Annotated in this window: 43 protein-coding genes, 1 tRNA gene and 18 pseudogenes (2 of these 62 only partly in view); 28 read left to right on the forward strand and 34 right to left on the reverse strand. The window is 70.6% G+C overall.

Going from position 1 to position 56,454, the window contains the following annotated elements; genetic code table 11:
- The 4 genes and pseudogenes from QQK29_RS12465 to aroA all read right to left on the reverse strand — a co-directional run.
- On the reverse strand, nt 1-220 hold the 5' portion of the coding sequence (locus QQK29_RS12465) for a sugar ABC transporter substrate-binding protein (protein WP_284300720.1). Its footprint begins 845 nt before the window's first position; only the first 220 of its 1,065 coding nucleotides appear in the window; it begins with the start codon at nt 218-220; its stop codon lies off the left edge, out of view.
- A gap of 218 nt (nt 221-438) precedes the next feature.
- Nucleotides 439-1,239: an inositol monophosphatase family protein gene (locus QQK29_RS12470; RefSeq protein ID WP_284300721.1), complete on the reverse strand. Its 801-nt coding sequence runs from the start codon at nt 1,237-1,239 to the stop codon at nt 439-441.
- A 108-nt stretch (nt 1,240-1,347) separates the two neighbouring features.
- Nucleotides 1,348-2,375 (reverse strand): annotated as a pseudogene (gene rsgA, locus QQK29_RS12475) (ribosome small subunit-dependent GTPase A).
- Nucleotides 2,376-2,391: 16 nt separating this feature from the next.
- A pseudogene (gene aroA, locus QQK29_RS12480) lies at nt 2,392-3,830 on the reverse strand (3-phosphoshikimate 1-carboxyvinyltransferase).
- 111 nt (nt 3,831-3,941) lie between these two features.
- Between aroA and QQK29_RS12485 the strand changes: the two are divergent.
- Complete coding sequence (locus QQK29_RS12485; protein WP_284300723.1) at nt 3,942-4,559, forward strand: sigma-70 family RNA polymerase sigma factor; 618 nt, start codon at nt 3,942-3,944, stop codon at nt 4,557-4,559.
- Nucleotides 4,556-4,624 (forward strand): annotated as a pseudogene (locus tag QQK29_RS18750) (alpha-ketoglutarate decarboxylase); the annotation flags it as partial. The gene QQK29_RS12485 and the pseudogene QQK29_RS18750, both read left to right, overlap by 4 nt.
- Nucleotides 4,625-5,035: 411 nt before the next feature.
- Here the strand turns inward: QQK29_RS18750 and QQK29_RS12495 are convergent.
- A complete protein-coding gene (locus tag QQK29_RS12495; protein WP_284300725.1) occupies nt 5,036-8,959 on the reverse strand; it encodes a multifunctional oxoglutarate decarboxylase/oxoglutarate dehydrogenase thiamine pyrophosphate-binding subunit/dihydrolipoyllysine-residue succinyltransferase subunit in 3,924 nt (1,307 codons plus the stop codon).
- Between the two features lie 188 nt (nt 8,960-9,147).
- On the opposite strand from QQK29_RS12495, the pseudogene guaB1 reads away from it, so the two are divergent.
- Nucleotides 9,148-10,586 (forward strand): annotated as a pseudogene (guaB1, locus tag QQK29_RS12500) (GMP reductase).
- Between the two features lie 116 nt (nt 10,587-10,702).
- On the opposite strand, the gene QQK29_RS12505 reads toward guaB1, so the two are convergent.
- Nucleotides 10,703-10,882 carry a hypothetical protein gene (locus QQK29_RS12505; protein ID WP_284300727.1) on the reverse strand — a complete coding sequence of 60 codons (180 nt, stop codon included), beginning with the start codon at nt 10,880-10,882 and terminating at the stop codon, nt 10,703-10,705.
- A gap of 533 nt (nt 10,883-11,415) precedes the next feature.
- Here QQK29_RS12505 and QQK29_RS12510 point away from each other — a divergent pair.
- Nucleotides 11,416-11,862, forward strand: a complete 447-nt coding sequence (locus QQK29_RS12510; RefSeq protein WP_284300728.1) for a hypothetical protein — start codon at nt 11,416-11,418, stop codon at nt 11,860-11,862.
- Nucleotides 11,863-11,985: 123 nt separating this feature from the next.
- Here the strand turns inward: QQK29_RS12510 and QQK29_RS12515 are convergent.
- A pseudogene (locus tag QQK29_RS12515) lies at nt 11,986-12,482 on the reverse strand (VOC family protein).
- Nucleotides 12,483-12,665: 183 nt separating this feature from the next.
- On the opposite strand from QQK29_RS12515, the gene QQK29_RS12520 reads away from it, so the two are divergent.
- The 3 genes from QQK29_RS12520 (at nt 12,666) to QQK29_RS12530 (ending at nt 15,848) form a co-directional block, all read left to right on the forward strand.
- A complete protein-coding gene (locus QQK29_RS12520) occupies nt 12,666-13,391 on the forward strand; it encodes a helix-turn-helix domain-containing protein (protein ID WP_348533925.1) in 726 nt (241 codons plus the stop codon).
- A gap of 100 nt (nt 13,392-13,491) precedes the next feature.
- On the forward strand, nt 13,492-14,808 hold the full coding sequence (locus QQK29_RS12525) for a hemolysin family protein (protein ID WP_284300730.1): 1,317 nt from the start codon (nt 13,492-13,494) through the stop codon (nt 14,806-14,808).
- Nucleotides 14,805-15,848: a hemolysin family protein gene (locus QQK29_RS12530; protein ID WP_284300732.1), complete on the forward strand. Its 1,044-nt coding sequence runs from the start codon at nt 14,805-14,807 to the stop codon at nt 15,846-15,848. The genes QQK29_RS12525 and QQK29_RS12530 overlap by 4 nt, the downstream gene beginning before the upstream one ends.
- Before the next feature lie 147 nt (nt 15,849-15,995).
- Here QQK29_RS12530 and QQK29_RS12535 read toward each other — a convergent pair.
- Both QQK29_RS12535 and QQK29_RS12540 read right to left on the reverse strand, forming a co-directional pair.
- Nucleotides 15,996-17,088, reverse strand: a pseudogene (locus QQK29_RS12535) (NADH:flavin oxidoreductase/NADH oxidase).
- Nucleotides 17,088-17,711, reverse strand: coding sequence for an HAD-IA family hydrolase (locus QQK29_RS12540; protein ID WP_284300734.1), 624 nt, complete (start codon nt 17,709-17,711; stop codon nt 17,088-17,090). The pseudogene QQK29_RS12535 and the gene QQK29_RS12540 overlap by 1 nt, the downstream one beginning before the upstream one ends.
- A 276-nt stretch (nt 17,712-17,987) precedes the next feature.
- Here QQK29_RS12540 and QQK29_RS12545 point away from each other — a divergent pair, with 276 nt between their 5' ends.
- Nucleotides 17,988-18,554: an ADP-dependent NAD(P)H-hydrate dehydratase gene (locus QQK29_RS12545; protein ID WP_284300736.1), complete on the forward strand. Its 567-nt coding sequence runs from the start codon at nt 17,988-17,990 to the stop codon at nt 18,552-18,554.
- Between the two features lie 27 nt (nt 18,555-18,581).
- Here the strand turns inward: QQK29_RS12545 and QQK29_RS12550 are convergent, their stop codons facing one another.
- Genes QQK29_RS12550 through QQK29_RS12560 form a run of 3 tightly spaced genes read right to left on the reverse strand, consistent with a single transcriptional unit; the run spans nt 18,582 to nt 20,918 of the window.
- Nucleotides 18,582-19,316 carry an amino acid ABC transporter ATP-binding protein gene (locus QQK29_RS12550; protein ID WP_284300738.1) on the reverse strand — a complete coding sequence of 245 codons (735 nt, stop codon included), beginning with the start codon at nt 19,314-19,316 and terminating at the stop codon, nt 18,582-18,584.
- Nucleotides 19,313-20,155: an amino acid ABC transporter permease gene (locus tag QQK29_RS12555; RefSeq protein WP_284300740.1), complete on the reverse strand. Its 843-nt coding sequence runs from the start codon at nt 20,153-20,155 to the stop codon at nt 19,313-19,315. The genes QQK29_RS12550 and QQK29_RS12555 overlap by 4 nt, the downstream gene beginning before the upstream one ends.
- A gap of 40 nt (nt 20,156-20,195) precedes the next feature.
- A complete protein-coding gene (locus QQK29_RS12560; RefSeq protein WP_348533868.1) occupies nt 20,196-20,918 on the reverse strand; it encodes an ABC transporter substrate-binding protein in 723 nt (240 codons plus the stop codon).
- Between the two features lie 232 nt (nt 20,919-21,150).
- On the opposite strand from QQK29_RS12560, the gene QQK29_RS12565 reads away from it, so the two are divergent.
- The 3 genes and pseudogenes from QQK29_RS12565 (at nt 21,151) to QQK29_RS12575 (ending at nt 23,653) form a co-directional block, all read left to right on the forward strand.
- Nucleotides 21,151-22,167, forward strand: coding sequence for a glycosyltransferase 87 family protein (locus QQK29_RS12565; RefSeq protein WP_284300742.1), 1,017 nt, complete (start codon nt 21,151-21,153; stop codon nt 22,165-22,167).
- A gap of 46 nt (nt 22,168-22,213) precedes the next feature.
- Complete coding sequence (locus QQK29_RS12570) at nt 22,214-22,414, forward strand: hypothetical protein (protein ID WP_284300744.1); 201 nt, start codon at nt 22,214-22,216, stop codon at nt 22,412-22,414.
- Between the two features lie 6 nt (nt 22,415-22,420).
- Nucleotides 22,421-23,653, forward strand: a pseudogene (locus tag QQK29_RS12575) (MFS transporter).
- Between the two features lie 10 nt (nt 23,654-23,663).
- Here QQK29_RS12575 and QQK29_RS12580 read toward each other — a convergent pair.
- From QQK29_RS12580 to QQK29_RS12610, 7 genes and pseudogenes are all read right to left on the reverse strand, one after another.
- On the reverse strand, nt 23,664-24,326 hold the full coding sequence (locus QQK29_RS12580) for a response regulator transcription factor (RefSeq protein WP_284300746.1): 663 nt from the start codon (nt 24,324-24,326) through the stop codon (nt 23,664-23,666).
- Between the two features lie 32 nt (nt 24,327-24,358).
- Nucleotides 24,359-24,733 carry a hypothetical protein gene (locus QQK29_RS12585; protein ID WP_284300748.1) on the reverse strand — a complete coding sequence of 125 codons (375 nt, stop codon included), beginning with the start codon at nt 24,731-24,733 and terminating at the stop codon, nt 24,359-24,361.
- Nucleotides 24,730-25,617 carry a hypothetical protein gene (locus QQK29_RS12590; RefSeq protein WP_284300750.1) on the reverse strand — a complete coding sequence of 296 codons (888 nt, stop codon included), beginning with the start codon at nt 25,615-25,617 and terminating at the stop codon, nt 24,730-24,732. Before QQK29_RS12590 ends, QQK29_RS12585 begins: the two co-directional genes overlap by 4 nt.
- Nucleotides 25,614-26,501 (reverse strand): sensor histidine kinase, encoded by an 888-nt coding sequence (locus QQK29_RS12595; RefSeq protein ID WP_284300752.1) that lies wholly within the window; start codon nt 26,499-26,501, stop codon nt 25,614-25,616. The genes QQK29_RS12590 and QQK29_RS12595 overlap by 4 nt, the downstream gene beginning before the upstream one ends.
- Nucleotides 26,498-26,785 (reverse strand): hypothetical protein, encoded by a 288-nt coding sequence (locus tag QQK29_RS12600; RefSeq protein ID WP_284300754.1) that lies wholly within the window; start codon nt 26,783-26,785, stop codon nt 26,498-26,500. The genes QQK29_RS12595 and QQK29_RS12600 overlap by 4 nt, the downstream gene beginning before the upstream one ends.
- Before the next feature lie 108 nt (nt 26,786-26,893).
- A complete protein-coding gene (metX, locus tag QQK29_RS12605; protein WP_284300756.1) occupies nt 26,894-28,099 on the reverse strand; it encodes a homoserine O-acetyltransferase MetX in 1,206 nt (401 codons plus the stop codon).
- Between the two features lie 113 nt (nt 28,100-28,212).
- Nucleotides 28,213-29,519, reverse strand: a pseudogene (locus QQK29_RS12610) (bifunctional o-acetylhomoserine/o-acetylserine sulfhydrylase).
- 146 nt (nt 29,520-29,665) lie between these two features.
- Here QQK29_RS12610 and QQK29_RS12615 point away from each other — a divergent pair.
- Nucleotides 29,666-31,138: an MFS transporter gene (locus tag QQK29_RS12615; RefSeq protein ID WP_284300758.1), complete on the forward strand. Its 1,473-nt coding sequence runs from the start codon at nt 29,666-29,668 to the stop codon at nt 31,136-31,138.
- Between the two features lie 196 nt (nt 31,139-31,334).
- Here QQK29_RS12615 and QQK29_RS18075 read toward each other — a convergent pair.
- Nucleotides 31,335-32,024: pseudogene (locus tag QQK29_RS18075) on the reverse strand (acyltransferase family protein); the annotation flags it as partial.
- Complete coding sequence (locus QQK29_RS12620; RefSeq protein WP_284300760.1) at nt 31,985-32,254, reverse strand: acyltransferase family protein; 270 nt, start codon at nt 32,252-32,254, stop codon at nt 31,985-31,987. The pseudogene QQK29_RS18075 and the gene QQK29_RS12620, both read right to left, overlap by 40 nt.
- An 83-nt stretch (nt 32,255-32,337) precedes the next feature.
- On the opposite strand from QQK29_RS12620, the pseudogene QQK29_RS12625 reads away from it, so the two are divergent.
- A pseudogene (locus tag QQK29_RS12625) lies at nt 32,338-33,107 on the forward strand (SDR family NAD(P)-dependent oxidoreductase).
- Here the strand turns inward: QQK29_RS12625 and QQK29_RS12630 are convergent.
- The gene (locus tag QQK29_RS12630) at nt 33,091-34,458 is read right to left on the reverse strand and encodes an MFS transporter (protein ID WP_348533926.1); all 1,368 of its coding nucleotides are present in this window, start codon (nt 34,456-34,458) and stop codon (nt 33,091-33,093) included. The pseudogene QQK29_RS12625 and the gene QQK29_RS12630 sit on opposite strands and share 17 nt — an antisense overlap.
- Nucleotides 34,344-34,589, reverse strand: coding sequence for a hypothetical protein (locus tag QQK29_RS18080; RefSeq protein WP_348533943.1), 246 nt, complete (start codon nt 34,587-34,589; stop codon nt 34,344-34,346). Before QQK29_RS18080 ends, QQK29_RS12630 begins: the two co-directional genes overlap by 115 nt.
- 52 nt (nt 34,590-34,641) lie before the next feature.
- Between QQK29_RS18080 and QQK29_RS12635 the strand changes: the two genes are divergently transcribed.
- The 6 genes from QQK29_RS12635 (at nt 34,642) to QQK29_RS12660 (ending at nt 38,927) form a co-directional block, all read left to right on the forward strand.
- Entirely contained in the window at nt 34,642-35,367 is a 726-nt protein-coding gene (locus QQK29_RS12635; protein ID WP_284300761.1) for a Type 1 glutamine amidotransferase-like domain-containing protein, read from the forward strand.
- Nucleotides 35,364-36,077, forward strand: a complete 714-nt coding sequence (locus tag QQK29_RS12640; RefSeq protein ID WP_284300762.1) for a uracil-DNA glycosylase — start codon at nt 35,364-35,366, stop codon at nt 36,075-36,077. The genes QQK29_RS12635 and QQK29_RS12640 overlap by 4 nt, the downstream gene beginning before the upstream one ends.
- Nucleotides 36,078-36,217: 140 nt before the next feature.
- Complete coding sequence (locus QQK29_RS12645) at nt 36,218-37,117, forward strand: ABC transporter ATP-binding protein (protein ID WP_284300763.1); 900 nt, start codon at nt 36,218-36,220, stop codon at nt 37,115-37,117.
- Entirely contained in the window at nt 37,117-37,920 is an 804-nt protein-coding gene (locus tag QQK29_RS12650) for an ABC transporter permease (RefSeq protein WP_284300765.1), read from the forward strand. Before QQK29_RS12645 ends, QQK29_RS12650 begins: the two co-directional genes overlap by 1 nt.
- Before the next feature lie 15 nt (nt 37,921-37,935).
- Nucleotides 37,936-38,514 (forward strand): GNAT family N-acetyltransferase, encoded by a 579-nt coding sequence (locus tag QQK29_RS12655; RefSeq protein ID WP_284300767.1) that lies wholly within the window; start codon nt 37,936-37,938, stop codon nt 38,512-38,514.
- Nucleotides 38,511-38,927: a VOC family protein gene (locus QQK29_RS12660; RefSeq protein WP_284300769.1), complete on the forward strand. Its 417-nt coding sequence runs from the start codon at nt 38,511-38,513 to the stop codon at nt 38,925-38,927. Before QQK29_RS12655 ends, QQK29_RS12660 begins: the two co-directional genes overlap by 4 nt.
- Nucleotides 38,928-38,936: 9 nt before the next feature.
- On the opposite strand, the gene QQK29_RS12665 is transcribed toward QQK29_RS12660, so the two are convergent.
- The 3 genes and pseudogenes from QQK29_RS12665 to QQK29_RS12675 all read right to left on the reverse strand — a co-directional run bounded on the left by QQK29_RS12665 (nt 38,937) and on the right by QQK29_RS12675 (nt 40,988).
- Nucleotides 38,937-39,707: a hypothetical protein gene (locus QQK29_RS12665; protein ID WP_284300772.1), complete on the reverse strand. Its 771-nt coding sequence runs from the start codon at nt 39,705-39,707 to the stop codon at nt 38,937-38,939.
- Nucleotides 39,704-40,611: pseudogene (locus QQK29_RS12670) on the reverse strand (ABC transporter ATP-binding protein). The gene QQK29_RS12665 and the pseudogene QQK29_RS12670 overlap by 4 nt, the downstream one beginning before the upstream one ends.
- Nucleotides 40,608-40,988, reverse strand: coding sequence for a GntR family transcriptional regulator (locus QQK29_RS12675; RefSeq protein WP_284300773.1), 381 nt, complete (start codon nt 40,986-40,988; stop codon nt 40,608-40,610). The pseudogene QQK29_RS12670 and the gene QQK29_RS12675 overlap by 4 nt, the downstream one beginning before the upstream one ends.
- A gap of 59 nt (nt 40,989-41,047) precedes the next feature.
- Here QQK29_RS12675 and QQK29_RS12680 point away from each other — a divergent pair.
- Together QQK29_RS12680 and QQK29_RS12685 are read left to right on the forward strand one after the other, a co-directional pair.
- Nucleotides 41,048-42,372, forward strand: a pseudogene (locus QQK29_RS12680) (amidase).
- A 138-nt stretch (nt 42,373-42,510) separates the two neighbouring features.
- Nucleotides 42,511-42,867: an SIP domain-containing protein gene (locus QQK29_RS12685; RefSeq protein WP_284300776.1), complete on the forward strand. Its 357-nt coding sequence runs from the start codon at nt 42,511-42,513 to the stop codon at nt 42,865-42,867.
- Here the strand turns inward: QQK29_RS12685 and QQK29_RS12690 are convergent.
- From QQK29_RS12690 to QQK29_RS12705, 4 genes are read right to left on the reverse strand one after another with little or no spacing between them, the layout of a single operon-like run.
- Nucleotides 42,846-43,334 carry a hypothetical protein gene (locus QQK29_RS12690; protein ID WP_284300778.1) on the reverse strand — a complete coding sequence of 163 codons (489 nt, stop codon included), beginning with the start codon at nt 43,332-43,334 and terminating at the stop codon, nt 42,846-42,848. The genes QQK29_RS12685 and QQK29_RS12690 overlap by 22 nt on opposite strands.
- Complete coding sequence (locus QQK29_RS12695; RefSeq protein ID WP_284300780.1) at nt 43,331-44,773, reverse strand: dihydrolipoyl dehydrogenase family protein; 1,443 nt, start codon at nt 44,771-44,773, stop codon at nt 43,331-43,333. Before QQK29_RS12695 ends, QQK29_RS12690 begins: the two co-directional genes overlap by 4 nt.
- Before the next feature lie 51 nt (nt 44,774-44,824).
- Entirely contained in the window at nt 44,825-45,613 is a 789-nt protein-coding gene (locus QQK29_RS12700; RefSeq protein ID WP_284300782.1) for an arginase family protein, read from the reverse strand.
- Nucleotides 45,614-45,656: 43 nt separating this feature from the next.
- The gene (locus QQK29_RS12705) at nt 45,657-45,968 is read right to left on the reverse strand and encodes a hypothetical protein (RefSeq protein ID WP_284300783.1); all 312 of its coding nucleotides are present in this window, start codon (nt 45,966-45,968) and stop codon (nt 45,657-45,659) included.
- Between QQK29_RS12705 and QQK29_RS12710 the strand changes: the two genes are divergently transcribed.
- Nucleotides 45,961-46,317, forward strand: coding sequence for a hypothetical protein (locus tag QQK29_RS12710; protein WP_284300785.1), 357 nt, complete (start codon nt 45,961-45,963; stop codon nt 46,315-46,317). The genes QQK29_RS12705 and QQK29_RS12710 overlap by 8 nt on opposite strands.
- Before the next feature lie 10 nt (nt 46,318-46,327).
- Here the strand turns inward: QQK29_RS12710 and QQK29_RS12715 are convergent, their stop codons facing one another.
- From QQK29_RS12715 to QQK29_RS12730, 4 genes and pseudogenes are all read right to left on the reverse strand, one after another.
- Nucleotides 46,328-46,951, reverse strand: coding sequence for a SigE family RNA polymerase sigma factor (locus QQK29_RS12715; protein ID WP_284300787.1), 624 nt, complete (start codon nt 46,949-46,951; stop codon nt 46,328-46,330).
- A gap of 165 nt (nt 46,952-47,116) precedes the next feature.
- Nucleotides 47,117-48,315 (reverse strand): annotated as a pseudogene (locus QQK29_RS12720) (glycerate kinase).
- Nucleotides 48,316-48,353: 38 nt separating this feature from the next.
- Nucleotides 48,354-48,426, reverse strand: a tRNA-Arg gene (locus QQK29_RS12725).
- A 60-nt stretch (nt 48,427-48,486) separates the two neighbouring features.
- On the reverse strand, nt 48,487-49,074 hold the full coding sequence (locus QQK29_RS12730) for an arginyl-tRNA synthetase (protein ID WP_284300789.1): 588 nt from the start codon (nt 49,072-49,074) through the stop codon (nt 48,487-48,489).
- Between the two features lie 67 nt (nt 49,075-49,141).
- On the opposite strand from QQK29_RS12730, the pseudogene argS reads away from it, so the two are divergent.
- From argS to thrB, 6 genes and pseudogenes are all read left to right on the forward strand, one after another.
- A pseudogene (gene argS / locus QQK29_RS12735) lies at nt 49,142-50,801 on the forward strand (arginine--tRNA ligase).
- A 121-nt stretch (nt 50,802-50,922) separates the two neighbouring features.
- Nucleotides 50,923-51,498, forward strand: a pseudogene (locus QQK29_RS12740) (LmeA family phospholipid-binding protein); the annotation flags it as partial.
- Nucleotides 51,499-51,704: 206 nt separating this feature from the next.
- Nucleotides 51,705-53,137 (forward strand): annotated as a pseudogene (lysA, locus tag QQK29_RS12745) (diaminopimelate decarboxylase).
- Nucleotides 53,138-53,146: 9 nt separating this feature from the next.
- Nucleotides 53,147-54,477, forward strand: a pseudogene (locus tag QQK29_RS12750) (homoserine dehydrogenase).
- Between the two features lie 6 nt (nt 54,478-54,483).
- Nucleotides 54,484-55,580: pseudogene (gene thrC / locus QQK29_RS12755) on the forward strand (threonine synthase).
- Nucleotides 55,577-56,454 carry the 5' portion of a homoserine kinase gene (gene thrB / locus QQK29_RS12760; RefSeq protein WP_284300792.1) on the forward strand. The gene runs 61 nt beyond the window's last position, so only the first 878 of its 939 coding nucleotides appear in the window; it begins with the start codon at nt 55,577-55,579; its stop codon lies off the right edge, out of view. The pseudogene thrC and the gene thrB overlap by 4 nt, the downstream one beginning before the upstream one ends.

Genomic DNA, 56,454 nt, shown 5'->3' on the forward strand with positions numbered 1-56,454 from the left:
CCTCGAAGCCGGCGTCCTTGAACGCCTTCTCGAGCGCGGGGCGGTCGCCGTTCTCCCAGCGGTCCGACGACTCCGTGTCGGGCAGGATGACGCAGGCACGCGTGGAGGCGGTGCCCCCGTCGTTGTTGCCTCCGCCGTTGTCGGCCGTGGAACATCCGGCAAGAACCAGCGCGGAAGCGCCGGCGAGTGCAGCGAGCGAAATCAGCGATGACTTCTTCACGTCACTCCCTTTCTCATTGGTGTGAGGGGGAACTTCCTCGAAGTACCACGGTTCGGCTGTGAACGGTGGCAGTGCGATTGTGCACTGAATTCAAGAGTTGAAGATACCCGGCGCGGCGCGTTTTCGGTAACTATTCGGTAACGGCCAGGTAGATCAAGGGAAGAACGGGGGACGACGCGCACAGAAAACGGGGTGCATTCACTTCACGATGTGAAGGCTTAGCCGCGCAATCGCTCCAGCACCTCGTCGTGCAAGACGCCGTTGGTGGCGATCACGCTGAGTTCGTCGAGCCGCTCGGTGCCGGTCGCGGTCGTCACCCGACCGCCGGCCTCGGTGATGATCGGAACGAGCGCCGCGACATCCCACGGCTTCACGTCGAACTCGCCGGCGATGTCGATCGCGCCCTCGGCCAGCAGCATGTACGCCCACAGATCGCCGAAGGCGCGGGTGCGGCCGACCGCGCGCGAGAGTCCGATCAGCCGATCGAGGTAGCCGTACTGGTCCCAGGTCTGCAGGTTGTTGTAGCTGAGGGTCGCGTCCTCGAGCGCTGCGACGGCGCTCACGCGCAACGGGCGCGCATCACCGCCGTCGTGCTGTACCCAGGCGCCGCGACCGGTCGAGGCCCACCACCGTCGCCCGAGAGCCGGGGCGCTGACGACGCCGACGGCCGGCACGCCGTCGATCGCCAAGGCGATGAGCGCGCCCCAGATGGGCACGCCGCGCGCGAAATTGCTCGTGCCGTCGATCGGGTCGATGATCCACTGTCGACGCGACTCGCCTGCGCTCCCGAACTCCTCGCCGAGCACCGCGTCGTGGGGCCGCGCCTTCTCGAGGTGCGCCCGGATCATGCGCTCGACGCGCGTGTCGGCATCCGTGACGATCGACTTGTCGGCCTTGAGTTGGATGCCCAGATCCTGCGAGCGGTAGCGGTCCATCGCGATGAGGTCCGCCTCGGCGGCGAGCGTTAAGGCGACCGCGAGGTCATCGGCGAGGGTGGGGTCTGCGGGGGAGTCGCTCACGCTTCGAGCCTAGCGACGCTGGTTTCGAGACGCGTATCGCTGCGCGATGCGCTCCTCAACCAGCTGAGTACACCGCTGATTGAGGAGCGGCGCAGCCGCGTCTCGAAATCAGCCGCGCAGACTGCCCAGCAGCCGCCGCAGCGAGTCCACGCGCGCCGGGTCGACCTCACCGCGCTCGACGGCCTCGTCGAGCGCGCAGTCGGGCGCATCGGCGAGGTGGGTGCAGCCGCGCGGGCAGGTCTCGGCGACGGCCGCGAGATCCGGGAATCCGCGCAGGATGTTGTCGGGGTTCACGTGTCCCAGGCCGAACGACCGCACGCCGGGCGTGTCGATGATCCACCCGCCCGTCGGCACCCGCAGCGAGACAGTCGAGGATGACGTATGCCGCCCCGGCCCGTCACCGCGTTCACGACGCCGGTGGCGCGCTCCGTGCCCGGCACGAGCGCATTGACGAGCGTCGACTTGCCGACCCCCGAGTGCCCGACCGCGACGGTCGTGTGACCGGCGAGCATGGGCGCGAGCTCGTCGACCGGCCAGTGGTCTTGCGCGCTGCGGACCACCGGGATCTCGAGCCCCGCGAAGTTCGCCAGGAACGGTTCGGGATCGGCCAGGTCGGTCTTGGTGATCACCATGATCGGATGGATTCCCGCATCGTACGCCGCCACGAGGTAGCGGTCGACGAGTCGCGGTCGCGGCTCGGGGTTCGCGGCGGCCACCACGATGAGCAGCTGGTCCGCGTTGGCCACGATGATGCGTTCGTCGGCGTCGGTGTCGTCGGCGCTGCGGCGCAGCAGGGTCGTACGGGGTTGGATGCGCACGATCCGGGCGAGGGTGCCTGCTTCACCCGACACGTCTCCCACGACGTCGACACGGTCGCCCGTGACGATCGCCTGATCGCGCAGCTCTCGGGCGCGCGTTGCGGTCGCCGTGTGCTCGGTCGGGGTGTCGGCGTCGATGAGCACTGTATAGCGCCCGCGATCCACGGAGAGCACGCGCGCCGTGACCGAGTCGTCATGCGTCGGCCGGATCTTGCTGCGCGGCCGGTTGCCCTTGGGGTTCGGGCGTACGCGCACATCCGATTCGTCCCAGGCGTCGAAGCCCTCGGGGTCGTCATCGTCGCCGCTGAGCCAGCTCACGCGGCAGCCCCGGCGCTCACAGCGGCAGCGACTCCCAATGCGTCGGCGTCGCGTCGCGGGCGAACATCGCGCGCCACAGTTCGGGGAACTCGGGCAGGGTCTTCGCCGTGGTGCCGATGTCGTCGACGGTGACCCCCGACACGGCGACACCCGCGAGCGCACCGGATGTCGCCATCCGGTGATCCGCGTAGGCCTCCCATGCGCCGCCGTGCAGCGGCCGTGGATGGATCTCGAGCGAGTCGGGATGCTCGATCACCTCGCCGCCGAGGCGGTTCAGTTCGGTCGCGAGAGCGGTGAGACGGTCGGTCTCGTGGCCGCGCAGGTGGCCGATTCCGGTGATCGTGCTGGGTCCATCGGCGAAGGCGAGCAGCGTCGCGATGGTCGGCGTGAGCTCGCCTCCGGTCGAGAGGTCGACGTCGGCCGAACGCAAGGCCATGCCGCCGCGCACGCCGTGACCGCCGTCGATCGTCACGCTGTCGCCGTCGCGCGTCACCGTCGCGCCCAATCGCGGCAGGAGCGTGAGGAACTCCGCGCCGACCTGCGTCGTGGAGTCGGGCCAGCCCTCGATCGTCACGGTGCCCCCCGCGAGCAGGGCCGCCGCCAGGAACGGTCCCGCGTTCGAGAGGTCGGGTTCGATCGTCACGTCGTCGGCGCGAATGGTCTGCGGCGCCACGACCCAGACCCCCGCTCGGGCTCCTCCACCGTCACGCCGCGCGCCTGAAGGCACGCGATCGTCATGCGGATGTGGGGCATGCTCGGCAGGTGCTCCCCGGTGTGGCGCAGGGTGAGGCCCTCCACGAAACGCGGGGCGGCCAGCAGCAGGCCCGACACGAACTGGCTGGAGGCGGACGCGTCGATCGCGAGCTCGCCGCCGCGCACCTCGCCCGTGCCGTGCACGGTGAACGGCATCGTGCCGCGCCCGTCGTCGCTCACCTCGACGCCGAGCCCGCGCAGGGCGTCGATCGTCGTGCGCATCGGACGCTTGCGGGCGTACGGGTCGCCGTCGATGCTCGAGGGGCCGAGTGCGAGCGCCGCCACGATCGGCAGGAAGCGCATGACGGTTCCCGCGAGCCCTCCGTCGATCGAGCCGCCGAGCAGTTCACCGGGGGTGACCCGCAGATCGGGTCCGAACGAGCCGTCACCCGGCACGCGTTCGATGCCGACCCCGAGGGAGCGGAGGCCCTCGATCATGAGAGTGGTGTCGCGGGAATGCAGCGGGCGTCGGATCGTCGACGGGCCGTCGGCGAGCGCCGCGAGCACGAGCTCGCGGTTGGTGAGGCTCTTCGAGCCGGGCAGCGACAACCGTGCGGCGAGCGGACCCTCCGCGAGCGGAGCCGGCCACGGGCCGTCGGTGCCCGTCGCGAGCGTCACGTCGAACAGCTCTCCCGGGTCGGACGACCCACCAGGTCGCTCGGGGAGCAGCTCATCGCGACCGGAATAACCGAAGACACCCATCGGTTGTCCACAGTAGTGCCCTTTACCGGGCGGGGAGGAGCGGGCATGCTCGTGCTGGAAGCACCGACGCGGTCAGGCCGTGTCATGACACGCGGCATAGACTCGACGCCGATGGCAGACACCGCGCGCCCCGAGCCCGGCCCCGACGAGCTGCGGAGGCTCTTCGCCGAGCAGGCGATCCCGTTCATGGACCAGCTGTACGCAGCGGCCATGCGCATGACACGCAACCCCGCGGATGCCGGGGACCTCGTGCAGGAGACGTACACGAAGGCGTTCGGCGCGTTCGGCGGCTTCGAGCAGGGCACCAACCTCAAGGCGTGGCTCTACCGCATCCTCACCAACACCTACATCAACAGCTACCGCAAGAACCAGCGCAGCCCCTACCAGGGCACCCTCGACGAGCTCGAGGACTGGCAGCTGGGCTCGGCCGAGTCCCTCACCCAGGGGCGCACGACCCGATCCGCCGAAGCCGAGGCGATCGACCACCTCCCCGACAGCGACGTCAAAGAGGCACTGCAGTCGATCCCCGAAGACTTCCGACTCGCCGTGTACCTCGCGGATGTCGAAGGTTTCGCCTACCAGGAGATCGCGGACATCATGAAGACCCCCGTCGGCACGGTGATGAGCCGACTCCACCGCGGACGCCGCCTGCTGCGCGAGCGCCTCGCCGAATACGCCCGCGAGCGTGGGTACACCGTCGCGGACACCTCCACCAGGAGCACGAAATGACCGATTGCGGTTGCGACAAGGCCAAGGCAGAGCTCGAGGAGTTCCTGCACCGCGAGCTCTCCGAGACCGACCTGCAGGACATCCAGGAGCACCTCGACAACTGCGAGGACTGCTCCACCGAGCACCTCGTGGGGCTGACGCTCATCCAGAAGGTGCAGCGCGCCTGCCAGGAGAAGGCCCCGACGAGCTCCGCGCGTCGATCCTGGCGGCACTCGACAGCTGAGGCCGCTTTCTCGACGCTTTCGCGGCGGCGCGGATTCGGTTTCCGGCCGCATGCCCCCGCGTATCGCCTGGCGGCGATGCGCTCCCGCCAGTCCCGATGCCAGCGTCCGGAAACCGAACCCGCACCGCCGCTGCGCTCGACGGTTCGCGCGACTCAGGTGGTTGAGGAGCGGCGCGGATCGACGCGTCTCGAAACCGCCGCACAGCACGAGGGGCGCCGACCACGCGGTCGACACCCCTCGATGCTCTTTCGCCTAGAGCGACAGCGCGTTCGCGATGAGCGCCGTCTGCTCCGCGGCGCTGCGCTTCGACGAGCCCGTCGCCGGCGACGCCGAGGCGGGCCGCGACGAGACGCGCAGCGCGCGCTCGCCCAGCTGAGGCGCGAGCTCGATCGCCAGGAACGGCCAGGCGCCCTGGTTCTCCGGCTCCTCCTGCACCCACATGATCTCGGCCTCCGGGTAGCGCTCCAGCACGGGCAGCAGCTGGTCGGTCGGCAGCGGGTAGTACTGCTCGAGCCGCACGAGCGCGAAGGCTCCCGCATCCGCGCGCTTCTCGACCTCGTTCAGCAGGTCGTAGTGGATCTTGCCCGAGTGCAGCAGCACGCGCTTCACGGTCGACGGATCCTGGATGCGGGCGTCGTCGATGACGGGCTCGAAGCGTCCCTGCGTGAAGTCGGGCACGTCGCTCGTCGCACCGCGCAGACGCAGCATCGACTTCGGAGTGAAGACGATGAGCGGGCGACGTGGACGCGCGTACGCCTGACGACGCAGCAGATGGAAGTACGACGCGGGGGTCGACGGACGCGCGATCGTCATGTTGTTCTCCGCCGCGAGCTGCAGGTAGCGCTCGATGCGCGCCGAGGAGTGGTCGGGGCCCTGCCCCTCGTAGCCGTGGGGGAGCAGCATGACCACGCTCGAGCGCTGACCCCACTTCTGCTCGGCGCTCGAGATGAACTCGTCGATCACCGTCTGGGCGCCGTTCGCGAAGTCGCCGAACTGGGCCTCCCAGAGCACCAGGGCATCCGGACGCTCCACCGAGTAGCCGTACTCGAAGGCGAGGGCGGCGTACTCCGACAGCAGCGAGTCGTAGATCGCGAGGCGCGCCTGGTTCTCGGACAGGTTGCCGAGCGGCAGCCACTCCTGGCCGTTCTCCCGGTCGTGGTAGACCGCGTGGCGCGAGACGAAGGTGCCGCGACGGGCGTCCTGGCCCACGAGCCGCACCGGCGTGCCCTCGAGCAGGAGCGAGCCGAGCGCGATGAGCTCCCCGAAGCCCCAGTCGATCGAGCCGTTGCGGCTCATGTCGAAGCGCTTCTTGAGCAGCTGCTGCAGCTTCGGGTGCACCGAGAAGCCGGCGGGCGGGTTGTTGTGCGCGTCGCCGATGAGCTCGACCACACCCTGGTCGACAGCGGTGGAGGCGGGCTCGCCCGTGGCGACATCCTCGTTCTGCTGGGAGCCGGGACGCTCGAGGTCGGAGACGGGCTTCTGGTCGTGCGCCACGACCGGGATCGACCCGGTCTGCGCCGCGTGCGTCTCGGCGAAGGCGCGCTCGAGGCGTTCCTGGAAGTCGCGTTGCGACTGCTCGAACTCCTCCTCGGTGATATCGCCGCGACCGACGAGAGCCTCGGTGTAGAGCGTGCGCACGCTGCGCTTCGCCTCGATGAGGTTGTACATGAGCGGCTGCGTCATCGACGGGTCGTCGCCCTCGTTGTGCCCGCGACGGCGGTAGCAGACGATGTCGACCACGACATCCCGCTTGAACTGCTGGCGGTACGCGAAGGCGTGCTCTGCCACGCGCACCACGGCCTCGGGGTCGTCGCCGTTCACGTGGAAGACGGGCGCCTGGATCGTCTTGGCGACATCCGTGTTGTAAACCGAACTGCGCGCGTCCTGGGGCGTCGTGGTGAAGCCCACCTGGTTGTTGATGACGACGTGGATGGTGCCGCCGGTCTTGTAGGCGCGCAGTTGCGACATCTGCAGCGCCTCCACGACCACGCCCTGGCCCGCCATCGAGGCGTCGCCGTGCACGAGGATCGGCAGGGTGCCGTACTGGCCGTCGCCCTTGCGGTCCTGCTTGGCGCGCACGATGCCCTCGAGCACGCCGTTGACGGCCTCGAGGTGCGAGGGGTTCGCGGCGAGGTAGACCGGGACCTCCTTGCCGCTCATCGCGGTGAAGGTGCCCTCGGTGCCGAGGTGGTACTTGACGTCGCCCGAGCCCTGCACCGACTTGAGGTCTTGCGTGCCCTCGAACTCGCGGAAGACCTGACCGTAGGTCTTGCCGGCGATGTTGGTGAGCACGTTGAGCCGACCGCGGTGCGCCATGCCGATCGCGACCTCGTCGAGGCCCGCCTCGGCGGCGCCCTGCAGGATCTCATCGAGCAGGGCGATCGTGGACTCGCCGCCCTCGAGGCTGAAGCGCTTCTGGCCGACGTACTTGGTCTGCAGGAAGGTCTCGAAGGCTTCGGCCTCGTTGAGCTTGGCGAGCACGCGCAGCTGCTCGTCGTGGGTGGGCTTGACGTAGGGCTTCTCGAGCCGCTCCTGGAACCATGCGCGCTGGGCGGGGTCCTGAATGTGCATGTACTCGACGCCCACCGTGCGGCAGTACGAGTCGCGCAGCACACCGAGGATGTCGCGCAGCAGCATCGTGCGCTTGCTGCCGAAGCCACCGGTCACGAACTCGCGGTCGAGGTCCCAGAAGGTGAGACCGTGGCTCGCGATGTCGAGGTCGGGGTGGGAACGCTGGCGGTACTCGAGCGGGTCGATGTCGGCCATGAGGTGGCCGCGCACCCGGAAGGAGTTGATGAGCTCCTGAACGCGACTGGTCTTGGAGATGCGCTCGGAGAGGTCGACGTTGATGTCCTCGGCCCAGTGGATGGGCTCGTAGGGGATGCGCAGCGCCGCGAAGATCTCGCTGTAGAAGTCGCGCTCGCCGATGAGCAGCTCGTGGATCTTCTTGAGGAACTCACCCGAGCCGGCGCCCTGGATGACGCGGTGGTCGTAGGTGCTCGTGAGGGTGATCGTCTTGCCGATGCCCATCTCGACGAGGGTCTTCGGGCTCGCGCCCTGGAACGCTGCCGGGTACTCGAGGGCGCCCGCGCCGATGATGCAGCCCTGGCCGCGCATGAGGCGCGGCACAGAGTGCTCGGTGCCGATGCCGCCCGGGTTGGTGAGCGAGATGGTGACGCCCTGGAAGTCGGCGGCCGTGAGCTTGTTCGCGCGGGCTCGTGCCACGACGTCCTCATAGGCGGCGAGGAACTCGGCGAAGTTCATGGTGTCGGCGCGCTTGATGCCGGGCACGAGCAGCGAGCGCGAGCCGTCGGGCTTGGGCAGATCGATCGCGATGCCCAGGTTGATGTGCGCGGGAGCGACGACGCTCGGCTTGCCGTCTTCGGTCTCGCGGTAGAAGACCGCCTGGCTCGGGAACTCCTTGAGCGTCTGCACCATGGCCCACGCGATGAGGTGCGTGAACGACACCTTGCCGCCGCGTGCGCGACGCAGGTGGTTGTTGATCACGATGCGGTTGTCGATCATGAGCTTCGCCGGGATGGTGCGCACGCTCGTGGCGGTCGGCATCGACGTGCTCTGATCCATGTTGGTGGCGAGCGTCTTCGCCATGCCCTTGAGCACGGTGACGGTCTCCCGCGGCTCCGACTCGGCCGCGACGGGGATCGACGCGGTGGTCGGCGCCTGCGCCGGGATCGGCTGCGGCTTGGCGGGAGCGGAGGTGGTGCGCGCGATGGGAGTGGTCGGCGGTGCGCTCTCGGCCGCCGGCGCGGCGGCCGGAGGCGTGGCGGGAGCAGGCTCGGTGACGGCCTCGGGGATCTGGGCTTCGCCACCCTCCTGCGACTTGGGCGCGACGGCGTCGGCGGGAGCGGGGGTGGCGGCCGGCGCGGAGGCGGGCGTCTCGGCCGGGGCGGGCGCAGGGGCGGAGGCGTCCGCGGGGGCAGGCGCGCCGTCCGCGGATGCGGCAGCAGCATCCGGCTCACCCACGACAGGGATCGCGGAGGTAGGGGTGGGGTCGTCGACCGGGCGATACGACTCGAGGATCGGCCACCAGCTCTTGTCGACCGACTCCTTGTCGACGAGGTACCGCTCGTACATCTCGTCGACGAGCCACTCGTTGGCTCCGAACTCTCCTGAAGCGTTGTCTTCAGGCGTCACTCCGGTGACGGGGTTGGACACAGCCGACCGCCTACTCTCACTACTCGCCGGTGCCCAGGGATCCGGGTGATCCCCGCTGGTCACACCATCGACAAGCCTAACGCGACCGGCGGCGCGGCGCGGACATCCGCGAGGTGTTCGGGGAACCTCTCAGGGAGACGGAACGGGGAACCCGGCCCGGGTGGAGCGGAGGCGTCTACCGTGGTGTCATGCGCTTCACGGGACAGGTGCCGGCCCACGATCTCACCTATTCGGATGTGTTCCTCGTTCCCAGCCGTTCGGGGGTCGCCAGCCGCCTCTCGGTCGACCTCGCGACGACCGACGGAACCGGTGCCACCATCCCGATCGTGTCGGCCAACATGAACTCGGTGACCGGCCCACGGCTCTCGGCGACGCTCGCCCGCCGTGGTGGCCTCGGGGTGCTGCCGCAGGACCTGCCGCTCCAGGAACTCGACGCCGCGATCCGCTGGGTGAAGGAGCAGCCGGTGCGCTGGGATGCCCCCATCGAGCTGTCGGCGGATGCGACGGTCGCTGACGCGCTGCGGGTGGTGCCGGCGATCGCGGCGGATGTCGTGGTGCTGCGTGACGCCGACGACGGGGAGGCCGGATGCGTGCCCGCGGCCCGGCTCGCGACCGCCCTGCCCGATGCGCGACTCGGCGACCTCGTGCACGGCGGGGTGACCTCCTCGACGCCGACGACCTCGACGGTGCACGCGCCGCGTTCGACCTGCTCGTGGATGCGGATGTCGACGTCGCGCTCGTGCGCCACCACGGCCGCCTGGTCGGATCGGTGACCCGACGCAGTGCCCTGCGTTCTACGATCTACGCGCCGGCGCTCGACGCATCCGGGCGGCTGCGGGTCGCGGCCGCCGTGGGCATCAACGGCGACGTGGCGGCCAAGGCCCGGGCGCTCGCCGACGCCGGCGTGGACGTGCTCGTGGTCGACACGGCGCACGGGCACCAGGAGGGCATGCTGGCGGCGCTCCGCACGGTCGCCGGGCTGGGGCTCGGCATCCCGATCGCGGCGGGCAACGTGGTGACCTCCGACGGCGTGCGGGACCTCGTGGAGGCGGGCGCGTCGATCATCAAGGTCGGTGTCGGGCCTGGGGCGATGTGCACGACCCGCATGATGACGGCGGTCGGGCGCCCCCAGTTCTCGGCGGTGCTCGAGACGGCGGAGGCGGCGCGCGAGCTCGGCGCGCACGTTTGGGCGGACGGCGGCGTGCGATACCCGCGCGACGTGGCCCTCGCGCTTGCGGCGGGTGCCTCGGCCGTGATGATCGGCTCGTGGTTCGCGGGCACGATCGAGGCGCCGGGGATGCTGCAGACGGATGCCGCGGGCCGGCTCTTCAAGGAGAGCTGGGGCATGGCGTCGACGAAGGCCGTGCAGGAGCGCTTCGGGCGGCTCGACCCGTACGAGCTCGCACGCAAGGAGTTGTTCGCGGAGGGCATCTCCAGCTCGAAGATCTACCTCGACCCCAACCGCCCCTCGGTCGAGGACCTGCTCGACATGATCACCTCGGGCGTGCGCAGCTCGTTCACCTACGCGGGCGCGGCATCGCTCGCCGAGTTCCACGAGCGGGCCGTCGTCGGCTTCCAGTCGGCCGCCGGATACGAGGAGGGCAAGGCGCTCCCGGTGTCCTGGTGAGCGGGTTCCCATCTCCGGCTGAGCGGCTCCCGGTCTCCCCGTGGCGGTTCGGGGGTGCCAAACGCTGTAGCGGTTGAGGGTGGGCGCCCGATATCGCTGGCGCGGCCCGTCGAAAACTAGCGCGCGAGCCGCGCTGCGGCTGTGCGGAACAGCAGGCTCTGGGTGTGATCGAGGGTTGCCGCCGTGGGCCGCGGCATGTTCGTGGGCAGGCCCGCGCCCCGCAGGATGTCGTAGAACCGCCCGAGAGGGTGCAGGTCAGCGGGGTCCCAATGCGTGATCCCGCGAACGTCGGGCAACGCGAGAAGGGCCCGATCGCGTTCCTTCTCTCTCCGGAAGACATCGACGGGGTCACGACCCTTGAGATAGTTCGGGTCCCGGTACTTCGCTCGACCATCGCATTCCCCCGCGTGGCCCAGCTCTGCCCACCAGAGGTCCACACGGCGGATGCCGACGCGGGTCGCGAACTCGCGTTGCGGCTCAGGGCGGGGAATCCCAGCATCACTGCGGCGATCCGCGACTCGGTCTCGGGCGGTGACTCCGCCCTGCCGTCGGCCTCTGCGATCACGGCGCGTGCGCGATCCGTGCCACGGCGGGTTCTCGCATCCGAGAGCCGTGCGATGAGTTCCGAGTGGGTCGTGAGTGCCGCGCGTCCGAAGGCGGTGCCCAGCGCGGAGTCCGCGATGACCACGCCGTCGACGAACGACAGCTCTCGCGCCAGGTCGATCACCGTCTGCGCGGGTGAGGTCACCAGGAGGCCGTCGAGTTCGACGATCTCGCGGCCGTCGAACCCGAGCGCGCGGCGGCGAAGGCGACCGCTCGACCGGCCGCCGTGTGCGCGCTCTACCAGCACATCGACCCGGCGAGGCCAATCGCGGCGGATGCGCATGTTCCAGAGCGCCGCGGCGGCGTGGTGCGAGTACACCTGGGGAGCGGTCACACGCTCCGCCGTGCGCAGCACGAGTTCACGGTGCTGTCGGTGGCGCTCGACCGCATTCCACTCCGCCGGCAACGCGAACTCGCCGGGTCGCACACGATGAAGCTGACCCGTGCGGATCAATTGCGCCAGTTGGCGATCGGTGAGGCCTTGGTCGAGCGCTTCCGCCCGAGTGATTCGTCGCAGGTCGATGTCGTCCATCGCTGTAGCGTCTGCCGCGCAGAGCGTCTCGTGGGGCGAGGTGCGCCGATTCGCGAACAGTTTGCGATGCACGGTTCTGTGCAGGGACGGATGCGGTCCCGCGGGCGGTGCGGTCGCATCCGGTGCCTGCATGGCGCGTAGCGCGCCAGTATTCTGCGCGGCGCGGCAGTTATCACGGGCGCGCTCTGCGAAGCGCTACAGCGTTTGGCACCCCTCCCGGCCGCACCGGCGAAGCGCTGCCGCGTTTGGCAACCCCACGCGGGGTCAGCCGGCGAACGACGCGGCCCACTCGGCGACGCGGCGGTCGCTCTCCTCGGGGAGAGGTCTTCGATGCGGGTCATGATCGACCAGCGCACGCCGTAGGGGTCGCGGAGGCTCGCGAAGCGGTCACCCGAGACGAAGGTCGAAACCGGCTCCCGGATCGTCGCGCCCGCTGCCTCGGCGGCGGCGACCACGGCATCCGTGTCGGCGCAGTAGAAGGCGAGCGAGTAGCAGTCGTCGTCGCCCGCGGGCGGCGGCACGAGGTGGTAGTCGGGAGATGCCTCGCCGAGCTGCACGTGTCCGTTGCCGAAGTCGAGGTCGGCGTGGCTCACGACGCCGCCCATCTCGGTGGAGCTCACCAGCTGCGCACCGAATACCGTGCGGTAGAACTCGATCGCGCCACGCGCATCCGTGAGCGCGATGAACGGGGTGATGGTCGTGTAGCCGTGCGGGATACCGTCGGTCGTGTGGGCGCCCGTGACGCCAGTCATGTTGGTCATGCGGCCCACGTTATGGATGCGATGTCGGCGCCGTCGTGAAGAATCCGGCCAGAAGCATCCGCGCGGGAGAGAGGAACGTGTGACCCAGCCACCCAGCCGCGGCGTGCTCTATCCCGCACGCCTCCCGACCTTCACCCGCGTTCCCCCGAGCCAGCGGAAGCGGCCTTCGTCGTGCACTTCTGGGTGCCTGAGTGGAGCATCGAGCCCGGTCGGGTGTCACGCCAGCAGCTCATCGGCTACCCGGCGGTCAACCTCGTCGTGATGGCGGACGAGGTGGTCGTCTCCGGCCCGACGACGCGCCGTTCGCATCGCGATCTGAGCGGCGACGGATGGGGAGTCGGCGCGCTGCTGCGACCAGCCGCGGTGCCCGCGATCGCGGGCGACCCGCTCGTGCTGCGCGATACCGAGAGCCCCCTCGATGCGCCCGAGCTCGTCGAAGCGGTGACCGAGGCCATGGATGCGCGCGACCCGCACCGGATCACGCGCGCCTGCCGCATGCTCGGTGCATGGATCGTCGAGCGGGCAGGGGAGCCCTCGCCCGACGCGCTGCTCGCCAACGAGCTCGCGCGCGTCATCGACGGGGATCCGACCGTGCTGCAGCTCGCCGACATCGCGGCCCGGCTGAAGGTCTCGCAGCGCACCGTCACGCGCCTCGCTCGACGCTTCGTCGGCGTGACCCCCGCGGCGATGATCCGGCGGCGGCGCCTGCAGGAGGCGGCCGAGCAGCTGCGCGCCGACCCGAGCATCGCCCTCGCCGAGGTCGCAGCGCGCCACGGCTACGCCGACCAATCGCACCTGAGCCGGGACTTCCGCAGCGTGCTGGGGTTCACCCCGACGGGGTATCGAGCGGATGCGGCGGCCGCGCCGCCTGCGGCATCCGTCCAGCGTCGGCCGTTTGGCGGCCTGTAGGCTGGCCCGATCATGGACGAGCCTCCGTCTTCGACGTCTGAGCCAGCCCACCCGGTACGCCCCCACCCCGGCGCGACCCCCTGCCCGGAAGCGACCTTCGATGAGCCCCGAATGGTGGATGTTCATCGCCGGTGCCTTGCTCACGGTCGGCACCGGGTTGTTCGTTGCGAGCGAGTTCGCGCTCGTCAACCTCGACCGGCATGATCTCGAGGCTCGGCAGTCGCGAGGCGAGACGATGCTGGGCCCGACGATCCGAGCGCTCAAGGTCACCTCGACGCATCTCTCGGCGGCGCAGCTCGGCATCACGCTCACGACACTGCTCGCCGGCTTCACCCTCGAACCGGCGTTCAGCGGATGGCTGCGGCCGCTGTTCGACGCGTGGGGACTCGACGCCACCACCTCGCGCGTCGTCGCCTCGATCGTCGCGGTCGCGGTGGCGACCCTGTTGTCGATGATCATCGGCGAGCTCGTGCCGAAGAACTTCGCGCTCGCCCTACCGCGACAGACCGCGAAGGTCGTCATCCCCTTCCAGATCGTGTTCACCATGGTCTTCAAGCCGTTCGTGGCGCTGCTGAACGGCACCGCGAACGCCGTGCTGCGCGGCGTCGGCATCGAGCCGAAGGAGGAGCTGAGCTCGGCCCGCACCGCCGACGAGCTCAAGAGCCTCGTGCGGCGCTCCGCGAGCGAGGGCGCGCTCGACCGCGACACCGCGACGCTGCTCGCGCGCACCCTCGCCTTCTCGGAGCACACGGCGGCCGACGTCATGACGCCGCGTCCGCGTCTCGCGGCGGTCGACCGCGGCGACACCGCCGAGACCGTCATCGAGCTCGCCCGACGCACGGGGTACTCGCGCTTCCCGGTGACCGACGAGGGACCGGACGACATCGTCGGCATCGTGCACATCAAGCAGGCGGTGGCGGTACCGCGCGAGCGACGCGCATCCGTTCCCGTGTCGGCACTGCAGACCGACGCCCTGCGCGTGCCCGAGACCATGAAGCTCGACGTGCTGCTGGGGGAGTTGCGTGCCCGCAGCTTCCAGATCGCCGTGGTCGTCGACGAGTACGGGGGCACCGCCGGTGTCGCGACCCTCGAAGACCTCGTCGAGGAGCTCGTCGGCGAGGTCTCCGACGAGCACGACCGCTCACGCCCCGACGTGGTGCGCAGCCGCGGCTGGCTCACCTTCCCCGGAGCGCTGCGCCCCGATGAACTGCTCGAACGCGCCGGCGTGACGGTGCCAGACGACGGGCCCTACGAGACCGTCGCGGGTTACCTCATGAGCGAGCTCGGCCGCATCCCGGTCGCCGGAGACACCGTCGAGATCGACGCGGGAACCTTCCGCGTCGAGCGCATGGACGGTCGGCGCGTCGACCGCGTGCGCTTCACGCCGCGCCCCGTCGAGCCGGAGGAGGAGCGATGAGCGCCTCCGACTGGTGGGGCCTCGTGTGGCTCGTCGTGCTGCTGATCGGAAACGCGTTCTTCGTGGGCGCGGAGTTCGCCGTGATCTCTGCCCGTCGTTCGCAGATCGAGCCGAAGGCGGAGGCCGGATCCCGCGCAGCGAAGACCGCGCTCTGGGCGATGGAGCACGCGACCCTCATGCTCGCCACGAGCCAGTTGGGCATCACCGTGTGCTCGCTGCTCATCCTCAACGTCTCCGAGCCGGCCATCCATCACCTGCTCGCGGTGCCCTTCGGCCTCACCGGCTGGCCCGAGGAGGTGATCGGCACGGTCGCCTTCATCGTGACCCTCGTGATCGTGTCGTTCCTGCACGTCGTGTTCGGCGAGATGGTGCCGAAGAACATCTCGTTCTCCGTGCCCGATCGGTCGGTGCTGCTGCTCGCCCCGCCGCTCGTCGCCGTCGCGACCGTCTTCCGCCCCATCATCCGGGCCCTCAACGCCACCGCGAACGGCGTGCTGCTGCTGTTCCGGGTGCAGCCCAAGAACGAGGCGACGAGCGCGTTCACGGTCGAAGAGGTCGAGCTCATCGTGCGCACCTCGACGCGCGAGGGGGTGCTCGCCGACACCACCGGTGCGCTCAGCAACGCATTCGAGTTCACGACCAAGAAAGTGGCGGATGTCGCGCTCGGCATGGATGCGCTCGTCACGCTCCCGGAGGATGCGGCTCCCGCCGACGTCGAGCGCGCCGTCGCCCAGCACGGCTTCAGTCGGTACGTGCTCGTCGACGAGGATGGCGAACCGAGCGGATACGTGCACCTGAAGGACGTCATCGACCTGCGCGACGACGAGTTCGACGACCCGGTGCCGCCCAAGCGCATCCGTCAGCTCATCTCGCTGTACCGCGGCATGGAGCTGGAAGACGCGCTCGCGATGCTGCGCCGCGCCGGCAGCCACGTGGCACGGGTGTTCGACGAGAGCGGCGCCACGCGCGGGGTGCTGTTCCTCGAGGACATCATCGAAGAGCTCGTCGGCGAGGTGCAGGACGCGACGCGTCGCCGATAGCGACGCTCCTGCGGGGAGATGGAGCGGTTGCGAGACGCATGCCCGCGTGCGCCTGGACGGCGCACGCCCGCCCGACCCGATGCCAGCGTCTCGCAACCGCTCCATCACCCCGCCTACGCTCGACGGATCGAAGCCGCGCGGCAGGGGTCAGCGCGGGCGAGCGCGCAGGTACTGCGGAGGCCAGTAGTCGAGGTCGACGCCGAGCTCGCGGGCGGCGCGCAGCGGGAAGTGCGGGTCGCGCAGCAGTTCGCGACCGAGCATGACCGCATCCGCTCGCCCGTCGCGGATCACGGCGTCGGCCTGCTGCGGGGTCGTGATGAGGCCGACCGCCGAAACGGGCACGTCGGCGTCGGCGCCGATCTGCTCCGCGAAAGGCACCTGATAGCCGGGGCCGAGCGGGATGCGCACGCCACCCACGAGGCCGCCGCTCGAGATGTCGAAGAAGTCGGCTCCGGCGGCCTGCGCCCAGCCGGCGACTTTCGCGGTCTGCTCGGCATCCCAGCCGTCATCGGCCCAATCGGTCGCGGAGAAGCGCACGAGAACGGGCAGTTCGTCGCCGACGGTGTCGCGCACCGCGCGCACCACCTCGAGCAGGAGCCGCGCGCGGTTCTCGAGCGAACCGCCGTAGGCGTCGTCGCGCCGATTCGAGAGGGGAGAGGAACTGGTGGAGCAGGTAGCCGTGTGCCGCGTGGATCTCGACCAGGCCGAACCCGGCCCGCACGGCGCGCGTCGCCGCATCCGCGAACGCGTGCACGACACCCGGCAGCTCCGAGGCGTCGAGGGCGCGCGGCGTGGCATAGCCGTCGAACGCGAGCGCCGAGGGCGCGACGGTCTGCCAGCCGCCGTCTGCCGGCGGCACCGAGCCGCTGCGATCTTCGCCCCACGGCGCGTAGGTCGACGCCTTGCGCCCCGCATGGGCGAGCTGCATGCCGGGCAGCGCGCCCTGACTCCGCACGAACGCGGCGATCGGCGCCCAGGCGGCCTCGTGCGCATCCGACCAGATGCCGGTATCGCGCGGCGAGATGCGGCCTTCGGGCGTCACGGCGGTCGCCTCGCTCATCACGACGCCCGCGCCACCGCGCGCGAGCGAGCCGAGGTGCACGAGGTGCCACTCGTTCGGGATGCCGTCGCGGTCGAGACACGAGTACTGGCACATCGGCGAGACCCACAGCCGGTTGCGCACGCTCGTGCCGCCCGCGGCCGTCGTGCGCAGGGTGATCGGGTCGAACAGGCCGGGCATCAGGACTCCTGGCCGAGCGAGACGAGGAACTCGCGAAGCTGCGGGGCGTCGGTGAAGACGTGCCCGGTCACCCCGAGGGCGGTCGCGCCGTCGACGTTGACCGCCTTGTTGTCGATGAAAACCATGCTCGCCAGCTCGATGCTCAACTCGCGCGCGATGTAGCGATAGATCTCCGCATCGGGCTTCAGCAGGCCGAGCTCGGCGCTCACGAACACGCGCTCGAAGAGGGTGGCGAACGGTGCGTACCGGAAGGGGTCGCCGAAGTCGAAGCCCGCGTTCGAGAGCAGGGCCATGCGGGTGCCGCCATCGTGCAGTTCCTCGAGGATGCGCACGGTCGCGGGCTCCGCGCTGATCCATCCGCGGAAGTCGATCACCCAGAGCTGCTGGATGGTGGCGAGGTCCCAGCTGACGCCGAGGTCGGCGGCCACCTGTCGCCAATACTCGATGATCGACAGGCGTCCGTGGTCGAGCAGGTCGCGGTGCCGCCAGTAGACGGGCCAGAACTCCGCGGAGGAGACCCCGGCGGTCGCGACGAGTGCGAGCTTGTCCTCCTCGCTCTGCGACCTCGAGATCACCTCCCCGTAGTCGAAGACGACGACACGGTTCGGGATGCTGATGGCCACCGGCCCAAACTATCGTGGCGACATGGACGCACGCTCCGGTCGCAGCTTCGGCCCCGAGGACGCCGCCGCATGGATCGCGGTGCCCGGCCCCGACGACGACAAGTACTCACGCGGGGTGGTCGGCTTCGTGACCGGTTCGGCGCGCTACCCCGGGGCCGCCGTGCTGGGGGTGGAGGCGGCGCTGCACACCGGCGTCGGCATGGTGCGCTACCTCGGCGCGGGGCGCCCGCGCCTCGTGCTGCAACGGCGGCCCGAGGCCGTGACAGCCGAGGGCGCGTGCAAGCCTGGGTGGTGGGTTCAGGGCAGGATCCCGAGACCATCGACGACGTCGCGGCTGCGGCGCGCGACCGTGCGCTCGGCGATCCGGTTCCGATCGTCATCGATGCCGGCGCGCTCGGTTTCGTGGAGCAGGCGACGGGCGCGCGCGTTCTCGTGCCGCACGCGGGAGAGCTCGCCCGCCTGCTGCATCGGGAACGCGACGCGATCGCGGCCGACCCTGGGGCATCCGCTCTCGAGGCGGCGGAGCGCTTCGGCGCGGTCGTGCTGCTGAAGGGCAGCACGAGCTACGTCGCGGATGCCGGCGGCGGCCTGCTCGAGGTGGCGTGCGCCCCGGCGTGGACCGCGACCGCGGGCACGGGCGATGCGCTCGCGGGCGTGCTGGGCGCCCTGCTGGCGACCCACGCGCTCGAGCTCGAAGCCGACCCGGGCTGCGCCGCGCCGCTCGCCGCGACCGCTGCGGTGCTACACGGCCTCGCGGCCCAGCGGGCGAGTCGGGGAGGGCCGTTCACAGTGCTCGGGTTGTGCGCCGAGCTGCCGGGGGTTGTGCGCGAGTTGCTCACCTGACCGTCGCTCCGGGGCGAGGGGCGGGACTCAGGCCGAGAGCCGGGCGAGGAACTCACGCGTTCGCGGCTCGCGAGGAGCCGCGAAGAGCTCGCGCGCCGGGCCCTCTTCCACCACGACGCCGCCGTCGAGGAACAGCACGCGGTGGGCCACATCCCGCGCGAACGCCATCTCGTGCGTCGCCATCAGGATCGTCGCCCCGTCGGAGGCCAGCTCGCGCACGAGGTCGAGCACCTCGCCCACGAGCTCCGGGTCGAGCGCCGAGGTGATCTCGTCGAGCAGCAGCACCTCGGGATCGGTCATGATCGCTCGCGCGATCGCCGCGCGCTGCTGCTGTCCACCCGAGAGGCGATCCGGATGCTCCCGCGCCTTGTCGGCGAGTCCGATGCGTTCCAGCCACCGCATCGCGCGATCCTCGGCCTCCTGTCGCGGCATCCGGTGCACGCGGCGCGCCGCGAGGGTCACGTTGTCGAGCACCGAGAGATGCGGGAACAGGTTGTAGTGCTGGAACACCACGCCGAACCGCGCACGCACTCCATCGGCATCCACCCGCGGGTCGGAGATGTCGTCGCCCCCGAGCAGGATCTGCCCGTCGTCGATCGGCTCGAGCAGGTTGAGGCAGCGCAGCAGGGTCGACTTGCCCGACCCGCTGGGCCCGATGAGGGCGACGACCTCGTTCGCCTCGAGCTCGAGCGAGATGCCGCGCAGCACCTCCTTGTCGCCGAACGCCTTCCAGATACCGCTCGCGGTCAGCACGGCGCTCATACGATCGACCCCATCTGCTCGCGCTGCCGCAACCGTGCCGTGTACCAGTCGGTGAGCCGCACCGAGGGGATCGCGAGCAGGATGAACAGGATGCCGGCGACGACGTAGGGCGTGAAGTTGTAGGTCTGCGCGTTCATGATCTGCGCCGCACGCACGGCGTCGACGGCTCCGAGAATCGAGATCAGTCCGACATCCTTCTGCATGGCGACGAAGTCGTTCATGAGCGGCGGGGTGATCTTGCGGAACGCCTGCGGCAGCACGACGCGCCGTAACGTCTGCGCGTAGCTCAGCCCGAGGGCACGGGCCGCGAGGCGCTGCGAGGGGTGCACCGCCTCGATTCCGGCGCGGATGACCTCGGAGACGTAGGCCGAGTAGGTGAGCGTGATGCACAGCGTGCCGAGCACGATCGGGGGCACGCGTTCGCCGGTGAGGGTCGGGATGCCGAACCCGAACAGGTAGAGCACGATGATGAACGGCAACCCGCGGAACACGTCGGTGTAGGCGGCCGCGAGCACGCGCAGCGGGAAGAACACCGCGCCCGGCAGGGTGCGCAGCGTCGCAAGGAAGAGCGCGCACACCCCGACCGTGACGACCGACATGCCGAGCACCTGCAGGTTCAGCAGGAAGCCGTCCCACACGCGGGGGAGGGAGCGCAGGGCGACCTCGGGATCGAAGAACGCCGCCTGCACGATCGCCCAGCCGGGTGTGCTCGCAAGCGTTGCCCAGACGATGACCGCGAACGCGAGGGTCGACGCGATCGCCACGAGCACCGAGCGGCGTTCGCGGCGGCTCCGGAACGCGCGCCGGTCGAGCTCGAGCTCACTCGGCTGGTGGGTCACGGCTCGACGCTAGCCGATGCCGTGACCCCTGCGGGGCGGGTCACTTCAGCAGCGTCACGCCCTGGCCCGAACCCAGCCACTCATCGGTGATCTCGGCGAGCTTGCCGCTGTCGCGCAACGCATCCACCGCCGCGGTGACCTTCGCCGTCAGGGGCGAGTTCTTCGACAGCAGCAGGCCCCACTCGTCGGGGATGCCGGCGGCAGGCAGCTCACCCACGATGAAGGAGTTCTCGATGTAGACGCCCGTCGCGTAGTACGCGGTGGGCAGATCCAGCACGATCGCGTCGATCTGGTTCGCCTTGAGCGCGGCGACGGCATCCTCGTTCGAGTTGTAGAGCTGGGGTGCCACGTTCGGCCGCACGGCCTTCTCGATCGTGGTGGCGCTCGTCGAGCCCGACATGGCGCCGAGCAGGAGGTCCTTGAGGCCCGCGAGCGTGTCGACGCCGTCAGCCTTGCCGCCCTCGATAGCCACGACCGCCTGACTGGCCTGGTAGTACGGCGAGGAGAAGTCGACGGCCTGCTTGCGCTCGTCGGTGATCGTGTACTGCTGGATGTTGAAGTCGAAGCCCTTGGGGCCCGGTGCGATCGCGGCCTCGAAGCTCGTGCGCACCCAGACGACGTCTTCCTTCGCGAAGCCGAGCTCATCCGCCACGGCGTAGGCGACGGCGGCCTCGAAGCCCTCGCCCGACTCCGGGGTGTCGTCGATCACGTAGGGGAAGTAGGCGGTGTCGCCGGTGGCGACGGTGAGCTTGCCGGGCGTCACGTATCCCTCATCCGCGTCGCCCGAGGGCGAGGCGCCGGGGAGCTCGCGCAGGCGGCGAGACTCAGGGCGAGAGTGGCGGCGGATGCGACGGCCACCAGGGGACGGATGCGGGACACGGAACCTCCAGGGTGCTGTGGTCATGAAGGGGAACCCTCCCATCTTCTCCCGCACGCATGCCCCGCGCCGGATGCAGCGTCACTCCGCGTCACGTGGCCCGATTACGCTGAAGTCCATGACGGATGCGGCGCTGGGCTCCGGCGTCCGCAGCCGGACGCGGGCCGTGCTGACGCATCCGGTCACCCTCTGGGCGGCGTTCGTGCTCGTGCACCTCGTGCTCGGACTCATCTGCCTCACCCACCCGAGCCTGCCGATGGGCGACGTCACCCTCGTCTACGCGTTCTGGGCGCAGCGCGGCCTGGATGCCGGCATCTGGGTGGGCATCGACACCTCGTGGGTGTACCCGCTGCTCGCGCTCGTGCCGATGCTGCTCTCGGCGACGTTCGGCTGGACCTTCTACGCGAGCACCTGGCTGACCCTCGCGATGGCGGTCGACGTCGCGGCCTTCGCTGTGCTGCTGCACCGCGGACGGCCGCATCGTGCCACGGCCGGAGCGGCGTGGTGGTGGATCGCGTTCCTGGTCGCCGTGGGGCCCGTCGTGCTCGGGCGTATCGACACCTTCGCCACCGCCATCGCGCTTATGGGCGTGCTCGTGATCGTCGCGCGTCCGGCGCTCGGTTCCGTGCTGTTGACGGTGGGCGCCTGGATCAAGGTGTGGCCGGCCGCGCTTGTCGCGGGCGCCGCCATCGCGCTGCGCCAGCGGCTCACCGTGCTGGCGGCGGCGGCCGCCACGACGGCCGTCGTGCTCGTGATCGGGCTGATCCTGGGCGGCAGTTCCACCCTCCTGAGCTTCATCACGCAGCAGACCGGCCGTGGACTGCAGATCGAGTCACCCCTCGCGACGCCCGCGATGTGGGCGGCATGGGCGCACGCAGGCCCCTCGATCTACTACGACCAGGGCATTCTCACCTACCAGTTGCGCGGCCCCGGCACCGAGTTCGCGGCTTCGCTCTCGACCCCGCTCCTCGCCCTCGCCGTCGGGGTGGTCGCCGTGCTCGGCGTCGTAGGTGCGCGCCGGGGGTCTCGGCCCTTCGCATGCTGCCGCCGTTGCTGCTGGCGCTCACGACGGCGCTCATGCTCTTCAACAAGGTGGGGTCGCCGCAGTTCGCGGGCTGGCTCGCGGTGCCGGTGATCTTCGGTCTCGTCGCCGCGCGTCGCGGAGGAGGGCGTCGTTCCGGGTGCCTGCCGTGATCGCGCTCATGATCGGGGTGTTCACGCAGGCGGTGTACCCGTACTGGTACGGGAAGCTTCTGGGGCTCGACACGGTTGTGCTGGTCGCGCTCAGCACGCGCAACGCCCTCTACCTCGTGCTCTTCGCGTGGGCCGTCGTGGCCCTCGTGCAGGCGGCTCGAACGGACCCGGAACCTCGTGAGTACTGACACCGCATCCGCCCCTCCACGTCGCTCTCGCCCGCCCGCACCCGCCTCGCGCTGCTCGCGCTCGCGCTCGGCGGGTTCGGCATCGGTTCGACGGAGTTCGTGGCGATGGGCCTGCTGCCCCAGATCGCGCACGATCTGCTGCCGAGCGCGTGGACGACCTCGCCCGACGACGCGATCGCCCAGGCGGGCGTCGTGATCGGCGCGTACGCGCTCGGCGTCGTCGTGGGCGCTCCCACGATCGCGATCTTCGCTGCCCGGATGCCGCGGCGCAGCATCCTGCTCGGTCTCGCTGTGCTGTTCACCCTGGGCACCGTTGCGTCGGCTCTCGCGCCGAACTTCGCCCTCGTCGTGCTCTTCCGCTTCCTCGCAGCGCTCCCGCACGGGGCGTACTTCGGGATCGCTGCTCTCGTCGCCGCCTCGCTCATGGGGCCGGGCAAACGCGGCCAGGGAGTCGCGCTCGTGCTCTCGGGGCTGACTGTCGCGAACGTCGTGGGCGTGCCGCTCATCACCTTCCTCGGGCAGCAGGCGGGGTGGCGCGCCGCCTATCTCGTGGTCGCGGCGATCTTCGCGGCGTCGGTGCTCGCGATCCGTCTCACCGTGCCGAAGCAACCGGGGATCCGGATGCGACCCCGCGTCGCGAGCTCGGTGCGTTCGCCCGCCCGGCCGTCTGGCTCGCGCTGCTCACCGGCTCGGTGGGCTTTGCCGGCTTCTTCGCCGTCTACAGCTACGTCGCCCCCTCACGACGGAGGTCACCCAGCTGCCGACCGCCGCGGTGCCGTGGGCGCTCGTGGCGCTCGGGCTCGGCATGACGCTCGGCAACCTGGTCGGCGGTTGGGCGGCGGATCGCGGCGTACTCCGGGCGCTCTTCGCGAGCTTCGCGGTATTCGCGGTCATGCTGCTCGGGCTCGCGCTCACCGCGCCGGTGCCCTCGGCCTGTTCGTGTTCCTGTTCGGGGTGGGGGCAGCGGCCGCAGCGCTGTCGCCCGCCATCCAGACGCGGCTCATGGACGTCGCCGGGGAGAGCCAGACGCTCGCCGCCGCCGTCAACCACTCGGCGCTCAACATCGGCAACGCGCTCGGCGCGTTCCTGGGTGGCGCGGTCATCGCGGCGGGGTGGGGCTACCTCGCGCCGACCTGGGTCGGGCTGCTGATGTGCGTGCCTGGTGTCGCGCTGGCGCTCGCCGGGGCGGCGGTGTCGCGGCGCGTACCGCCTCCGGCGATTCGCTCCTCACCCCGCTGACGGACCGCGCTCAGAAGATCCCGGTGGCCGAGTCCTGGATGAGGATGCCGTCTTGGATCGCGCGGCGTCGCAGGGCCACCTTGGTGCCCACGTCGATGCCCGCGACACGGTACTTCTCGCGGATGCGCTTGAGGTAGCTCTTCGCGGTCTCCTCGGAGATGCCCAGCTGATAGGCGACCGACTTGACGGGCTCGCCTCCGCCGTAGAGGGCCATCACGCGGCGTTCCTGGGCCGAGAGCTTGGGGGCACCACCGATGTCGGAGGCGTTGATCGCGAGGTCGAGCTCCGCCGAGATGAAGCTCTCGCCCTGCGACGCCGCGCGGATCGCCTCGACGATCATCGTGGCGTCTTCGCTCTTCACGAGATAGCCGAGCGCGCCGGCCGCGAGCGCCTCGCGCACGACGTTGGGCTCCGAGTAGGTGCTCATGAGCACCACGCGCGTGCCGGTCGCCTTGAGCGCCGAGATCTTCACGGCGACGGGGATGTTGTCTTTGAGGTCGAGGTCGAGCAGCACGACGTCGACGGGGAACGAGGGATGGGTCAGCAGCTCGGGCCAGGTCGTGAGCTCGGCGACCACGTCGATCTCGTCGGAGGCATTGCGAATCCAGTTCGCGAGCCCGCTCAGGATCATGCGGTGGTCGTCGACCACGGCGAGTCGGATCTGGCCGGCCATGTGATGCTCCTTCGGAACGCGGTGGTGAGGTGTCAGACTTCTGCGGGGTTGTCGACCGCTGCTTCGATGTCGACGCGGAGGCTGCCCTCCTCGGTGGTGTCAGAGTATCGTCCGACCCGTCCGAGTGCGGCCCAGATCGAGGGATCGACACGATTCCGCCGGATGCCGGTGCTCGTGATCGTGATGGGCACGCTGATCTTGTGGTCGTCGCGCGGCGTCCCCGTGGGGGCCAGCGGGCCGAGCTGCAGGGTGATGCTGCGGTGCGGCGCGGCCTTCTTGCGCGAGTCGCTCACGAGCATCCAGGCGGCCGCGAGCAGACCGTCCCGCTGGGCCGCGTCGAGCAGGCCCGCGAGTGCCGACTTGTCGACGAGCGTCACCGAGCGACCGAGCATCTCCGACTCGCTCACCGCGTGGTAGAGCCAGGTCTCGCGGCGCCCCTCGATGAGGTGCAACCGCAACTCGGTGGCGAGGATGCCGCGAGCGACGCCGTCTTGGGCGTGAGCGGCAGAGCGGTCTTCTTGGTGGCGATCGAGTCGAGCAGCCGCTCGGCGGCGAGGTCGAGGCGCGCGAGTTCCTCGGATGCCAGCATGCCCACCGCGTAGCGCGGCGCCGACACGTTGCTCTGCACGAGCACGCGGTCGAGCTCGAGCTGCACCATGCGCCGGTAGCCCTGCACGACGAGCACGCCGATGACGGCAGGAAGCACGGCGAAGGCGATCGCGGCCAGTTGCGGTGCCATATGGTCAGCATCGAAGGGGGTGCCGGGCGGGGTGTTCGCGAACATGGCAGCGGCGAGCACGACGCCGAGCACACCGGCCGAGATGAGCAGCTCGGTTGCCCCGCGCTGGGTCACGACGAGCAGCAGCGCGGCGCCCGCGGCGGTCGCGGCGGTGAGGGTGCGTCCGAGGTCGTGCAGATTCCAGACGGCCACCAGGTCGAGCGCGACGGTCGCCGCGATACCCGCGAGCACGAGGGCGAACACCCAGTCCGGCATCCGGTCGCCACCGACCCGCGACGCGATGACGCTCCCGGCGACCACGAGCAACAGCACGCCCCAGGCGGTCGCCGCGGCGCCGGGAACGGGGTAGCGGTCCCACAGCACGACGAACCAGCTGAGACCGTAGACGGCGCGCAAGGCGACGAAGATGTCGGCGCCGAGGGCGAGGAAGGATGCACCGAGGGTCGGGCGCGCGCCGGCGCGGCCGAGGCGCCGGGCCGTCTTCGAGACGGCCCGAGCCGCTCCCGCGACGACCACGCCGAGCGTGTTCTCCTCGGGGATGCCTGTCGTCATCGCGGCACCTCCAGCACGACGGTCGTGCCTGCACCGGGGGCCGAGAACAGTCGCGCGTTGCCGCCGACCTCGCGCAGCCGGGCGACGACGGATTCGGCGAACCCGAGCCGCGCCTCGTCGATGTCGGCGAGTTCGAAGCCGACCCCGGCATCCGTGACCATCGCGCGAACCGTGCTCTCGTCATCCGTGATCGTCACGTGAGCCTCGGTGACGCCCGAGTGCCGACGTACGTTCTCGAGGCATTCAGCGAGGGCGAGCAGGAAGGCGTCGAGAACCTCGCTGGGCAGCAGCACCTGTCCGGTGCCGTGCCAGCTGACGGTGAGGCCCATGCGTCCGAAGCGCTGCTTGACGGATTCCAGCGTGCGACCGAGCACGGGCTCGGGGTCGCCGCCGGTTCCGAGCTGGTAGCTGCCTGATGCCTGCGGCGTGGGCGTCGAGCCGAGCCGCAGCTGCCGCAGCAGGCGGGCGTCTTCGGCGGCCTGCTCACGGAGCGCTTCCGGGGTGACGCCGACGCCGGAGTGGGCGAGCAGCGTGAGGGTGGCCAGCACGGTGTCGTGCAGCAGACGCGCCGACTGTCGGCGCTGAGCCTCGAGCTCGCTCGCCTGACGCTCGGCGCGGTGGGCTCGGCCGATGCTCGCGATGCGCTTGGCCACCTGCGGCATGCCCGCGGTGACCCACACGCCGATGCCCCCGGCCAGCAGCCAGCCCAGCAGCAGCAGTCCACCCGTGCGCAACGAGGCTTGGGATGCCGAGGTGAACAGCAACGAGAGCGCGGTCAGCGCGACGAACGCCACGCCGAGCCCGATGATGCGCCACGCCGTGCCGGTCAGCACGATCGCCACCGAGGCGAGGGAGCCGGAGATGAGCAGCTGCACCGCCGTCATCCCGCCGAGGCCGAGGGCCGCTTCCCCCACCCGGTCGCGACGCCGAGGATGCCGATGCCCGCGAGCAACGTGAGCAGCACCCAGACGGGGTTGCGGCTCATCCCGAGCATGAACTGCGCACCCGCCAGCAGCAGGTACAGCGTGATGCCGATGCCGAGGGCAGCCGAGCCGTCGACGGCGCCGGGGAGCACGAAGCACAGGGCCGACGCGATCGTGAACCCCAGACCGTAGGCGCGCGCGGCGCGCTGCAGCACGCGATCGCGTTCTTTCGCGAGCAGGTCCATGTCGTCGTGCGCCCCCGCATCGCGCGGGGCTCCTCGCCCCCATCGTGGCAGAAGGGGGCACCCGAATGGGGGAGGGGTCGGCGCGTGTCGCCGAAACCTCACGCGTCGTCAGGCGTCGAGCAGGCGCGCGAGCTCGGGTGCGACCAGAGCGTCCTCGATGAGGAACGCGTCGTGCCCGAAGGGTGAGGAGATCACGATCGGGTCCGCGCCGCTGAGGCTGTTGGGCAGGTGCTTCGCGATGACGCGCTGACCCGGCACGGGAAACAGCCGGTCGCTGTCGATACCGAGCACGAGCCCGAGGCCGGTCGCGCGCGAGAGCGCTGCCGCGACCCCGTCGCGGTCGCGGCCCACATCGTGCGAGTTCATCGCCTCGACGAGCACGAGGTAGCTGTTCGCGTCGAAACGCCGGGTGAACTTGTTGCCGTGGAAGTCGAGGTAGCTCTCGACGGCGAAGCGCCCGCCCCCGCCCATCGGGTTGAGGCCGCTCTGCCAGCTGCGCGCGAAGCGGTCGTCGAGCTCGCTCGGCGAGCGGTAGTTCAGCAAGGCCATGCGCCGCGCGAGGGCGAGACCGCGGTGCGGACCCTCGCCATCGTCGGCGCCGTAGTAGTCACCACCCGCGAAGCCGGGATCCATCCGGATCGCCTCGGTCTGCACCGAGTTCAACGCGATCTGATCGGCGGAGGAGATCGGCGGGCCGGCGAGCACCGCGAAACGCTCGACGCGATCCGGATGACTCACGGCCCACTCGAGCGACTGCATCGCGCCCATCGATCCGCCGATCACCGCGGCCCAGCGTCGGATGCCGAGCGCGTCGGTGAGGACGCGTTGCGCCTCGACCTGGTCGCGGATCGTGAGGTACGGGAAGCGCGGGCCCCATTCGACGCCGTCGGGGGCCACCGAGGCCGGTCCCGTCGAGCCCTGGCAGCCGCCCAGCATGTTGGGCGCCACGATGAACCAGCGGGCGGGGTCGAGCACCTTGCCCTCTCCCACGAGCCCCGACCACCAGCCGGCGGTGGGATGCCCGGCTCCCGGGCGGCCCGTCACGTGGCTGTCGCCCGTGAGCGCGTGCAGCACGAGCACGGCGTTATCGCCTGCGGCGTTCAGCTCGCCCCAGGTCTCGTAGGCGAGGGTGACCGCGGGCAGGCTGCCCCCGCGCTCGAACTCCATCGGTCCGAGCTGCTGGAAGAGACGGTCGCCCGGATCATCGCCGATGCGCCAGGCGCCGGATGCGGGAGGCTTGGCCGAGATGGCGCGGCGGTTGGACTCGGTGACGAACGCGGACGGCACCGCGTCTTCGGGTGTCTGCCAGTCCATCCCGCCCATTCTCCCCGGTCGCGGCGACTGTTACGCGCGTCGTGCGGCGGACGGGGAGAATGGCGCCGGGGCCGGCGCTCGCGCGCGGCCGGCCCCCGGCGCAGCGTCGCGGATTAGCGCGACGCCGAAAGACGCCGCGCGGCGTCGAAGCCCGCCTGCAGGTCGGCCTTCAGGTCATCGATGTGCTCGAGCCCGACCGAGAGTCGCACGAGGCCGGGCGTGACGCCCGCCGTGAGCTGCTGCTCGGGGGTGAGCTGCGAGTGCGTCGTCGAGGCCGGGTGGATGATGAGGCTGCGCACGTCGCCGATGTTGGCGAGGTGGCTGAACAGGCTCACGTTCTCGACGAGCGCACGGCCCGCATCCGCTCCGCCCTTGAGCTCGAACGACAGCACCGCGCCGACCCCTGCGGGGCGTACCGGTTGGCGGCCGCGTGCCACGGGCTGGACGGGAGTCCCGCGTAGTAGACCTCGGCGACATCCGGGTGGCCCTCGAGCCATTCGGCGATGTCCTGCGCGTTCTGCACGTGGCGCTCGATGCGCAGCGAGAGCGTCTCGATGCCCTGGATGAGGCTGAAGGCGCTGTCGGGCGAGAGCGCCGCACCCGTGTCGCGCAGCAGCTGCACGCGCGCCTTGATGATGTAGGCGATGCCGTCACCGAGCACCGTCGTGTAGCTCGCGCCGTGGTACGAGGGGTCGGGCTCGGTGAGGCCGGGGAACTTGTCGACGTGCTGCGACCAGGGGAACTTTCCGCCGTCGACGATCAGGCCGGCGATCACCGTGCCGTGCCCGCCGAGGAACTTGGTGGCCGAGTGCACGACGATGTCGGCCCCGTGCTCGAACGGACGGATGAGGTAGGGCGTCGCGATCGTGTTGTCGACGATGAACGGCACCTCAGCGGCGTGCGCGATGGCGGCGACGGTCTCGATGTCGAGCACGTTGATGCGCGGGTTGCCGATCGTCTCGGCGAAGAACGCCTTGGTGTTGGGGCGTACCGCGGCGCGCCACTCCTCGGGGTCGTCCTGGTTCTCGACGAACGTCACCTCGATGCCGAGCTTGGCGAAGGTGTACTTGAAGAGGTTGTACGTGCCGCCGTAGATCGAGCTCGATGAGACGATGTGGTCGCCCGCATTGGCGATGTTGAGCACCGCGTAGGTGATCGCGCTCATGCCGGATGCCGTGGCGAGCGCCGCCGTGCCGCCCTCGAGCGCCGCGATGCGCTCCTCGGCGACGGCCTGCGTCGGGTTCTGGATGCGGGTGTAGATGTTGCCGAACTCCGCGAGCGCGAAGAGGTTCTTCGCGTGGTCGGCGTTGTTGAACACGTACGACGTGGTCTTGTAGATCGGGGTCGCGCGCGCGTTGGTCACCGGGTCAGGTGCGGCGCCCGCGTGGATCTGCAGGGTCTCGAACTTCCAGTCCGACATGGTTCTCCTTTTTCGGTGATCGCGGCGCATGCACGCGCGCTTGACGGGCAACGCTATGTGCGCCTCGCCCGGCCGCCAAATTCTCGCCGAAATGCCGCGTCACATCCAGGGCCACGCTGTCGGCGCGGGCACGTACGCTGTCGCGAGTGAACTCCGCTTCCCCCAGCGCCCTGCAGACGCCCCGGCGACGCTGGCTCGCTCTCTCCGTGCTCATCCTGGGCGTCGTCATGGGCATGCTCGACACGACGGTGGTCAACGTCGCGCTGCCGACGATCCGCACGAGCATCGACGCTTCCGAGGCGACGCTTTCGTGGATCATCTCGGGCTACGCGCTCGCCTACGGTCTCATCCTGATCCCGGCCGGCCGGCTCGGCGACCGCATCGGCCACAAGTGGGTGTTCACGGTCGGCCTCGCGGGATTCACCCTCGCGAGCCTCGCCTGTGGGCTCGCCGACGACGGCACGGCGCTCGTCGTCGCACGCGTGGCCCAGGGGCTCTTCGGTGGGCTGTTCTTTCCGGCCGTCACGGCCCTCATCCAACTCATGTTCACCGGGCGGGATCGCGGCAAGGCGTTCGCGGTCATGGGCGCGGCGATCGGCGTCTCGACCGCCCTCGGGCCGATCATCGGCGGCCTGCTCATCGAATGGCTCGGGGACGCCGACGGCTGGCGTTCGATCTTCTTCGTCAACCTCCCCTTCGGCGCGGTCGCGATCGTCGCCGCTCTGCTCATCCTGCCGGGCGGGGCCGAGGGCGGGGATGCGCGGGGCGCCGACGGGATCGGCTTCCTGCTGCTGGCGGGAGCGCTCGTCGCCCTGCTCGTGCCGCTCATCGAGGGGCAGGACCAGGACTGGCCGTTGTGGACCTGGCTCTCGCTCGCGGGCGGCGTGGTGCTCGTGGTGCTCTTCGCGCTGTGGGAGGTCGTGCTCACCCGCCGCTCCCGCACGACGCCGCTCGTGCCTCCCCACCTGTTCGCGCATCCGGCGTTCACGGGAGGTGTGATCCTGGCCCTCGTGTACTTCGCGGCGTTCACGAGCATCTTCTTCACCATCTCGATCCTCTGGCAGGCGGGTCTCGGGTTCTCGGCGCTCGAGTCGGGCATCGTGTCGATCCCGTTCGCCCTCGGCTCGATCGTCGGCGCGTCGCTCAGCGACCGGGTGGCGCACCGACTCGGACGCACCGCGCTCGTGATCGGAACGGGGCTCGTCGCTGTCGGCCTCACGGCGGTCTGGCTCGTGCTGCTGCTCGTGCCGGCGGCCGACCTCACCAACTGGGAGCTGCTCGCACCGCTGGCGGTGGCGGGCATCGGCTCGGGGCTGTTCATCGCGCCGAACGCGCAATTCATCGTGGCGACCGTCGACCGTACCGAGGCGGGCGCGGCATCCGGCGTCATCGGCACGATGCAGCGCATCGGTTCCGCAATCGGCATCGCGGTGATCGGGTCGGTGCTATTCGGCACGCTCGACATCGCGGGCCCGAACGACGTCGCCGACTCCTTCGCCGAGTCGGCCGCGCACGCGATGCTCGTGTCGGCGGTGTTCTCGGTTGCCGCGTTCGCGCTCGTCTTCGTGCTGCCCAAGCGCGTCGCGAACGGGCACGAGCGCGCGGTCCCCGCGGAGTAGCGCCGGGTTCAGCGGGTGCGGCGCGCCCCGGTCGGGTCGGTGCGCGACGGAGCGGGCGGCCGGTCGTCGGCCACCGCGAACAGCCAGCGGGGCTTCGGCTCGATGAGGGGCGGAAGATCCTGCGCACCCACGGGCTCGCCAGCAGGATCGAGATCGCGAGCGAGGCGAACACCATCGTGAGCAGCCAGATCGCCGAGGCGTGGTCATCCTTCAACACGCCCGACTCGCGGATCGGGTAGAGCACGAAGGAGTGCAGCAGGTAGACGTACATCGTGGCCTGGCCGAACGCCGTGAAGAAGGTCTGGCGTCGCGGGATGAGCACGAAGAACGCCGCGGCCAGCACGGCGGCAAGCACGATGAGGCCGAGGCGCAGCAACCCCGCCCACCACACGGGCTCGCCGAGGGTCTGGTACGAGGCGTCGTAGAAGAACCAGAACCGCAGATCGAAGGCCCGGAACTGCTGGATGTTGAGCAGCACGACCGCGAGCCAGATGCCGAGCGCGCCCGCGGCGACGAGGCGCGCGCCCACGACGGCGGCGGGGGAGAAGTCGCGCCAGCGGTCGACGACGCTCCAGGCCCGCAGCTTCCAGCCCAGCACGAAGAACGGCAGGATGCCGATCGCCCGCGAGAGCGAGAAGGTCGAGTCGACGTTGGAGAAGTACCCCACCGTGACCGAGGCGACCACCGCCCACAGCAGCGGCCAGCGCAGCAGGCCGAGGTACGGCAGCACCATCCGGAAGATCGCGAGCGCGAGCAGGAACCACAACGTCCAGTGCGGCTCCGTGGGGTTGAAGACCTCGACCCCCTCCACGAGCCACTGCACGAGCGACCAGATCGACTGCATGATCACGTAGGGCAGCACGATGTCGGTGACGATGCGCCGCATCTGGCGGATGCCGGGGGCGTCGCCTTGGAGAAGTAGCCCGAGACGATCGCGAATGCCGGCATGTGGAACGCGTAGATGAAGAGGTAGAGCGTGAGCGCGTTGTCGGAGTCGCTGATCTGCCGTTGGATCGCGTGCCCCATCACCACGAGCACGATGCAGCCGAAGCGCGCGTTGTCCCAGAACGGGATGCGCACCCGGGGCTTCGTCGGCAGGGACGCGGTGACGCTCATCCCTCCAGCGTATGCCGCAGGGTTTCGAGACGCATCGCTTCACGATGTGCTCCGCAACCGGTTTTTCGCCCTAGCGTGGGGGCATGACGTATCGCGTGGTGGTGACGGGTGCGAGCTCGGGGATCGGCGAGGCGACGGCTCGGCTCTTCGCCGCGCACGGCTGGCAGGTGATCGGGGTCGCTCGGCGCGCCGACCGCCTCGACGCGCTCGCGGCCGAGGGGTGCTGACGCCGATCGTCGCGGACGTGACGGATGACGCCGACGTCGCGCGCATCCGTTCCGAGGTCGAGGCGGGCGGCCCGTTGCACGCGCTCGTCAACAACGCGGGCGGGGCGTTCGGCACCGAGAGCGTCGAGGAGGCGATCCTCGAGGACTGGCGCGCGATGTTCGAGACCAATGTGCTCGGCACCCAGCGCATGATCGCCGCGTTGTTGCCCGCACTGCGGGAGGGCTCGCTCGAGCGGGGCTCGGGCGACATCGTCGCCGTCACCTCGATCGCGGGCCATACGGTCTACCCGGGTGGCGGCGGCTACAACGCCGCCAAGCACGCGCAGCACGCACTGCTTGGAGTGCTGCGACTCGAGCTCGGCGGCGAACCGCTGCGGGTCATCGAGATCGCGCCGGGCATGGTCAAGACCGACTTCTCCCTCGTGCGCTACCGTGGCGACCAGGCCGCGGCCGACGCCGTCTACGCGGGGGTCGAGCACCCGCTTGTGGCCGACGACATCGCCGAGGCGATTGTGCACGCCGTCGAGCTGCCGCCGCACGTCGACCTCGACCTCGTCGTCGTGAAGCCCGTTGCGCAGTCGGCGGTGCGGGTCATCCACAAGGGACCGCTCACTCCGAAGCGCTGACCGCCTCCGCATCCGGCAACAGCTCGGCCTCCATGTCGGCGAAGGCGAGCTTCGGCACAAAGAACAGCAGCACCATGGCCACGAGGGCGCCGATGCCGCAGATCGCCCAGACGGTCATGTAGCCCGCGAGCGGTGCGACCGTCGTCCGGGCCGCATCCGCGGCGGCCGTCACGAGCACGACTCCGAACACCGCCGAGGCGAAGGCGCCGCCGATCGTCTTGGTGGTGTTGGTCATGCCGGAGGCGATGCCGGTCTGCCCGCGCGGGGCCGCCGCCGCGGCGGCAGCGGGCAGGGCGGCGACGAGGGCACCCGAGCCGAGCCCCGCGATCACCATGTTCGTCATGACCTGCCAGGTCTCCAGGTGGAAGGGCAGGAACAGCAGGTAGCCGACCGCGACGAACGCGGTCGCGACGATGAGCGCGAGGCGGGGCGCCATCCGCTTCGACGCCGCCGCGAACAGCAGCGCGCCCACGATCATCGACACGAGGTAGGCGCCCACGACGTAGGAGCGCGCGTCGTCGGCGAGGCCGAGACCGTAGCCGTGCTCGCCGGGATCGGTCGCCGCGTAGGTGAGCAAGGGCGCCTGCGCGCCGAGCACGCTGATGCCGAACAGCGCCGCCGTCGCGAGCACGGGCCACATGCTCGGCTGCCGCATGACCCGCAGGTCGATCGCGGGATCCGGATGCCGCAGCTCCCAGCGCGCGAACCAGACGAGCACGGCACCCCCGGCGAGCACCGCGGCGACGAGCACCGCGATCCGCACGCCCATCGGCACCTCGATATCGCCGACGCGCGCGAGGCGCAGGAAGACGAGCCCTGCGGTGATGAGCAGCAGCCCGAGCGAGAGGAGGGCGAAGCCGACGCCGTCGAGTCGCCTGCGTCCCTGTGGCTCCGACTCGGGCACGCCGAACAGGATCGCGAAGAAGACGAGGGTCACTGCGACCGCGGGCACGAAGAGGGTGAGCATGACGTTCCCGTCGACGGCCCGGAACACGCGGCTGGCCCCGAGGGCGCCGATGATCGCGCCTGCCTCGAGAGCCACCACGAGGAAGCCCGCCGAGCGTCGGGTCTGTGACGCGGCCGTGTCGGTGCGGCGGCCGCGGTCGAAGATGAGGGCCACCTCGAGCGGCAGCCAGACGACGTAGAACGACTGCAGCGACCACGCCGCGAGGAAGCTCCAGAAGTCTCCGGTGAACGCGAGCCACCACGTCGCGCCGGCCGTCAACGCGGTCGAGATCAGCAGCATGCGCTTGTGCCCGTACATGTCGCCGAGCTTCGAGAAGATCGGCACGATGATCGCCGAGAGCAGCAAGGCGCTCGCCTCGAACCAGTTGAAGTCGCCGTCGTGGATCTGCAGATGCGCGACGAGCTCGGGGATGAGGGCACGTAGAAGCCCTGCAGGATGCCGCTCGTCAACTCGACGAGGAAGAGGAAGCCGACGAGCGAGAAGGTGATCGCCGCGCCGTTGCGGGTTCGAGTCATAGACGGATGCTAGGGCCTCCTGCGCTTGCGCGTGACTCGCTAGCGTGGAGGTATGAGCGTGCATCTCGTGGGAGGCGGCTGGACGCCGGTCGGCGATCCCGCGATCACCGCGACCTTTCTCGCGGAGGCGTCCGTGCGTGCCGCGGGCAGCGGGCGGATGGTGCCCCGCATCGGCGTGCTGATCGCCGTCACCGGCGACACGCCATCGCCTGAGTTCCGGGACGGGTACCCGGCGTCGCTGCGTGCCGTCGCCGCGTGCGAGCCGATCGTCACGATCGTCGAGGCGGGCGACACCTTCGCCCCGCGCGTGCTCACCGACATCGACGCGCTCGTGGTGGGCGGCGGGGTCACTCCCGCCTACCTCGCGGCGGTCGACCCGCTCGTCGAGGAGATCCGGCTGCTCGTGGCCGACGGGCTGCCCTACCTCGGCTTCTCGGCGGGCGCCATGATCGCCGCCGACCGTGCGATCGTGGGCGGCTGGCGCATCAACGGCATCCCGGTCTGCCCCGAGCCGACCGCGCAGGGACTCGACGAGGTCACCGTGGTGGAGGGGCTCGGCCTCGTCGACCTCGCCGTCGACGTGCACGCGGCGCAGTGGGGCGTGCTCAGCAGGCTCGTGGCGGCGACCGAGGCGGGACTCGTCGACGGCGGCGTCGCGATCGATGAGCACACCTCGCTCGTGGTCGGCGACGACGGTTTCGCGGTGGCGGGCGCGGGCAGCGTCTGGCAGGTGCTCGACGAGCCCGCGGGCGTCATCGTCGGCACCCTGGGCGCATGAGCGCTCCGCGGCCGCTCGCCGAGCTCGTCGACCCCGGCTGGGCGTCGGCGCTCGAACCCGTCGCACCGCAGGTGGCGCAGATGGGGGAGCTGCTGCGCGCAGAAGTGGCGGCGGGCCGCCCCTACCTTCCCGCGGGAGACAAGGTGCTGCGGGCGTTCACAAAGCCCTTTGACGGGGTGCGGGTGCTCATCGTCGGACAGGATCCGTATCCGACGCCGGGTCATCCGATCGGCCTGTCGTTCGCCGTCGAGCGGCACGTACGCCCGCTGCCGCGCAGCCTGCAGAACATCTATCGCGAACTTCACGACGACCTCGGCATCCCGCCCGCCGAGCACGGCGACCTCTCGGGCTGGTCGCGGCAGGGCGTCATGCTGCTCAACAGGGTGCTCACGGTGCGCGCCGGCAGCTCGGGGTCGCACCGCGGCATGGGATGGGAGGCCGTGACCGAGCACGCCATCCGCGCGCTCGTGGCCCGGGATGCGCCGCTCGTCGCGATCCTCTGGGGCCGGGATGCCGGAACGCTGCGGCCGCTGCTCGGTTCGACCCCCATCGTGGCGTCGGCGCACCCCAGCCCGCTGTCTGCCCACAACGGCTTCTTCGGCTCGAAGCCCTTCAGTCGCACCAACGCCCTGCTCGAGCAGGCCGGCGGCACCCCCGTCGATTGGGACCTGCGCGCCGCGGACGCCGGTTTCGAGACGCGTCGCCGCTGAGGGCGCCGCTCCTCAACCAGCTGACCGCCCAGGTGGTTGAGGAGCGCATCGCGCAGCGATGTGCGTCTCGAAACCGCCGTCCACCTCGCCTCCGCCGGAAGGGGAGGACGCGACCCGACGCCCCTCGATAGCGTGGAGGCATGACCGGAGCCGTCATCGAGATCCAATCCCTCACCAAACGTTTCGGCGGCACGACCGCCGTCGACGACCTGAGCTTCCGGGTCGAGCCGGGCGTCGTTACGGGCTTCCTCGGCCCGAACGGCGCAGGCAAGACCACGACGCTGCGCACCCTCGTGGGCCTCGTGCAGCCCACCTCGGGCAGCGCGACCTTCGACGGCAAGCGCTACGTCGAACTCGAGAAGCCGCTGCACACCGTCGGCACGGCCCTCGAGGCCGCGAGCTTCCACCCCGGCCGTACCGGTCGTGACCACCTGCGTGTCGTGGGCGCCGCCGCCAGCATCCCGACGGCGCGCGTCGATGAGGTGCTCGCGTGGGTCGGCCTCGCGGATGCCGCCACGCGTCGCGTGGGCGGGTACTCGCTCGGCATGCGGCAGCGCCTCGGCCTCGCCTTCGCCCTGCTCGGCGATCCCGGCGTGCTCGTGCTCGACGAGCCCATCAACGGACTGGACCCCGAGGGCATCCGCTGGATGCGCTCGTTCCTGCGCGATCTCGCCGCGCAAGGCCGCACAGTGCTCGTCTCCTCGCACCTCCTGAGCGAGGTGCAGCAGACCGTCGACCGGCTCGTCATCATCTCGCACGGGCGACTCGTCTACGAGGGCACTCTCGACGGCCTCGAGTCGGGCGCGACCGCGCGCGTGCATGTCGATGCCGCTGACCGTGACGCCCTCGCTCGTGCGCTCACGGCGGCGGGCGGCCAGGTCGAGGTCACCGACAACGGCCTCCATGTCAGCGGTCTCGATGCGGATGCGGTGGGCGTCCAGGCGCTCGCGGCCGGGGTGCCGCTGCGATTGCTCATTCCCGAACGGGAGGGCCTTGAGAACGTCTTCCTCGAACTCGTCGGCGAAGGAGGGATCCGCTGATGCTGCGTTCCATCCGCTCCGAGCTGCTCAAGACCTCGACGACCCGCATCTGGTGGATCCTCGCGATCATCCTGTTCGGCTATGTCGGGCTCACGGCCGCGGGCATGGCCGCCCTGTTCACGACGATCCGCGAGCAGCCGGACGGTGCCGCGATCCCAGCCGAACTGGTGCCGCCCCTCGTCTACAGCATCGCGACGGCTGTCGGCTACGTCTTCCCGCTGCTGTTCGGCGCGCTCTCGAGCACGACCGAGTTCCGGCATGAAACGTTGACCCCCACCTTCCTCGCGACCCCGCGCCGCCCCGTGGTGCTGGTCGGCAAGGTCGTCGCGGGTGCCGTCTGGGGCGTCGTCTTCGCACTCGTGGGGCTGGCGGCATCGGTCGGTCTCGGTGCGCTCGTGCTCGCGACGACGGGACAGCAGACGCTGCTGGACTCCTCCGACACCTGGGCCCTGCTCGGGCGGATCGTGCTCGCGATGCTCGTGTGGACGATCGTCGGCGTCGGACTCGGGGTGCTGATCCCCAACCAGGTCGCCGCGATCGTGATCGTGCTGGCCTTCACCCAGTTCGTGGAACCTCTGCTGCGCCTCGCTTCGTCGTTCTGGGAGTGGACCGCGCGGATCGGCGGCTTCCTTCCCGGCGCCGCGAGCGATGCGCTCGTCGGATCGAGCATCTTCACCGCGTTCAGTGGCGCAGCCGCGACGGAGGCGCTCGAATGGTGGCAGGGTGGATTGGTGCTGGCGGGTTACGCTGTCCTCTTCCTTGGAATCGGCGCGCTGACCACGTGGCGACGTGATGTGACCTGACGCTCGGGAGGGCGGATGCTGGAAGAGGAATACAACCCGCGTCGCACGCTGCCACCCCACCTGCGCGCGAAGCCCGCCGCCGAGCAGGAGTTCGCGTTCAGCATCCGGGATGCGACCGAACGCGACCTTCCCGACATCCGCGAGATCTACAACCACTACATCGCGAACTCGACGGTCACCTTCGACGAGGAGCCGCAGACGCTCGCCGAGTTGCGCGCGAAGTTCCGGCACACGAAGAAGCTCGGCTATCCCTTCCTCGTCGCGGTATCGCCGAGCGGCGAGATCCTCGGCTACGCGACGGTCGCGCCGTGGAAGCAGAAGGCGGCCTACCGCTACACGGTCGAGAACTCGATCTACCTTCGTGCCGCGTCCACGGGCAAAGGGCTCGGAACCGCATTGATGGGGGAGTTGCTCACGCGCGCCAAGGCAGCGGGCATCAAGGAGGTCATCGCCGTGATCGCCGACAGGGGCGCCGAGCCGTCGATCGCCATGCACGAGCGCTTCGGCTTCACCGAAGTGGGGCGCATGGGCAAGGTCGGCTTCAAGTTCGACCGCTGGCTCGGCACCGTGCTCATGCAGAAGAGCCTCAAGTGAGCGCGCTGCAGTTGCGTCTCGTACTCGAGACCGACGACCTCGAGGCGGCGCTCGCCTTCTATCGCGACGGTCTGGGGTTGCCGGTGCTGGAGTCCTACGAGGCTGAGGGCGATGCGCGCGTCGTCATCCTCGGCATCCCCTCCGCGACGCTCGAACTCGCCAACCGCGCCCAGATCGACTTCATCGACCGGGTCGAGGTCGGGCATCCGGCCGCGCACGCCTACCCGCTCACGATGCGTGTCGCGCTCGAGGTCGCGGATGCGCGTGGGGCGACGGATGCGGCGGTCGCCGCGGGAGCGGAGCTGGTCGCCGCACCGACCGAGACGCCGTGGCGTTCGCTCAACGCCCGGCTCGAGGGACCAGACGGCGTCGCCCTCACCCTGTTCCAGGAGTTGGAGCAGGGCGAGGGCTGACGTGGCGCGTCAGTTGCGGGGAGTTGCTCGCCGCAGCAGGAGGTGGCCGACGGCCGCGGCGAGCACCGCGGGCACGAGCAGCACGCTCGCGATGCCGAGGGTGCCGAGCGTTGCGACCCCGTGCCAGAACGAGGGCCAGGCCCCGGTGAGGGTGATGGCCGCGACGGCGGCGAGCACGAGCAGTCCCAGCAGGATGAGCGAGGCCGTCAGGCCGAACGCCTTCCAGCGCACGAAGACCGCCGCGAAGATCATGCCGGTGAAGAAGAAGAAGACGAACCAGCAGAAGTAGATCCACCACTGGGCGATCCAGCCGTCATCGCTGGCCAGGTAGAAGGTGCGGAAGAAGGCGCCGTTGAGACCCCAGCCCCCGGTGAGATCCTCGATCCAGGCAGCGCACGTCAGGATGAGCGCGTACCCGGCCGACAGCAGCAGGAAGGTGAGTCCGGCACCCGCCGTGAACGCGCGGCGGGTCGACCCGTAGCCGAGGGCGAGAGGGAACGCCAGGTTCACCGCCTGAACGGCGACGACGAGCATGTAGACGAAGATCCAGGCGGCTGCACCGTTGTAGCGGATGCCGTCGGCCGCATCCGTCGCGTCGCTGCCCGACACCGAGCTCATGATGAGCCACCAGATGGTCCAGGTCATCGCGAAGATGATCCCGAGGATGATGAGCGGCATCCCGATCGTCGTCCATGGGTTCGCGGTGAGAAGCCGCACGATGCGCCACGCGCGCACGGCGGGCCGCGCCGGGATGCGCGGGAGGGTCTCGACGGCGGTCATGCGTTCTCTCCGTTCGTGCGGTCGGCGTTCTCGCCGGTGGTGGTGCGGATGACGAGTTGCTGCAGCGAGACGGGTGCCAGTTCGAGGCCGGCCTCGCGTGCCGCGACCCGCCCGGCGTCGTCGAGCCCCGCGACGGTCGCGGTGGCGAGCCCGCCGAGCGCGGTGCGGTGCAGCACCTCGCGGCCAGCCGTGAACGCCTCGACGGCCGAGCGGGCGCCCACAACGTCGACCGCGGAGCCGCGCAGTTCGTCGGCATCCGCGTCGATGATGATGCGTCCGTCGTCGATGACCACGACGTGCTCGAGCAGATTCGAGACCTCGTCGATCAGGTGGGTCGAGAGCACCACGGTGCGCGGGTGCTCGGCGAAGTCGGCGAGCAGCACGTCGTAGAAGAGCTGCCGCGCGACGGCGTCGAGCCCGAGGTAGGGCTCGTCGAAGAAGGTGAGCGGGGCGCGGCTCGCGAGCCCGACGATCACGCCGACGGCCGAGAGCTGACCACGGGACAGCTTCTTGACGCGACGGTTCTCGGGCAGGCGGAAGCGCTCGACGAGGTCCGCGGCGAAGTCCTCGTCCCAGTCCGGGAAGAACCAGGGGCGCTCCTGAGTACGTGCTTCACCCGGAAGTCGTCGGGGTAGCGCTGGCTCTCCTTGATGAAGCACACGTTGTCGAGCACGCGTGCGTTCTCGACGGGAGACTCCCCGAACACCTCGATCGTGCCGCGGGTGGCGAACTCCTGACCGGTGAGCAACTGCATGAGCGTCGTCTTGCCGGCGCCGTTGCGGCCGAGCAGGCCGTGGATGCGGTTCGCCTCGAGCGCGAAGCTCGCGTCGGCGACGGCGTGCACGGTATTCGTGCCGTGACCGTAGCTCTTGCTGAGACCCTCGACGCGCGCGACGACGCTCATCGGGCGTCCTCCTCGATCATTCCCGCGAGTTGCGCGGGGGAGATGCCGAGCTTGTGTGCTTCGGCGATGAGGGGAGCGATGAACTGCTCCCGGAATCGGTTGCGGCGCTGGGCCACGAGGCGCGCACGCGCACCGTCGGCGACGAACATGCCGATGCCTCTCTTCTTGTAGAGGATCCCTTGCTCCACGAGCAGCCCCACGCCCTTGCCCGCCGTGGCGGGGTTGATGCGCAGGAAGGCGGCCAACTCGTTGGTGGAGGGAACCTGGGTCTCTTCCGGAAGCCGGCCCTCGACGATGTCGTCCTCGAGTTGTTCCGCGATCTGGAGGAAGATCGGGCGACTGTCGTCCACATGGGCTCCCGGGGTGGATGGGTTCATTACTTGAGTAACTAACCAACCAGGGTGGCGCATGAAAGTCAAGCCCGTACGCTCGAGTCATGTTCGAGCTGCACCACTTGACCGCCGTCGAACAGCTCGACTGGCTGCGGCGGGGCGAGGTGACACCGCGTGAGCTCGCCCAGCACTACCTCGCCCGCATCGAGCGTCTCGACGGGCAGCTGGGCGCCTTCGCCGTGGTGGACGCGGATGCCGCTCTCCGCCGTGCGGACGAGGTTGAGACCCTGCCGCACGCCGTGGCGCTCTGGGGGCTGCCCTTCGCCGACAAGGTGCTCGTCGCGCGCGCCGGTCGGGAGACCGCCTTCGGATCCCGCGCCTTCGCGGGCTTCGTTCCCGAGCACAGCGACGAGCTCGCGACAGTGCTCGACGATGCGGGCGCCGTGAGCCTCGGCGCGACCGCCGCACCCGAGTTCGGCTTCCCGAGTTACACCGAGCCGCTCGCCGGGCGTCCCGCGCGCAATCCCTACGACCTCGCACTCGGCGCGGGAGGTTCGAGCGGGGAGCGGCCGTCGCCGTCGCCGCGGGGCTCCTGCCGGTCGCGCCGGGTTCCGACGGCGGGGGATCGGTCCGCATCCCCGCCGCCGCCACCGGTCTTGTGGGGCTCAAGCCCTCGCGCGGTCGGGTTCCCGCCGGTTCCGGCTTCGACACGCTCGCCGGTCTGGTGGCGGCCGGGCCGCTGGCCCGCACGGTCGCGGATGCCGGTCTGCTGCTCGACGCGCTCGCCGCTCCCCGGGGAGCCCGCGCGAGCTGGGCCACGAGCGCGCCCGACGAGGGCGGCGACGAGCCGTTCCTCTCGGCGGCGACACGCGGCGAGGGACGATTCCAGCTCGCCGTCACCTTCGACTCGCCGTGGGCATCCGCCTACGACCTCGACCTCGACCCGGCGGCGCGCGCGGCCGTCGAGCGCGCGCTCGCCGAGCTGACCACCCTCGGACATGGCTTAGAGGAGCTTCGGATGCCGGAGGAGCCGGGCTACGCCCCCGCCTTCCGCACGGTCTGGCAGGGTGGCGCGGCGACCCTGCCGCTCGACGATGCGCAGCTGACGCTCGTCGAGCCGCTCACGCGCTGGCTCGTGGAGCGCGGTCGCGCGCTCGGCGCACGGGAGCTCGGCGACGCCCTCGGCTGGCTCGCCGGCTACGAGCGCCGCACGATCGCTCTCTTCGCCCCCTACGACGCGGTGGTCACCCCGGCGCTCGCGCTCACCCCGCGGCCCGTCGGCTGGTACGACGCCGAGGACGGCGAACGCAACTTCGAGCAGCAGGTGCGTTACACGCCGTTCACGAGCTTCGTGAACGTCGGGGGCTGCCCGCGATCACGCTTCCCGTGGCGACGACCGAGGACGGCCTGCCGATGGGGGTGCAGCTGATCGGGCGCCCGGGCGGAGAGCGCGTGCTGCTCGCGCTCGGTGCCCAGCTCGAACGCCGACTGCACTGGCAGCGTCGGCATCCCCCGCCTGGTAGGGCATCCTGGCGATGTTAGGTAAGCCTGACCTATACTGAACTCGATGCTGCTCTCCGACGTCCTCTCCGCCTCCATCTCGTGGCACCCCTCCGAGGGTGACTCGGTGCTGCTGGGCGCGGTCGACGACGACATCGCGATCGCAGAGACGATCGCCGCCACGCTGCCCGCCAAGGCGCGCGGCCGCATCTTCCTCGAGGTGGGCGACGCATCCGGCATCCGCGCCTTCGCCGCACCCGGGCGGGTGTGCGTCACCTGGTTGTGCCGCGACCGGGGGCAGAGCATGCGAGCGGCCGTCGACGCCTGGCTCGCCGAGATGCTGCCGATCGAAGCGGAACGCGAGCACCAGGTGTATGCCTGGACGTCGGGCGATCGCGCCGCTCACGCTCTCACGAGCGACTGAGCCGCCCGCTCAGCGCAGGTAGCCCCCTTCTCCAACCCCGCCTCGACCTCGAAGCGGTTGGTGCGCGCCTCCGACCCCGCCGCGAGATAGAGCAGCGGCATCGCGAGACCGTACCGCCGCCACTGCTCGCGGTGCACGGCCTCGTGTTCGAGCACGGGATCGGATGCCGCGTCCCGTGTGAGGTACACCGCGCCGATGGTCGTGCCCCCGCGTCCGAAAGCCCAACGTGGCAGGCGATGGATGACGTGCAGACCATGGCTCGAGCGGTGCCGTCCGAGCAGCATGGTTCCCCACACGAACGCGCAGCCCGTCGCGAACCAGTACCCGGGTCGCGCGATCACCGGCCACAGCAGCACGCGACGCACGCCCGGCGCGGCGGACACCGCGCGCACGAGGCCCGCGGCCGCTCGCTCGAGCCGATTCGGATGCGCGGGACGCACCGGGTCGGGGCGCGCCGGTACGGTCACTCGGGCGACTCCGTCTGCGAGCCCGGGCGTCCCAGCGCCTCGAGCCAGCGCAACCACACCTCGTTGACCGTCGGGTAAGCGGGAACGGCGTGCCAGAGGCGGTCGATGCTCACCTCGCCGACGATCGCGATCGTGGCCGCCTGCAGCAGCTCGCCGACATCCGGGCCCGCGAAGGTCGCGCCGACGAGCACGTTGCGATCGAGGTCGATCACCGCCCGTGCCTGCCCCCGGTAGTCGTCGGCGTACACCGTCGCGCCGGCGAGCCACGACAGGTCGTAGTCGAGCACCCGGGTGCGCAGCCCCGCTTGCTCGGCGGCCGAGGCGGTGAGACCCACGGATGCGATCTCCGGGTCGGTGAAGGTAACCTGCGGCACAGCGCTGTGGTCGGCGGTCGCGACGTGGGCACCCCACGGTGCGTCGTCGACCGGGCGGCCGGCCGCGCGCGCCGCGATCGCATCGCCCGCTGCGCGCGCCTGGTACTTGCCCTGGTGCGTGAGCTTCACCCGCCCGTTGACGTCTCCCACGGCGTACAGCCAGTCGCTCCCCGGCACCCGCATGGTGTCGTCGACGTCGATCCCGGTGCCCGCGACGAGCCCCAGCTCCTCGAGCCCGAGATCGTGTGTGCGACCCACGCGGCCCGTGGCCACGAGCACGCGCTCGGCGAGCACGCGCCCGCCGTCACCGAGGGTGAGCACGGCATTCTGCTCGGCACGGTGCGCCTGCACGACGTCGGTATCGGTCATCACCCGCACGCCCGTCGCCTCGAGCGACTCCCGCACGAGTTCGGATGCGAACGGCTCCATGCCCCCGAGCAGGCCGTGTCGCGCGATGAGGGTCACCCGGCTGCCCAGGTTCGCGTACGCGGTCGCGAGCTCGCAGCCCGCGACGCCGCCACCGAGCACCGCGAGTGTCGCGGGCACCTCGGAGGCGCTCGTCGCATCCCGGGTGGTCCACGGCTCGAGTTCGGCGAGGCCCGGCACGTCGGGCAGCACCGGCACGGAGCCCGTGCAGACCGCGACCGCGTGGCGCGCGACGAGCTCGGTCACGGTGCCGTCGGATGCCGTGACGGTCAGGCGCCTCGGTCCGGTGAAGCGCGCGTGGCCGCGCAGCAAAGCGATGCCGGCGCCGTCGAGCCACTCGACCTGCGAATCATCGGAGCGGTCGTGCGTGATGCGGTCGCGCCGGCGGAAGACGGCCTGCGCGTCGATCTCGCCGGTGACGGCCTCCGCCGCTCCGCCCACGGCCTGCGCGGCCCGCACCGCTGCGCCGGGGCGCAGCAGAGCCTTCGAGGGCATGCAGGCCCAGTACGAGCACTCGCCGCCGACGAGCTCCTCTTCCACGATGACGGTCTCGAGCCCGCCCTGCACCGTGCGGTCGGCGACGTTCTCGCCCACCGCGCCCGCACCGATCACTACGACGTCGACTTCGCGCGCGTTCATGGATCGAGCGTAGGCCCGGGTCGCGCCGGCGGGGAGGGGAGGAGACGGGCGTCAGCCGCGGAGCGCCGCGATGAGCCGCAGGATCGTCGGCGCATCATCGACCGCGGACGCGGCCGACTCCGGAGCGAACGACGCGATCGTCGCGCCCGCGAGCGGGAGTCGCGCGACGAGGGCTTTGACGACCGCGACGAGCTGCGAGGTGCCCACGCCGAACGGGATCGGTTCGAGCAGACCGAGGAACTCGGGCGGATCGAGCACGTCGAGGTCGATGTGCACGTAGACACGGCGCGCGCCGGTCGCGGCCACCGCCTCGGCAACGGCTTCCGCATCCGCGAGCTGCGCGACCGTGAGCGAGGTCACGCCCTTCTCGGCGGCGAAATCCACCTCGGGCGCGTCCCACTCGCGGGCGCCTGCGACCACGACGCGCGTGGCATCCACGGTGCCGTCTTCGACAAGGGAGGCGAGCACCATGCCCGCGAAGGCGCCCGAGGGCGAGGTGCTCGGCGTGTTGAGGTCGGGATGCGCGTCGAACCAGACGACGGCGAGATCGTCGGTCGCGACGTGCGCGATCGCCGCCGCCGACACGGCGCAGTCCCCGCCGATGACGATCGCGGGGGAGTTGGCCGTGCCGAGCTCGTGCGACATCCGCTCCCGCACGGCGCGCAGCGAACTCAGTCGCGCGATGCCCGAGCCCTGTGCGTCGCCCGCCTCGAGAGGCACCTCGACGAGCCGCGTCGAGGAACTGGGCAGGTCGCTGCGGATCGCCTCGGCGCCCTCCGCGAGCCGCATGGCCCTGCTCGAGGGCGAGCCCTGCCATTGGGGAACGACGACGAAGGTCATAGGCCCTCCCGGATCGTGTGGCGCGTCCACGCCCGTACGGATCCTATTGCGCGGCGGCGACCACGACCGGGGCGAATCCCGACTCGATGACGATCATCGCGCCATCGTCGCCCTGGATCGCGAACACGGCATCCGCGTCATAGCTGCCGGCCTCGAGCGGTGCGCCGGTGCAGTCGACCGCCTGGAAGGGAAGGCTGACGGAGGTCTGCTGGCCCGCGACGAGGTCGAGGGCGGAGAGCTCGAGTTCCGTGCGGGCGGTGCCGACGATCACCCCGTCGCGGGCGAGCAACACCGCGGGAGCGCTCGGCAGGGTGCCGGTGAGCGGATCGGCGCTGCCGTTCACGAGCGTGAGCACGATCGCTCCACCCGACGCCTCCTGGGTGAGCGTCAGGGTGACGCCGGCCGGTGCCGGATCGCCTTGGTGGAGGAGGCTGGCAGCTCGCGGGCAGATCCTGCTGGAGCACGCGGTCGTCCTGCTCGGCGCTGTCGGCGCCCGCCGCGAGCGACCCGGCCTCATCGCCCGCGCTCAGCGAGCCCGGGCCCTGCGCTCCCAGGCCGACGGCCACGGGCACGACGAGCGCCACCGCGGCCAGCCCGCCGAGCGCGCCCGCGGCGATCCGCTTCGGGCGTCGCCGGGCACGCGCGCGGCGGATGACGACGTCAGCGTCGAGACGCGGCTCGGCGCCCTGCTCGCGCCGCAGTAGCTTGCGCAGTTCATCCTCGGTGGGCACGGTCGCCCTCCTTCGCGTCGGACGTGGAGCGGATGGCGCGGGTGGCCGGCCGCAACGGTGTCGTGCCGGTGCCGGGCCGCGCACCACCCGGCCCCAAGCGGTCGGCGACGGTGCCGTCGTCAGCGAGAGCGATCGCCATCTTCGCAAGGCCATCGCTCAGGTACCGCTTGACCGCGCCGGAGCTGATACCGAGCGTCGCGGCGATGTCATCGACCTTGAGGTCGTCGTAGTAGCGCAGCACGAGGCAGGCGCGCTCACGCGGAGCGAGCTTGCGCAGTTCCTCGTGCAGATCCAGGCGCAGGCCCGTCGCCTCGTCGGTGGCGGGCAGTTCGTCGGGCACGTACTGAGTCGGGGCGACCTTGCGCCAGCGGCTCACTCGTCGGCCGCGATCGAGGGAGGCGTTGAGGATCGCGCGCCGCACGTAGGACTCCGCGCTCGCCACCGTGAAGCCGTTGCGCAGGCGTCCGAAGGTGCGCACGAGGGCGTCCTGCACGAGGTCGGCCGCATCGTCGGCGCTCCCGGTGAGCAGGATCGCGTAGCGCAGCAGGGCGTCGCCGCGCTCGGCGACGAGTTCCGTCACGACGCGTTCCCACGAAGCCTGTGCCACGGAATCCTCCCCTCTATCTCTTCAGACGCCGAGCACGCCCCGAACGTTGGTGTGGCCACAGAATCGTGCCAGTTGGTCGATTCCCACCCGCCATAGCGACCAACTGGCACGATTCTGGCCCACCGAGCGGCGTTGGGGGGATCTTTTGCGGGCAGTCCGGTGTTGCTAGGGCTGAGCGTCGCGCGCGAGCGCGCGCCCGGCCTCGGTGAGCCAGCGCGCCGGGTCGGACATCGCGACTGATGCCGTGCCGGCGAGACGACTGAGCGAGACGGCCGCGCCGCGGTCATCCGTTCCGTCGGCGAACGATCCGGCGACGAGGGCGACGGGCGTGCCCACGGCATCCGCACGGCGGAGCACCGCGCTCACGACCTTGCCGCCCGCCGAACTCGCGTCGACGCGGCCCTCACCCGTGATGACGAGGTCGGCGGATGCGATCGCCGCCTCGAGCCCGGTGAGGCGCGCGATTGCGTCGGAACCGGATGCGAGGCTCGCCCCCACGCGGTGCGCAACCCGTAGGCGGTACCGCCGGCGGCGCCCGCGCCCGGCGCGTCGGGCTCGCCGCCGAGCACCGTGGCCAGGCGGACGAGAGCCGCGTCGAGCGCGTGCACGTCGTCGGGCGTCGCACCCTTCTGCGGTCCGAACACGGATGCCGCCCCGCGCGGTCCGGTGAGCGGTGCGTCGACGTCGCACCACAGGGTCAGCTCGGCCGGAGGAGGGCGCAGGCCGCTCAGCTCGATGCTCGCCAGGATCGCGAGTGCGCCGCCGCCGTCGCGGAGTGGATGCCCGTCTGCATCGAGGAAACGGGCGCCGAGTGCCGCGAGGGCGCCCGTGCCGCCGTCGGTCGAGCCGGAGCCGCCGAGCCCGATCACGATCCGCTCCGCACCGGCGTCGAGCACGCGCGCGAGCAACTCGCCGAGCCCTCGCGTGGATGCACCGAGAGGATCCGGCGCGGCCATGTGAACGAGCCCTACGCAGTCGGCGAGCTCCACGAGCGCGCGGCCGTCGGGAAGGGCGAGCCAGCGGGCGCGCGCCGGGCGACCATCCGCTCCGGTGACCGATCCTGCGGTGCGGAGCACGGCATCCGGCACCGCTCGCGCGACCACCTCGAGCGTGCCGACGCCGCCGTCGGCCTGCGGCAGCTCGAGCACCTCGTCGCCCGGGCGCACCTCGAGCCAGCCCGCGGCGATCGCGGATGCGGCGGCCGCGGCCGTGCTCGACCCCGTGAACGAGTCGGGGGCCACGACGATCCGCATGGCATCCAGTGTGGCGGGTCGTGCCCTCGCGCCCCACCGCACGGCCGTCACGCGGCGGTGCCGCGCGCCGGAACCGGCGGCGGGGACCCCGGTGTAGAAGGGTCTAGACATGCGAAAGCCCCGCACAAGTGCGGGGCTTTCGCATGTCGTGCCCTCGACACGATTCGAACGTGCGACTTCTTCCTCCGGAGGGAAGCGCTCTATCCACTGAGCTACGAGGGCGAGGCACTCAGGTTATCAGTTGCGGATCGCCGCCCGACGCACGCGACGTCGCCCGCGCGGCTACAGCGCCGCGAGCACGGAGGCGACGATCGGCTCGGCGTCCCCCGGCTCGAAGAACGCCACCGAACGCACGACGACCCAATACGCGCCATGGAACACGACGGCCTCACCGACGCCGCCCGTCACCGCGAAGTAGGCCTCGTCGGAGCCGTAGGTGGGCACCATCGTGCTCGAGCCGTTCGTGGCGTTCGCCTTCGCCTCGAGTGTGTCGCGGTCGAACGAGGCGACCGAGATGTCGATCGTCTCGCCGCTCGTGCCGTTCTGCCAGCGGCAGACGACCCCCTGCGCGGCGTCCGCCTCGGCGGCGGGCGTGCCGGCATCCGGCGTCCACGAGCCGAGCAGGCTGAAGTTCGGGTTGTAGTCGTACATCGCCTGCAGCGAGACCAGCGAGGTGCACGGCACATCCACGGGGGTCGAGCTCGGCGCCGCGGCGGTCTCGGAGGGCTCGGGACTCGGCGTCGGCGACGAACTCTCGCTCGGCGTCGCGCTGCGCGTCGGAGCAGGTTCCGGCGTCGTGCACCCGGCCAACAGCACGGATGCCACAAGCAGAGCGGATGCGGAGGTCACGAGAGCGGCGGCGCGGGGCATGCCTCCATTCTGACCTGCCACGTGGTCCGGGCCGGCGCGACGGGCGGGGCGGCTAGGATCGAACCTCGTGAATCCCGCCGAACTCGCCGCCGTCCTGCTCGACCACGTGCGCCGGGCGGCCGCCGAGCGCGGCGCAGATCCCGACACCATCGCTCCCGAGGACGTCACCCTCGAACGCCCCCGCAATCGGGACCACGGCGACTGGGCGTCCAACGCGGCCCTCAAGCTCGGCAAGCGCCTCGGCGTGCCGCCGCGGGAACTCGCCGATGCGCTCGCGGCGTCCCTCGCCGAGATCGACGGCATCGCGGGCGCCGAGGTCGCCGGACCGGGCTTCCTCAACATCCGCCTCGACGCGGCGGCCGCGGGCGCGCTGGCCTCGCGCATTCTCGAGCTCGGTGAGAGCTACGGCCGCGGCACGCTCTACGAGGGCGTGCGCATCAACCTCGAGTTCGTCTCGGCGAACCCCACCGGCCCCATCCACATCGGCGGCACCCGCTGGGCTGCGGTCGGCGACAGCCTGGCCCGGCTCATGGAGGCGCAGGGCGGCCTCGTCACGCGCGAGTACTACTTCAACGACCACGGCGCCCAGATCGACCGCTTCGCGCGCAGTCTCGTCGCGGCGCACCGCGGTGAGCCGGCTCCGGACGACGGCTACGGCGGCAGCTACATCCTCGACATCGCGGCGCGCGTCGAGGCCGACTACCCGGGGATCTCGACGCGCTGCCGCGTGCCGAGCAGCAGGAGGTGTTCCGCGAGCTCGGCGTCGCCCAGATGTTCGGGGAGATCAAGGCGAGCCTGCACGACTTCGGCGTCGACTTCGACGTGTACTTCCACGAGAACTCGTTGCACGACTCGGGTGCCGTGGAGCGCGCCGTCGCGCGCCTGCGCGAGCTCGGCCACATCTACGAGGCCGACGGCGCCACCTGGCTGCGCACGACCGACTTCGGCGACGACAAGGATCGGGTCGTCATCAAGTCCGACGGCGAGCCCGCCTACATCTCGGGCGACCTCGCCTACTACCTCGACAAGCGCGAGCGCGGTTTCGAGCGCTGCCTCATCATGCTGGGCGCGGATCACCACGGGTACGTCAAGCGCCTCATGGCGATGACGGCGGCGTTCGGGGATGTTCCCTACGTCAACCACGAGATCCTCATCGGCCAGCTCGTCAATCTGCTGAAAGACGGCGAACCGTTGCGGATGTCGAAGCGAGCGGGCACCGTCGTCACGATGGAGGACCTCGTCGACGCCGTCGGCGTGGATGCGGCCCGCTACGCGCTCGTGCGCAGTTCGATCGACTCCAACATCGACATCGACCTCGACCTGCTCACCAAGAAGACGAACGACAACCCGGTCTTCTATGTGCAGTACGCCCAGTCGCGCACGCGCGCCGTCGACCGCAACGCCGCAGCGGCGGGGTCACCCGGGAGGGCTTCGACCCGTCACTGCTCGCGCACGAGACCGAGAGCGAGCTGCTCGGCGCGCTCGCCGAGTTCCCCCGCATCACCCTGCAGGCGGTCGAGTTGCGCGAACCGCACCGGATCGCGCGCTACCTCGAGGAGCTCGCCGGCTCGTATCACCGCTGGTACGGCTCATGCCGCGTCATCCCGCTCGGCGACGAACCGATCGAGGCCGTGCACCGCGCCCGCCTCACCCTCAACGACGCGACGGGGCAGGTGCTGCGCAACGGCCTCGGCCTGCTCGGCGTCTCGGCCCCCGAACGGATGTGACATGAGCGCCACCGCGGCATCGCCCGTCGAGCTCGCCCCGCGGCGGCGGCGACGCGCGTGGCCGTGGGTGCTGGTGATCCTCGTGGTGCTGCTGGCGGCTGCCGCCGTCGCGGCGGACGTGCTCGTGCGGGGCATCGCCGAGAGGGTCATCGCGCAGGAGCTCAGCTCTGCGCTCGACGTGCCCGACGACGCATCCGTGGAGGTGCGGATCGGCGGGGGATCGGTGCTGTTGCAGGCGCTCGCCGGCGGACTCGATCGCGTCGATGTCACCGTCGACGACCTCACGCTGGGACCGCTCACGGGGGATCTGACGATCGTCGCGGAGGGTGTGCCGCTCGACCCCGGGGCGGCGACGCGGGAGCTGCGCGGACGCTACGCGATCCCCGAGGAGGCCCTGTCGGCTCTCGCGCCCGAGGTCGCGGGGGCGACGGTCGACGACGTGCACGTCGACGGATCGGAGGTGGTGGCCGGCGGCAGTGCCGTGATCTTCGGCGCGACGCTCGAGTTCGGCCTCGGACTCACCCCTCGATCGTCGACGGGGATCTCGCGGTCGACCCCACGAGCGTGCGGATCGGTGCCGACACCTTCACGGCCGAGCAGTTGCGCGCCAACCCGCTGTTCGGGGGTCTCGCCGACGCCATCCTGCAGCAGCGTCGCGTCTGCATCGCCGATCGCCTGCCTGCCGCGCTCACCCTGACGAGCCTTCAGGCCGGAGGGTCCGAGCTCGTCGCGACGCTCGACGCCTCGGGTGTGCCGCTCGGGGGCGACGCTTTCCAGCAGCGAGGCGTCTGCTCCGCGTGAGTCGGATGCGGTCCGGCACCTCCGCTAAGATCGAGGTGGCTTCAGGGACCAAGCCGGGTTCGCTCGCCTCACTCTTCGTTCCGACGTGCCCGTGAGGTTCGCATGACCGCCAATCCCCTCGCCCCCGAGTGGCTGAGGCCCCCGTCGACGCCAACGCGCTCGCGCCGGGCGTCTGGCCCGCATCCGCCGACCGCGCCGACTCCGGCGCGCTGAGTTTCGGGGGTGTGCCCGCGACCGCACTGCATGCCGCCTACGGAACCCCGCTCTACATCGTCGACGAGCAGGAGGTGCGCGATCGCGCCACCCGCATCCGCGAGGCGTTCACGGATGCCTTCACGCCCCTCGGTGTGCAGGCCGCCGTCTACTACGCAGGCAAGGCGTTCCTCACGATCGAGGTCGCCAGATGGATGACCGAGCTCGGGCTCAACATCGACGTGTGCAGCGGGGGAGAGCTCGCCGTCGTGGAGCTCGCGGGGGTCGACCCGCGTCGGGTGGGCCTGCACGGCAACAACAAGAGCCTCACCGAGATCGACCGTGCGGTCGAGTTCGGTGTGGGCGCGATTGTTCTCGACAGCGTCGTCGAGATCGACCGTGTCGCGCGCGCCGCCGAGCGGTACGGGCGCGTGCAGAACGTCCGGCTGCGGATCAACAGCGGCGTGCACGCCTCGACCCACGAGTACCTCGCGACCGCGCGCGAAGACCAGAAGTTCGGCATCCCCGTCTCCGACGCGTCCGCGGCCGTCGCGGCGATCCGCTCGCACGCGAACCTGCGCTTCCTCGGGCTGCATTCGCACATCGGCTCGCAGATCTTCGACTCTGCCGGGTTCGCGGAGGCGGCACGCCGTCTGCTCGCGCTGCACGCGGAACTGCTCGAGGGTGGCGAGATCCCCGAGCTCAACCTCGGCGGCGGCTTCGGCATCGCCTACACGAGCGTCGACGAGGTGACCCCCATCGAGCAGCTCGCGACCGAGCTCGCGGAGGTCGTGAGCAGCGAGTGCGCGCGCCTCGGCATCCCGGTGCCGACCGTCGCGATCGAGCCGGGCCGGGCCATCATCGGCCCCGCAGGCGTAACGCTCTACGAGGTCGGCACGGTCAAGGACGTCACGGTCGACGATCGCGCCGTGCGCCGCTACGTGAGCGTCGATGGCGGCATGAGCGACAACCTGCGCACCGCCCTGTACCACGCCGACTACACCGTGCGCATCGCCAACCGTGCCTCGGATGCGGATGCCGCCCTCGTGCGCATCGCGGGCAAGCACTGCGAGTCGGGTGACATCGTGGTGCGCGACGACTACCTGCCCGGCGACGTGCAGCCGGGCGACCTCGTGGCGGTGGCGGCCACGGGCGCCTACTGCTGGTCGCTCTCGAGCAACTACAACTACCTCGGCCGCCCTGCTGTCGTCGCCGTGCGCGACGGCGGCAGCCATGTGCTCGTGCGCCGGGAGAACGAGCACGACCTGCTGCGTCGCGACGCGGGCTACTCCTCGGCCGCCGAGGACATCGATGTCGACTCCATCCTCGACCGGGAACGTTGAACCACACAGATGATCGAATATAGAAACCTCCGCGTCGCGCTTCTCGGGGCCGGCTCCGTCGGCGCCCAGGTCGCATCCCTGCTGCTGCGCCACGGCGAGGAACTCGCGAGTCGGGTCGGTGCGGGGCTCGAACTCGTCGGCGTCGCGGTGCGCGACCTCGACGCCCCGCGTACCGCCGAGATCCCGAGCGAACTGCTCACGACCGACGCGCGTTCGCTCATCCTCGGCTCCGACATCGTGATCGAGCTCATGGGGGGCATCGAGCCGGCGCGCGAGTATCTCGAGCTCGCCCTCACCTCGGGAGCGGATGTCATCACCGCCAACAAGGCGCTGCTGGCGACCCACGGTCCCGAGCTGTTCGCGATCGCCGAGCAGGTCGGCGCCCAGCTCTACTACGAAGCCGCCGTGGGGGCGCGATCCCGATCATCCGCCCTCTGCGCGACAGCCTCGCGGGCGACCGCGTGGTGCGCATCCTGGGCATCGTCAACGGCACCACGAACTACATCCTCGACCGCATGGACCAGGGCGGAGACACCCTCGAGGAGGCGCTCGCGGTCGCGACCGAGCTCGGCTACGCCGAAGCCGATCCGACGGCCGACATCGAGGGCTTCGACGCCGCGCAGAAGGCCGCGATCCTGGCGAGCCTGTCGTTCCACACCACGGTGCCCGTCGACGCGGTGCACCGCGAGGGGATCACGGGCATCACCCGCGAGCAGGTCGTCGCCGCCCAGAAGAGCGGCTTCGTCGTCAAGCTGCTCGCGGTGTGCGAGCGCCTCGTCGACCCGGTCACGGGGGAGGACGGCGTCTCGGCGCGCGTGCACCCCGCCCTCATCCCCGTGAGCCACCCGCTCGCGGCCGTGCACGGCGCCAACAACGCCGTGTTCGTCGAGGCCGAAGCCGCGGGCAGCCTCATGTTCTACGGCGCAGGCGCCGGCGGGCTCCAGACGGCATCCGCGGTGCTCGGCGACCTCGTCTCGGCGGCACGCCGACACGTCGTGGGCGGCCCGGGTGTGGCGGAGTCGACGCACGCCGATCTGCCGATCCTGCCGATCAGCTCTGTGACGACGCGCTACCAGATCCGGTTGAGCGTGCTCGATCGCCCAGGCGTGCTCGCGCGCATCGCGACGCTGTTCTCGGAGCACGGCGTCTCGGTCGAGGCAGTGCAGCAATCCGTGACGAACGTTGACCCCGACGGTCACGAGGCGAATACACCCGGCGCTACGCTGGTCATCGGCACGCACCGGGCGACGGAGGCCGCGCTCGCCGCGACGGTCGCCGCACTCGCCGAAAGTCCCGTCGTCGCGCGGGTCGAGAGCGTGCTCCGGGTCGAAGGACAGTAGGAGAACATGGCTCACCAGTGGCGCGGCGTGCTGCGCGAATACGCAGATCGCCTCGACGTGTCGGATGCGACACCCGTCATCACGCTCGGCGAGGGCGGTACGCCGCTCATCCCCGCCGCCGCACTCTCCGCGCGCACGGGCACCGAGGTGTGGGTCAAGTTCGAGGGCATGAACCCGACGGGTTCCTTCAAGGACCGCGGCATGACGATGGCCGTCTCGAAGGCCGTCGAGCACGGCGCGAAGGCGATCATCTGCGCCTCGACCGGCAACACCTCCGCCTCGGCGGCCGCCTATGCCACCCACGCCGGCATCACGGCTGCGGTGCTCGTGCCCGAGGGCAAGATCGCGATGGGCAAGCTCGCGCAGGCCATCGCGCACGGCGCGGAGCTGCTGCAGGTACGCGGCAATTTCGACGACTGTCTCGACATCGCGCGCGATCTCGCCGCGAACTACCCCGTGCATCTCGTGAACTCCGTGAACAACGACCGCATCGAGGGCCAGAAGACTGCGGCCTTCGAGGTCATCGAGGTGCTGGGCGACGCGCCCGACTTCCACTTCATCCCGGTCGGCAACGCCGGCAACTACACCGCCTACGCGCGCGGCTACCAGGAAGAGGCCGTGCGCGGCGCGAGCACGAAGCGTCCGCGGATGTTCGGGTTCCAGGCCGAGGATCGGCTCCGATCGTGCGCGGTGAGATCGTGCGCGACCCCGATACCATCGCCTCCGCGATCCGCATCGGCAATCCCGCATCGTGGGAGCTCGCCCTCACCGCGCGCGACGAGACCGACGGATACTTCGGCGCGATCAGCGACGCCAAGATCCTCGAGGCGCACCGCATCCTCTCGAGCGAGGTCGGCATCTTCGTCGAGCCCGCGTCGGCGGCGAGCGTCGCCGGACTGCTCGAGCGTGCCGAGGCGGGCGTGCTGCCTCGCGGCGCGCGCGTGGTGCTCACGGTCACCGGGCACGGGCTCAAGGACCCGAACTGGGCGCTCAAGGCCGCCGACGGCTCGGATGTGGCGCCCACGAGCGTCGACGTCGACGTGGCCGAGGTCGCCGAGGTGCTCGGCCTGCGTGCGCAAGCGTCAGCGACGGCGTCTGCATGAGCCTCCTCGGCCGCACGGTCACGGTGCGGGTGCCGGCGACGACGGCCAACCTGGGCCCGGGCTTCGACACGCTCGGCATGGCGCTCGCGGTCTACGACGAACTGCAGGTGACCGTGCGCGAGCAGCCGGGCGCAACCGTGCGCGTGATCGGCGTCGGTGAGGGCGAGGTGCCCACCGACGAGACCAACCTCGTCGTGCGCTCCATCGCCCATGCCTTCGCCGCCGTCGGGCAGGAGTTGCCCGGGCTCGACCTCGTGGCGCACAACACCATCCCGCACGGTCGGGGGATGGGTTCCTCGGGCGCCGCGATCGTCTCGGGGATCATGGCGGCGAAGGGCCTGCTCGAGGGTGTCGTCGAGTTCGACGCCGACCGTCTGCTCGCCCTCGCCACCGACCTCGAGGGCCACCCCGACAATGTCGCGCCTGCCCTGTTCGGCGGGCTCACCATCACCTGGGTCACGCCCGACGGACCGCGCTTCAAGAAGCTCATCGTGCACCGCGGCGTCAGCCCGCTCGTGGCGGTTCCGCACGAGCGCACGATGTCGACGGCGCTCGCCCGCAGCCTCCAGCCCGAATCGGTGCCCCACGAGGATGCGATCTTCAACGTCTCGCGCTCGGCGCTGCTCATCGCGGCGCTCGTGCAGAGCCCCGAGCTGCTGCTCGCCGCGACCGAGGACAAGCTGCACCAGAGCTACCGCGCGAGCGCGATGCCAGAGACGGATGCCCTCATCCACCTGCTGCGTGCCGATGGGCTCGCGGCGGTCGTCTCGGGCGCCGGGCCGTCGATCCTCGTGCTGGGTTCCGACCCCGGGCAACGGCTGCGTGCGGCCGAGCTCATCGAGCAGCACGCCGAATCGACGTGGGAGTGCCTGAT

This window comes from Homoserinibacter gongjuensis, assembly GCF_030161875.1.
GTDB classification, from domain to species: domain Bacteria; phylum Actinomycetota; class Actinomycetes; order Actinomycetales; family Microbacteriaceae; genus Homoserinibacter; species Homoserinibacter gongjuensis.

Bases quoted from the DNA above. Each gene is read 5' to 3' on its own strand.
- QQK29_RS12485 (WP_284300723.1), top strand. From the start codon at position 3,942: ATGGCAGACACCGCGCGCCCCGAGCCCGGCCCCGACGAGCTGCGGAGG.
- QQK29_RS12525 (WP_284300730.1), top strand. From the start codon at position 13,492: ATGAGCCCCGAATGGTGGATGTTCATCGCCGGTGCCTTGCTCACGGTC.
- QQK29_RS12530 (WP_284300732.1), top strand. From the start codon at position 14,805: ATGAGCGCCTCCGACTGGTGGGGCCTCGTGTGGCTCGTCGTGCTGCTG.
- QQK29_RS12550 (WP_284300738.1), bottom strand. From the start codon at position 19,316: ATGAGCGCCGTGCTGACCGCGAGCGGTATCTGGAAGGCGTTCGGCGAC.
- QQK29_RS12565 (WP_284300742.1), top strand. From the start codon at position 21,151: ATGACGGATGCGGCGCTGGGCTCCGGCGTCCGCAGCCGGACGCGGGCC.
- QQK29_RS12580 (WP_284300746.1), bottom strand. From the start codon at position 24,326: ATGGCCGGCCAGATCCGACTCGCCGTGGTCGACGACCACCGCATGATC.
- QQK29_RS12590 (WP_284300750.1), bottom strand. From the start codon at position 25,617: ATGACGACAGGCATCCCCGAGGAGAACACGCTCGGCGTGGTCGTCGCG.
- QQK29_RS12595 (WP_284300752.1), bottom strand. From the start codon at position 26,501: ATGACGGCGGTGCAGCTGCTCATCTCCGGCTCCCTCGCCTCGGTGGCG.
- QQK29_RS12600 (WP_284300754.1), bottom strand. From the start codon at position 26,785: ATGGACCTGCTCGCGAAAGAACGCGATCGCGTGCTGCAGCGCGCCGCG.
- metX (WP_284300756.1), bottom strand. From the start codon at position 28,099: ATGGACTGGCAGACACCCGAAGACGCGGTGCCGTCCGCGTTCGTCACC.
- QQK29_RS12620 (WP_284300760.1), bottom strand. From the start codon at position 32,254: ATGAGCGTCACCGCGTCCCTGCCGACGAAGCCCCGGGTGCGCATCCCG.
- QQK29_RS18080 (WP_348533943.1), bottom strand. From the start codon at position 34,589: ATGACTCGAACCCGCAACGGCGCGGCGATCACCTTCTCGCTCGTCGGC.
- QQK29_RS12635 (WP_284300761.1), top strand. From the start codon at position 34,642: ATGAGCGTGCATCTCGTGGGAGGCGGCTGGACGCCGGTCGGCGATCCC.
- QQK29_RS12640 (WP_284300762.1), top strand. From the start codon at position 35,364: ATGAGCGCTCCGCGGCCGCTCGCCGAGCTCGTCGACCCCGGCTGGGCG.
- QQK29_RS12645 (WP_284300763.1), top strand. From the start codon at position 36,218: ATGACCGGAGCCGTCATCGAGATCCAATCCCTCACCAAACGTTTCGGC.
- QQK29_RS12650 (WP_284300765.1), top strand. From the start codon at position 37,117: ATGCTGCGTTCCATCCGCTCCGAGCTGCTCAAGACCTCGACGACCCGC.
- QQK29_RS12655 (WP_284300767.1), top strand. From the start codon at position 37,936: ATGCTGGAAGAGGAATACAACCCGCGTCGCACGCTGCCACCCCACCTG.
- QQK29_RS12665 (WP_284300772.1), bottom strand. From the start codon at position 39,707: ATGACCGCCGTCGAGACCCTCCCGCGCATCCCGGCGCGGCCCGCCGTG.
- QQK29_RS12675 (WP_284300773.1), bottom strand. From the start codon at position 40,988: ATGAACCCATCCACCCCGGGAGCCCATGTGGACGACAGTCGCCCGATC.
- QQK29_RS12685 (WP_284300776.1), top strand. From the start codon at position 42,511: ATGCTGCTCTCCGACGTCCTCTCCGCCTCCATCTCGTGGCACCCCTCC.
- QQK29_RS12695 (WP_284300780.1), bottom strand. From the start codon at position 44,773: ATGAACGCGCGCGAAGTCGACGTCGTAGTGATCGGTGCGGGCGCGGTG.
- QQK29_RS12700 (WP_284300782.1), bottom strand. From the start codon at position 45,613: ATGACCTTCGTCGTCGTTCCCCAATGGCAGGGCTCGCCCTCGAGCAGG.
- QQK29_RS12730 (WP_284300789.1), bottom strand. From the start codon at position 49,074: ATGCCCCGCGCCGCCGCTCTCGTGACCTCCGCATCCGCTCTGCTTGTG.